This window comes from Hansschlegelia sp. (assembly GCF_035538955.1).
Taxonomy (GTDB): Bacteria; Pseudomonadota; Alphaproteobacteria; order Rhizobiales; family Methylopilaceae; genus Methylopila.
This window is the reverse complement of sequence record NZ_DATLJK010000010.1, coordinates 223,637-279,820: the sequence shown is the minus strand read 5'-3', so window position 1 is coordinate 279,820 and position 56,184 is coordinate 223,637. Positions and strand designations below refer to the sequence as shown.

Sequence of the window (56,184 nt, the reverse complement as noted above, 5' to 3'; positions counted from 1 at the left end):
GGTCATGCTCAACCCCGATGGGCGGCTCTGGATCGACCGTCTCTCTGACGGCCTGTCCGATACGGGGGAACGACTTTCGGCAGCCGATGGCGAACGCATCGTCCGCCTTGTCGCCCATCATGTCGGCGCCGAGGTGCATGACCGTCGCCCGCGCGTCTCGGCCGAGCTACCTGAAACCGGCGAGCGCTTCGAAGGCCTGCTGCCGCCGGTCGTAACGGCACCGGTCTTCGCGATCCGCAAGCCTGCCGTCGCCGTCTTAACGCTCGACGACTATGTCGCCGCCGGCATCATGACGGCGGAGCAGGCCGCTATCCTCCGGCAGGCGGTCGCAGCGCGCGCCAACATCCTCGTCGCCGGCGGAACCAGCACCGGCAAGACCACCCTGACCAACGCCCTGCTGGCCGAGGTCGCGAAGACGACCGACCGGGTCATCGTCATCGAAGACACCCGCGAACTGCAATGCATGGCGCAGAACATCGTCGCCATGCGCACCAAGGACGGCATCGCGACCCTGTCCGACCTGGTGCGCTCCTCGCTGCGGCTGCGGCCGGATCGGATCCCGATCGGTGAAGTGCGTGGTCTGAGGCGCTCGATCTCCTGAAGGCCTGGGGCACCGGCCATCCCGGCGGGATCGGCACGATCCACGCCGGCACCGCGCTCGGCGCGCTGCGCCGCCTCGAGCAGCTCATCCAGGAATCTGTCGTCACCGTCCCCCGGGCGCTGATCGCCGAGCCCATCGATCTGGTGGCCGTGCTCTCCGGCCGCGGCGCTGCGCGGCGTCTCGCCGAACTCGCCTGCGTCGAAGGGCTCGGGACGGACACCGACTACCGCCTTTCCCCCGCAACCCAGCCTCCCGACCCACAAGGAGAACCCGCATGATCCGACATATCGCGCGCGGCCATCACCGCCTCGCGACCGCTGCCACTGCGCTGACCCTGAGCTTTCTTCTGGCGCCCGCCGCCCATGCATCGGGCTCCTCGATGCCCTGGGAAGCGCCACTGCAGTCCATCCTCCAGTCGATCGAGGGGCCAGTCGCCAAGATCATCGCGGTGATCATCATCATCGTCACCGGCCTGACGCTGGCATTCGGCGACACGAGCGGAGGATTTCGGCGCCTCATCCAGATCGTCTTCGGCCTGTCGATCGCCTTCGCGGCCTCCAGCTTCTTCCTGTCGTTCTTCTCGTTCGGCGGCGGGGCGCTCGTCTGATGGCGGCCCTCCTGCATCATCCCGATGAGATCGCGGGCTTCTCGGTTCCGGTCCACCGCGCGCTGACCCAGCACATCCTGCTGGGCGGCGCACCGCGCAGCATCGCCATCATGAATGGCACGCTCGCCGGCGCTGTTGGTCTCGGCTTTCGGCTATGGCTGGTCGGTCTCCCCATCTGGGCGATCGGCCATTTCGCCGCCGTTTGGGCAGCCAAGCGCGAGCCGCTCTTTGTCGAAGTCGGCCGCCGGCATCTGCGCATTCCGGGCCATCTCTCGGTCTGAGGCTTGGCCATGATGAACCTCGCCGAATACCGCCGTACCGCAACTCGTCTCGCTGATTTCCTGCCATGGGCGGCGCTGGTCGGCGAAGGCGTCGTGCTCAACAAGGACGGCAGCTTCCAGCGCACGGCGCGCTTTCGTGGTCCCGATCTCGACTCAGCTGTGGCCGCCGAACTGGTGGCCGTCGCCAGTCGCCTCAACAACGCCTTCCGGCGTTTGGGGTCGGGCTGGGCGATCTTCGTCGAAGCACAGCGTCACGAAGCCGCCTCGTATCCGGCAAGTCGCTTCGCGGACGCCGCCTCCGCGCTCGTCGATGCGGAGCGCAAGGCTGACTTCGAGGAAGCGGGCGCGCACTACGAGTCCAGCTACTTCTTGACTTTCCTCTATCTCCCGCCCGCCGAGGACGCCGCGCGGGCGGAGACCTGGCTCTACGAGGATCGCCAACAGTCCGGCGTCGATCCCCATGAAGCCCTCGCGGCCTTCAGTGACCGCACTAACCGCGTCCTCCAGATCGTTGATGGCTTCATGCCGGAATGCCGGTGGCTCGATGACAGCGAGACGTTGACCTACCTGCACGCGACCGTCTCAACGAAGCGCCACCGCGTCCGCGTGCCCGAAACACCGATCTACCTCGATACGCTTCTCGCCGATGAGCCGCTGACCGCCGGCCTCGAGCCGCGGCTCGGCGCCGCCCATCTGCGCGTCCTGACGATCAACGGCTTTCCGACCGCGACGACCCCAGGGATTCTCGACGATCTCAACCGGCTCGCCTTTCCCTATCGCTGGTCCACGCGGGCGATCCTTCTCGACAAGACGGACACCACGAAGCTGCTGACGCGCATCCGGCGGCAGTGGTTCGCCAAGCGCAAGTCCATCGCCGCGATCCTCAAGGAGGTTATGACCAACGAGGCCTCCGCGCTCGTCGACACGGACGCTGCGAACAAGGCGGCCGATGCCGACATGGCCTTGCAGGAGCTAGGAGCGGATTATGCCGGTCAGGCCTATGTGACCGCCACCGTCACCGTCTGGGACGCCGATCCGCGCACCGCCGACGAGAAGCTGCGCCTTGTGGAAAAGGTGATCCAGGGCCGCGACTTCACCGCTATTCCTGAGACCATCAACGCCGTCGATGCCTGGCTCGGGTCGCTGCCCGGCCACGTCTACGCCAACGTGCGACAGCCCCGATCTCCACCCTGAACCTCGCCCACATGATTCCGCTCTCCGCGGTCTGGCCGGGCCGGAACGGAACGAGCATTTTGGAGCGCCGCCGCTGCTCTACGGCAAGACCGAAGGCAGTACGCCGTTTCGCTTTTCGCTGCATGTCGGCGACGTCGGCCACACGCTGGTGGTCGGACCAACAGGCGCGGGCAAATCTGTGTTGCTCGCGCTCATCGCGCTTCAGTTCCGGCGCTATCCGGACGCCCAAGTCTTCGCCTTCGATTTCGGCGGTTCGATCCGCGCGGTTGCGCTCGCGATGGGAGGCGATTGGCACGACCTCGGTGGCAGCCTGACGGACGGCGCTGTGTCGTCGGTCTCCCTTCAGCCGCTCGCGCGCGTTCACGAGACCCATGAGCGTGCCTGGGCGGCCGACTGGGTCGCGGCGATCCTTGCCCGCGAGGGCGTCACGATCACGCCGGAGGTGAAGGAACATCTCTGGACCGCGCTGACCTCGCTGGCGTCCGCGCCGATCCCGGAGCGCACGTTGACGGGCCTCGCCGTTCTCCTTCAGTCGAACGATCTCAAGCAGGCGCTGAGACCCTATTGCGTGGGCGGTCCCTACGGACGGCTCCTCGATGCGGAAGGGCGAGCAGCTGGGGGAAGCCGCAGTCCAGGCCTTTGAGACCGAGGGGTTGATCGGCGGCGGAGCGGCGCCAGCGGTTCTCGCCTATCTCTTCCATCGGATCGGCGACCGTCTGGATGGACGGCCCACGCTCCTGATCGTCGACGAAGGCTGGCTCGCGCTCGACGACGAGGGCTTCGCGGCGCAACTCCGCGAATGGCTGAAGACGCTGCGCAAGAAGAACGCGTCTGTCGTCTTCGCAACACAATCGCTGGCCGACATCGATGGAAGCGCGATCGCGCCGGCCATCATCGAAAGCTGCCAGACGCGCCTTTTGCTGCCGAACGAACGCGCGATCGAGCCGCAGATCACCGCGATCTACCGGCGCTTCGGTTTGAACGACCGTCAGATCGAGATCCTCAGCCGGGCCACACCCAAGCGCGACTATTACTGCCAGTCGCGACGCGGCAACCGGCTGTTCGAGCTGGGGCTCTCCGAGGTCGCCCTCGCGCTTTGCGCAGCATCCTCGAAAGCCGATCAGGCTGCGATCGAGGCGATCCTCGCCGAGCATGGCCGCCACGGCTTCCTGCCTGCCTGGCTGCGGGCCCGCGATGTCGGATGGGCTGCCGATCTCATCCCCGACCTCACCAACCTGGAGCCCAACCCATGATGATCCGACGCTCTCGCGCGGCGCTGTTCGCCGCAACCATCCTGTCGTTGCCCGTCGCCTTCTCGCCGGTGTTCGTCACCCCGGCAGCGGCGCAGTGGGTCGTCTATGATCCGACCAACTACGTCCAAAATGTCCTATGGGCCGCGCGGGCGCTCGAGCAGATCAACAACCAGATCCAGAGCCTCCAGAACGAAGCGCAGATGCTGATCAACCAGGCCCGCAACCTCGCGAGCCTGCCCTATTCCTCCCTTCAGCAGCTCCAGCAATCGGTGCAGCGCACGCAAGCGCTGCTGGGTCAGGCACAGCGCATCGCCTTCGACGTGCAGCAGATCGATCAGGCCTTCCAGAGCCAGTACAGCAACATCTCGCTGTCGACTTCGGATCAGCGGCTCGTCTCCGATGCCCGATCGCGCTGGCAGAACACGGTCGGCGGCCTTCAGGACGCGCTGCGCGTGCAGGCCGGTGTCGTCGGCAACATCGACACCAACCGCGCCGAGATGGCGGCTCTGATCGGGCAGAGCCAGGGTGCGACCGGCGCGCTTCAGGCAACCCAGGCTGGCAACCAGTTGCTCGCATTGCAGGCGCAACAACTCGCAGACCTGGTCGCCGTGGTCGCTGCAAACGGCCGGGCGCAGGCGCTTGTCGATGCCGAGCGCGCCGCAGCCGCCGAACAAGGCCGTGAACAGTGCCGCCGGTTCCTGACGCCCGGCTCCGGCTATCAGCCCGGCAACGCCCGGATGTTCCCGAACGGCAACTGAGGGCAGCGGGATGGACAGCAAAACGCTGGCTCGGGTGGGCGCAATCATCTTCGTCTCCGTCGCTATCACGGCAACGGCAATCGAAATGACCCGGAAGGAGGAAAAGCCAGCGGTTCGGCCGACGCCCGTGCTTGAGGAGGCGCCGGACCCGCTGCGCGAGGGCCAGCGCCGCTGCCAGCAGATGGGGGAAGCCGCGGCCAGAGACAGCGAGTGTCTGCGCATCTGGGCCGAAACCCGCGACCGTTTCCTTGGCACCCGCACCGCGCCGCGACGCGCCAACGAAGGGCGTTGAACCATGGGCGGCAGCGGCGTCATCGACAATTTCCTCGGGGTCTTCACCTCCTACATCGACAGCGGGTTCGGTCTGCTCGGCGGCGAGGTAGCGTTTATCGCGACGACGCTGATCGTCATCGACGTCACGCTGGCCGCCCTGTTCTGGAGCTGGGGCGCGGACGACGACATCATTGCGCGTCTGGTGAAGAAGACGCTGTTTGTGGGCGTCTTCGCCTACATCATCGGCAACTGGAACAACCTCGCGCGGATCGTCTTTGAAAGCTTCGCCGGCCTCGGACTGCAGGCGTCTGGCACCGGGTTTTCCATCCAGGACCTGATGCGTCCGGGCCGGGTTGCGCAGACGGGCCTCGATGCCGCGAGGCCGCTGCTCGAATCCATCTCAAACCTGATGGGCTGGATCGCCTTCTTCGAAAACTTCATCCAGATCGCCTGCTTGCTCTTCGCCTGGGCGCTGGTGCTGCTCGCCTTCTTCATCCTCGCCATCCAGCTCTTCATCACGCTGATCGAGTTCAAGCTGACCACGTTGGCCGGCTTCGTCCTGATCCCGTTCGGCCTGTTCGGAAAGACCGCCTTCATGGCCGAACGCGTGCTGGGCAATGTCATCTCGTCTGGGATCAGGGTGCTGGTGCTCGCCGTCATCATCGGCATCGGCTCGACTCTGTTCAGCCAGTTCACGGCAGGCTTCGGCGGCCAGCCACCGACGATCGACGACGCAATGGCCGTCGTATTGGCGGCGCTGTCGCTTCTCGGTCTCGGCATCTTCGGTCCGGGTATCGCCAACGGCATCGTTTCCGGCGGCCCGCAACTTGGCGCAGGCTCCGCCATCGGCACCGGCCTCGTCGCGGGCGGCGCAGCCATGGCTGCCGGCGGCGCGGCCGGGCTCGCCCTGCGCGGTGGCGCCAGCACCATTTCCGGCGGCGCAGCTGCCGTGCGCGGTGGAGCCAGCGCAGCGGGAGCCGCCTCCGCTGCCTATAGTCTCGGTTCCCTCGGCCAGTCGGGCGCCGCCGGCGTCGCGTCTGGCCTCGGCGGCGTCGCACGAGCGGCCGGCGGCGCGGCAGCCTCTCCGCTGCGCCGGGCGGCGCAAAGCGTTCGCTCGAGCTTCGCCGACGGCGTCAAAAGCGGCTTCGGCGCCACCGGCGGCTCCTCGAGCATGGGAACGGTCGCGAATGATGCCGGTTCGGCCGCACCGGCAGCCGCAGGCTCGGCCGCCAACCCGCCGGCGTGGGCGCAACGCATGCGGCGTGGGCAGACCATGAGCCACGGCGTCACGCTCGCGGCACACGCGATCCGATCGGGCGACAGCCATGGCGGCGGCTCTTCCATCAATCTCTCCGGAGGCGACCGCACATGAGCTTCTTCAAGCGACCCGCAACCCACTTTGGAAAGACGCCCGAGCCCGAGACGCCATATCAGCGCGCGGCGCAGATCTGGGACGATCGGATCGGCTCAGCTCGTGTCCAGGCTCGAAACTGGCGGCTCATGGCCTTTGGCTGCCTGATCCTCTCCGCCGGCTTCGCCGCCGCGCTGGTCTGGCAGTCGGCGCGCGGGACCATCGTCCCGTGGGTGGTGCAGGTCGACAATCTCGGCCAGGCGCAGGCGGTCGCGCCAGCGCAGGCCGACTACCGCCCGACCGACCCGCAGGTGGCCTGGCATCTGGCGCGGTTCATTGAGCAGGTCCGCTCGATCCCCGCCGACGCCATCGTCGTGCGGCAGAATTGGCTGCGCGCCTACGAGTTCACGACCGATCGCGGCGCGGCGGCCCTCAATGACTTCGCCCGCGCCAACGATCCGTTCACCCGCGTCGGGAAGCAACAGGTGTCGATCGAAGTGTCGAGCGTGATCCGCGCGTCGCCTGACAGCTTCCGCGTTGCCTGGAGCGAACGCCAGTACGAGAACGGCCAGCTCTCCACGACACAGCGCTGGACGGCCATCCTGACCATCGTGATCCAACCCCCGCGCGACGCAGAGCGGCTGCGGGCCAATCCGCTTGGGATCTACGTCAACGCCATCAACTGGTCGCGGGAGATGGGGCAATGAGAAATCATCTCCGCCGACCCGCGAGCCGTGGCTTCCGCCTATCAGGCTCTGCGCTTTTGCTGATCTCCGGATTGGCGCTGGCCGGCTGCGCGACCAACCGGCCACCACAGATCAGCTACGACGCCGATGTACCGCCGCTTTCCCCGGTGCCGGCTGCCGTCACGGAGGCGCCCCCTAGGCCGCTTCACACACCGCCCGCCTGGACACCCGCGCGCGGTGGTGCTGCCGCAGGGACGCCGGCCGGCCGCGTGGAGAATGCCAATGCCGCCGCGCGCGTCGAGCCACGTCGCGAGGGCTACTTCAACTCGATCCAGATCTATCCCTGGAGCGAGGGTGCGCTCTATCAAGTCTATGCCGCTCCCGGGCAGATCACCAACATCGCGCTGGAACCCGGCGAAAGCCTGACTGGCGCCGGCCCGATCGCTGCGGGCGACACGGCGCGCTGGATCATCGGTGACACCGAGAGCGGCTCGGGCATCACGCGCCGCGTCCATGTTCTCGTAAAGCCGACACGGCCAGACATCACGACCAATCTGGTCATCACCACCGACCGGCGCATCTACATGATCGAGCTGCGCTCGGGCGAACGCCCCTATATGCCGGCCGTCGCCTGGGCCTATCCGCCGCCGCCCCCCTCGCAGAGACAGGTGGTGCCCGCCACGCCAGTGATCCCGGCCGTTGCGGCACGGAACTATCGCTACGGCCTTACGGGCGACACGCCGCCGTGGCGGCCAATCTCGGTCTATGATGACGGGTGCCGCGTCTATGTCGAGTTCCCGCGTGGGATCGTTCAGGGCGAGATGCCGCCGCTCTTCGTCATCGGCGCCGATGGCGAACCGCAGATCGCCAACAGCCGGATCCACCAGAACATCCTGATCGTCGACCGCTTGTTCGGCGCCGCCGAGCTCCGTCTCGGCAGCGGCGAGCGCCAGCAGACGGTCCGGATCGTTCGCACCGATGGGAGGCCCGCGTCATGAGCAAGCGCGACACGCAGAGCGGTGCCGACGCACCGCTGGTTGGCACACAGCCCGGCGAGGCCGCTGCGCCCATGCGGCTGCGCGGCGAACCGCCCCGGGTCACCCGACTGTCGCGCAAGGTGCTGGGCGGTCTCAGCCTCGTCGCCGCCCTCGGGGTCGGTGGTGCGCTCATCTATGCGCTTCAGACGCGCAACATCGGTCCTGGCAGTGAGGAGCTCTACTCCACGCAGAACCGGCGAACCGCGGACGGGCTCACCGGCCTGCCACGCGACTATACCGGTCCGGTGCTTGGGCCTCCGCTGCCCGGGGATCTGGGGCGCCCCATCCTCGATGCGCAGAATCGTGGCCAGCCCGTCACGCCGCCGATGGCGGCAGCGCCCACCGTCGATCCGGTCGAGCAGCGCAGGCGCGCGGAAGAAGAAGCTGCCCGAACGAGCCGCGTCTTCTTCCAGACGGAGGCGCGCGTCGCAGCTCCGATTGCGACAGTTGGCGGACCGGGCAGCCCGAGCCTCGCCGGTCTTGGCCTTCCGGGCCAGCCAGGTGCAGCGACGGCGCAGGATCGCCAGTTCGCATTCCTGAATGCGGGCGTGGACCGCCGCACCGTCTCGCCCGATCGCGTGATGGCTCCGGCATCGCCCTATGTCCTTCAGACCGGCGCCGTCATCGCCGCAGCCCTCATCACGGGCATCCGATCCGACCTGCCGGGCCAGATCACCGCGCAGGTCACGGAGCATGTCTACGACAGCCCCACCGGGCGCATCCTGCTCGTCCCGCAGGGCACGCGGCTGATCGGCGAGTACAGCAACGACGTCGGCTTCGGTCAGCGCCGGGTGCTGCTGGTCTGGAAGCGGCTCATTCTGCCGAACGGCCGTTCGATTGTCCTGGAACGTCAACCCGGAGCCGACGTGCAAGGCTATGCGGGTCTTCAGGATGGCGTCGACTATCACTGGTGGGATCTCGCCAAGGCTGCCGGCCTGTCGACCCTGCTGTCGGTCGGCGCCGAACTCGCCGTTGACGATCAGGATCGGCTGCTCCGGGCGATCCGCAACGGCGGGCAGGACACCATCAATGACGCAGGCTAGCAGATCATCCGTCGGCAACTGAATGTCGCGCCGACCCTGACGATCAGACCGGGGTTTCCCGTGCGCGTCATCGTCACCCGCGACCTCGTGCTCGAACCTTATGGAGGGTTTTGATGACCAAGCTGAAGCTCGGCCCGATCATCGACGACAAGCCGGTTAAGGTGACGATTGAACTCCCTGCACAGTTGCATCGGGACCTCGCCGCCTACGCCGCGGCACTCGGCCGCGAACAAGGCCAGACCATCGGCGACCCGACGAAGCTGATCGTGCCCATGCTCGAGCGCTTCATTGCAACCGATCGGGGGTTCGCCCGCGCGCGCCGCGATAGCGGTCAGCACGCACCTCGCGCCGCAGCGCAGGGCGAATGAGGCGCTGGCGGACGAACCTCGCCTGGTCGTTCTCTGAGAAGGACTTTGACAATGTCAGCAGATGTTCGAGATCCCTGTGGAGAGTCCCACGCGAATGAACCGCGCCATAGCGAAGCATGGCGTTTTCGATCGGACGGAAGGTGACGCCGGAAAGACCAACACGGACATGAGCGCTGCCCGCGATGGTGACGCCGCCGCCGTGGGCGACGATCTGCATCAACGACTCCCGCGTCACAGACAACTGCTCGACGCGCAGTGCACTGCGCGGAGCCTTGAGTTGCCGTTCCAGATACGCCTTCGCGAAATCGCCCGTCACCAGGTCAGTCACCACGAAGTGGCGATCGCGCAGATCGCACCATCGAATTGCCTTCTGGTCGGCGAGCGGGTCATCCTCCGGCATGGCCAGGTAGATGGGTTCCTCCCAAAGATGGGTGATGGCATTGCCCTGCCCAGGCGAACCCTCGGCAACAACACCGATATCCAACTGCCCGCGCCGCACGGCCGCAATGAGGTCAGGCGTACTTGCCTCACTGAAGCGCAGCCGGGTGCCCGGCCTGTCGCGCCGAAAGGCGCCGAAGAGTTCCGCCAGAAACCCCATGGTCAGTGGCCCGAAGACGCCGACCGTGAGATGTCGCTCTGTCGCTGCGTCGGTCCGCGCGCGTTCGAATGCCGAACCGATCTGATGTGCGCCGGGCTGGCTTGGTGCAGAAACCGCCTGCCGATCTCCGTCAGGTCGACGCCAGCGCTGTGACGGCGGAACAGCTTGGCACCAATCTCATCTTCGACGTCCCGGATGCGCCGGCTGATCGCCGACTGCTCTACGCCGAGGTCCTGAGCCGCGCGCCGGAAGCTGCCGCTTTCCGCGGCGGCGATGATGTAGCGCACATGGCGCAGCTCGATCTTCGATCTCGGCACGATGGTTCCCCATGATGCAAAGGTCTTTGCAAACGTCGCCCCGTCAGCCCCGAGAATTGTTCCGATCAGATTATGGGTCTTCTGCGTCTCCTCGCTACCGCCGCCCATGAAATCCTTAAGCGTTGCACGCTTTATCGTTGTTACGGCGCTTGCGAACGTCCGGATCGCATCCACGCCGCTGCAAGCAGTAAATGGTGCGTGATCTGAACAGCGCAATTACGGCGCCGGGCCCCTGCGACGCGTCGTGCAGATTCTGTGGGCTGACGGATGTCCAGCCGCGCTGTCAGGACTTAAATTAACCCGCCGATTTCTACGCCAGAGCACGAGATTGCCGCACGCCACGCAGAAGGGACTTCCGGCATCGGCACCTATCGTTCTCAATCGCCAGCGACAGCCGCAAAGGAGATTTGGTACGGGTCAGAGCGAGCCTTTGGAGATCAGGAAGACCATCCGGCGGCGCCAGCTGCGCGAGATGGTGCCTTTGGCCGACAGCACGATTTACGACATGGAGCAGCGCGGCGAATTTCCACGCCGCTTCGCGCTGTCGCCGCGCTGCATCGTCTGGGATCTCGCCGAGGTCCACGCGTGGTTACTGGCGCGGCGCGCGAAGCCGATCCAGCGCGCACAGCATCCCGACGTCACCAAGCGCAAGTCCCGCCCGGTCAAAGGGCAGGATCGAGGGCGATAGGCGGCATGACTGTCGGCAGCAACGTCGGAACATACTTCCGGCCCTCGACCCACGCAGCGACGGTGTCGGCCCATTCCTGCATCATGTGGCGACGCTGAACCTCGTATTCCGCCTTGTTGTAGACGCCGCGAGATGAACGCCCGTCCTCGTGCGCCAGGCACTTTTCGATCCAGTCGCGGTTGAAGCCCAACTCATTGAGCAGCGTCGAGCCCGTGCGGCGCAGGTCATGCACGGTGAATGGCTCCAGCGGCAGCCCCTCCTTCTTGGCCTGTTCGACGACAGCGTAGGTGACCCGGTTGAAGGTCGCCCGCGACATCGGCACGTCCGCGTCGTAGCGGGACGGCAGCAGATACCTTGAATTGCCAGCGCAGGTCTTGAGCGCAATCATGATGTCGAGCGTCTGCCGGCACAGGTAGACATTGTGCGGCTTCGACCGCTTCATGCGCTCCTTCGGGATCGTCCAAACGGCGTTCTCGAAATCGACTTCGTCCCACACCGCGTCTTGCAGCTCGCTCTTCCGGACCATGGTGAGGAGATAAAGCTTCATGCCGAGACGGATCGTCGGCAGCGTTGCCACATGTTCGAGCTGCTTGAGCATGATGCGGATCTCGGTCGGCGAAAGCGCCCTGTCTTTGGACGTGAAGGTGGCGATTGAAGCAGGCCCGACGTCATCGGCCGGGTTCGCGACCTTTTCGCCGTGGAGAATGGCGAAGGCGTAAATTTGCTTCAGGATATCCCGCACGTGGATGGCCGTCGCAGGCGCGCCCCGTTCTACGATCTTGGCGCAGTGGGCGCGCAGGTCATCAAGCGTGATCTCGGTCAGTAAGCGGTTCCGCCAGACGGGCTTGAGTTCACGCTCGAAGATGGCGCGGCGCATCGCGCGCGTGCTGTCGGCCATGGGCGCACCCGTCAGCCACTTCTCGCCAAACTCGCCGAAACTCTTGGCCTCTTTGATCCGGCGCTTATCCCGCTGCTTCTCTATCGCGGGGGACCGCCCCTCGGCGATCATCCGTTTCGCGTCCAGGCACAGTTCGCGCCCGGGCGAGTGTGATCCCATCTCGGGCGTACTTGCCGAGATGGACCGTCTCCCGCCTGCCGTTCAGCCGGTAGTCAAGCCGGAACGAGATGCCGCCTGTCGGCGCGACGCGCACATACATGCCGTCACGATCGGTCACCTTGTACATTTTGGCTTTTGGTTTCAGACACTTGAGTGCTGCGTCCGTCAACATTTGGGCCTTCTCGCGGAAAAAGGACCGTCACGCGGTTTTTGGAGGCGTCAGGCGGAGAAATCTTTTTATTTTCAGCGTGTTAGGCTGAAAAAAGTACCGTCATTGGCCTCGGTCGCTCTGACGGTACTTTCGATTTTCCGGATGATCAACGGGGGGCGGGTCCGTCACCAGACCCGACAGACGCGTTCTATGCCCACCTATAGACCTCGATAGGCCTTGGCTAAGTTATTTTTATTGTTCAGTGTGTTAGAGCGTATTCTGGCGTAGTTTCGGATACCCTCGGATGGGCAAAAATTATTCCCACTCGATCGTGCCGGGGGGCTTCGAGGTCACGTCGTAGACGACGCGGTTGACGCCCCTCACCTCGTTGATGATGCGGGTGGCGGCGCGGCCGAGAAAGTTCATGTCGAAGGAATAGAAGTCGGCCGTCATGCCGTCGACCGACGTCACGGCGCGCAGCGCCAGCACGTTCTCATAGGTGCGGCCGTCGCCCATCACGCCGACGGTGCGGACTGGGAGCAGGACCGCGAAGGCCTGCCAGATGGCGTCGTAGAGGCCGGCCTTGCGGATCTCGTCGAGATAAATCGCGTCGGCCTGGCGCAGCACGTCGAGCTTTTCGCGCGTGACCTCGCCGGGGCAGCGAATGGCGAGCCCGGGGCCCGGGAACGGATGGCGCCCGACGAACGCCTCCGGCAGGCCAAGCTCGCGGCCGAGCGCGCGGACCTCGTCCTTGAACAGCTCGCGCAGCGGCTCGACGAGCTTCATGTTCATGCGCTCGGGAAGGCCGCCGACATTGTGGTGCGACTTGATCGTCACCGACGGGCCGCCCGAGAACGAGACGCTCTCGATGACGTCCGGATAGAGCGTGCCCTGCGCGAGGAAGTCGGCTCCGCCGACCTTGCCGGCTTCGTCGTCGAACACGTCGATGAACAGCCGGCCGATCGCCTTGCGCTTGGCCTCAGGATCCTCGACGCCCTGGAGCGCGGCCAGGAACATGTCGCTCGCGTCCACATGCACGAGCGGGATGTTGTAGTGGCCGCGGAACAGGTCGACGACCTGGCGGGCCTCGTCCTTGCGCATCAGTCCGTGGTCGACGAACACGCAGGTGAGCTGATCGCCGATCGCTTCGTGTATCAGCACGGCCGCGACCGCGGAGTCGACGCCGCCCGACAGACCGCAGATCACCCGGCCGTCGCCAACCTGCGCCCGGATCTTCTCGATCGCCTCCTCGCGATAGGCGGCCATCGACCAGTCGCCCGAGCAGCCGCAGATCCGCCGCACGAAATTGGTCAGCAGCTTGCCGCCCTCGGGCGTGTGCACGACCTCGGGGTGGAACATCAGCCCGTAATAGCGGCGCGTCTCGTCCGCGATCGCGGCGAACGGCGCGTTCTCCGAGACGCCCACGATGCGGAACCCCTGCGGCATCCGCGTGATGCGGTCGCCATGGCTCATCCACACCTGGTTACGGCTCTTGTCCTCCCAGACGCCGGTGAAGAGCTGCGACGGCGCCACGACGTGGAGGTCCGCGCGGCCGAACTCCCGGTGGTGCCCGCTCTCGACAGCGCCGCCGAGCTGTTCGGCCATGGTCATCTGGCCGTAGCAGATGCCGAGCACCGGCACGCCGGATTCAAACACCGCCTGCGGCGCCCGCGGGGTGCCGATCTCCGCCACCGAGGCAGGGCCGCCGGACAGGATCACGCCCTTGGCGCCGAAGTCGCGGAAGACCTCCTCGGCGAGGTTGAACGGCACGATCTCGCAATAGACCCCCGCCTCGCGAACGCGACGGGCGATCAACTGGGTCACCTGCGACCCGAAATCGATGATGAGGATGCGGTCGTGCGAGGTGGCGGCGGTCATGGCCTGTCCGTACTCCGAACAGGCGCGGCGCCGCAACGCCGCAAACGGCGGAGCGGCCGTGAAAAAACGCCGGGGGAGGTTAGAGCCTGCCGCTGCCGTCGGGAGCGCCGGGCGCAGGCGGCGCGGCGTCGGCCGCGACCGGGCTGCAGACGGTCGGCGACTCGCCGCCAAAACGCTGGTTCAGCTTGCCGCAGCCCCAGTCCCGGAAGGGCGCGGGAAGCATCGGCGCGATCGAGGTCCCGATCCGGTCGTTCGGGTTCGGTCCCCAGTTCGCATACCAGATCCAGTAGCCGGCCACGAGGACGACCAGAAGGCCGATGATCTGAAGAATTCCGCTGATCGCCCGCATCTGCCCCGCCGTGGCCACGCCCTCTCCGGCGAAATGGCCTGGACGGGCCGCCGGTCAAGTGCGTCTCAGCACGGCTATGAAGAAGCCATCCGTGCCGGAGCGTCGCGGGCTGAGCAGAATCGACTCGCCGGACGGCAACGCGAAGCGCGCCAGCTCCGGCAGGCCCGCGGCCACGGCGGCCTCTGCGGCCGGAACCGCGACGAACTCCGGACGACGTCCGAGAAAGGCCGCCACGCGGTCCTCGTTTTCATCGGCGAGCAGCGAGCAGGTCACGTAGACCAGCCGGCCCCCGGGCTTCACGAGTCTGGCGCCGTCGTCGAGCGCGGCGTCCTGCTCGGCCGTCCGGACGTCCAGCGCGTTGGGCCGCATGCGCCATTTGGCGTCCGGATTGCGGCGCCAGGTGCCGGTTCCGGTGCAGGGCGCGTCGACCAGCACGAGGTCGGCGCGGGCTTCGAGATCGGCCATCACGTCCGCGGCGCCGCGCGGCGTGCGGACCTGGAGGTTCTTCACTCCCGCCCGCGTCGTGCGCTCGTGCAGCGGCGCGAGCCGGCGGATGTCGGAATCGTGGGCGTAGAGCTGGCCGCGGTTGCGCATGCCGGCGGCGAGCGCCAGCGTCTTGCCGCCGGCGCCGGCGCAGAGATCGATGACCTGTTCGCCCGGCGCCGCTGCCGCGAGCAGCGCCGCAAGCTGCGAGCCTTCGTCCTGAACCTCGACGAGGCCCTTCAGGTGCGCCGGCTCCGACTGCACCGGAGGGCCGCGACCGTCGTCAGTGAGCGGGATGCGGATTCCGAACGGCGACAGCGGCGTCGGCTCAGGCCTCAGATGCAACAGCGCGGTGAGCGCCTTGTCGCGGTCGCCCTTCAGGACGTTGACCCTCAGGTCGAGCGGGGCGCGCGCGGCGAGCGCCGCCCCCTCCTCCGCCCGCTCCGAACCGAACACACGCGCCAAAGAGGGGTCGAGCCATTCGGGATAGTCGCCCCGGACATGGTCCGGCGCATCATCCAGGGAGGCGGCGGAAATCGCAGCTCGCTCGGCCTCGGTCGGCGGCTCGGGCGCGTGGGGACTCGCCGCAAAGGCGGCGGCGAGCGCCTCAGGATCGGCATGCCGCACGAAGACCAGCGCGCCGAGCACAAGCGCGCGCGGCGCCTCCTCGCCCATGCGCCAGGCGAGCGAGGCGCGGGAGCGCAGAGCGTCGTAAACGAGGCTCGCGATCCGGGCGCGGTCCCCCGAGCCCGCGAAGCGATGCGCGGCGCCCCAGTCCTTGAGCGCCTGGGCGGCCGGCGATCTTCGCGCCTCGATCTCGGTCAGGACTTCGATCGCGGCGAGCGCGTGGGCGGCTGGCGTCATGACGTCAGAGCGCGAGCAGGATGCGGACCGCGAAGACAGTCCACATGACGAGGAGCACGAAGGCGCCGGCCGCGTAGAGCGGGAACCGCAGCTTCAGCCGGTTCGGCCCATTGTGCTCGAGCGCATGCAGCCAGCGCAGGGCGACGAACACCCACGCCAGCAGCACGAACAGCAGATCGGCCTTGTGCGTCAGGATCACGAGCGGCGCGAGCGCGAAGAACAGCGTCGGCAGCTCGAATTGGTTGTGGAAGCTGTCGGCGGCCAGTTGCGCGCTGCGCGGCCAACCGTAGTTCCGGGGCGATCCCGGGCGCACCTCGACCTGGCCGTTTCGGACCGCGGCCCACCGCGTGAAGCCCATCCGGGACAACAGGAAGAAGATCAGCGCGGCCTGGGCGAAGACGGGCGCGAGGACGGCTGCAATGGTCATCGCGCCGGCTCCGCCTCAGACCATGCCCGGATAGTTCGGGCTCTCGCGGGTGATGGTGACGTCGTGGACGTGGCTCTCGCGCAGCGAAGCTCCCGAGATGCGCACGAAGCGCGCCTTCTCATGGAGATCCTGGATCGTCGCCGCGCCGACATAGCCCATCGCGGCCCGGAGGCCGCCGGCGAGCTGGTGGAGCACCGCCGAGACCGGACCCTTGTAGGGCACCTGACCCTCGATGCCCTCAGGCACCAGCTTCAGCCGGTCGTTGACCTCGGCCTGGAAGTAGCGGTCGGCGGACCCCTGCGCCATCGCGCCCACGGAGCCCATGCCGCGATACGACTTATAGGAGCGGCCCTGGTAGAGGTAGACCTCGCCCGGGCTCTCGTCCGTTCCGGCGAGCAGCGAACCGACCATGGCGGCGTCGGCGCCGGCGGCGATCGCCTTGGCGAGGTCGCCGGAATATTTGATGCCGCCATCGGCGATCACCGGCACGTCGGCCGCCTTCGCGACCTCGACGGATTCCATGATCGCGGTGAGCTGCGGCACGCCGACGCCGGCGACGATCCGGGTGGTGCAGATCGAGCCCGGCCCGATGCCGACCTTGACCGCGTCCGCCCCGGCGTCGATCAGCGCGCGGGTGGCCTCGCCGGTCGCCACGTTGCCGGCGACGATCTGCACCTCGTTGGAGAGCCGCTTGATGCGCGCCACCACGTCCAGCACGTGCTGCGAGTGGCCATGCGCGGTGTCGACGACGACCAGGTCGCAGCCGGCGTCGATCAGCGCCTCGGCGCGCCCAAAACCCTTGTCCCCGACGGTCGTCGCGGCCGCGACCCTGAGCCGGCCGCGGCCATCCTTGTTGGCGTTCGGATTCGCGACCGCCTTCTCGATGTCCTTCACCGTGACGAGCCCGACGCACTCATAGGCGTCGTTGACCACCAGCAGCTTCTCGATGCGGTGGCTATGCAGCAGGCGCTTGGCCTCCTCCTGGCCCACGCCCTCGGCGACGGTGATGAGGTTCTCATGCGTCATCAGCTCGGAGACCGGCTGACGCGGATTGGTGGCGAAGCGCACGTCGCGGTTGGTCAGAATGCCGACGAGCTTGCCGGCGCGGCCCGGCGCGCCGCCGCCCTCGACCACCGGAATGCCCGAGATGCCGTGGCGCTTCATCAGCTCCAGCGCGTCGGCCAGGGTCCCGTCCGGCGCGATGGTGACGGGGTTCACCACCATGCCGCTTTCGAACTTCTTGACCTGCCGGACCTCGGTCGCCTGCTCCTCAGGCGTCAGGTTGCGGTGGATGACGCCGATGCCGCCGGCCTGCGCCATCGCGATGGCGAGCCTGGCTTCGGTCACCGTATCCATCGCGGAGGATAGGATCGGGATGTTGAGCGAGATCGTCCTGGTGACGCGCGACCGGAGATCGGCCTCGCCAGGCATCACCTCCGAGAGGCCCGGCCGGAGCAGGACGTCGTCGAAGGTGAGCGCCTCGTTCCCCAGAACGCTGTTGATCCTCTCCATGCCGAACCTCCTGAAACGGGTGTGCGCGTGAGCGCCCGGCGCCGCCCGACGGCGTCCGGCCCCTTGGCGTCGGCGACAGGCCGCAGCGCGAGTTGGGGAAGTGGCGCGGACCTTTAGCACGGCCCTGCCCTGACGCAAATGACGGTGTGCGATCCGCCCGCAACCCCTATATGCGGCAGGCTCATGCCAACTTTCCCGAACGCCGCGGTTCCCAATCGCATCCTTGTCCCGCTGATCGTCGCCTGCGCGCTGTTCATGGAGAACCTGGACAGCACGGTGCTTGCGACGTCGCTGCCTGCGATCGCCGCCGAGCTCAGGATCCATCCGATCGACCTGAAGCTCGCGCTAACGTCCTACCTGCTGAGCCTGGCGGTCTTCATCCCGATCTCGGGCTGGCTCGCGGACCGGCTCGGCGCGCGCCTGGTGTTCCGCGCCGCGATCGCGACCTTCGCGCTCGGCTCGGCGCTCGCGGGCTTCTCCTCCACCATGCCGGAGTTGATCGGCGCGCGCGTCCTGCAGGGCGTCGGCGGAGCCATGATGGTGCCGGTCGGCCGGCTGGTGATTCTCAGGACAGTGCCGAAGTCGGAGCTGGTCGGGTCGCTCGCCTGGCTGACCATACCGGCGCTGATCGGCCCTGTGCTCGGCCCGCCGGTCGGGGGCTTCATCACCACCTATTTCTCGTGGCGCTGGATCTTCTGGATCAATCTGCCCATCGCCGCGCTTGGAATTACGCTCGCGACGCTGTTCATCCCGGACGTGCGCGGCGAGGAGCGGACGCCGTTCGACGCGCTTGGCTTCGCGCTGTCCGGCTTCGGGCTCGCCGCGATCGTCTCCGGCGCGACCGCGCTCGGCCTCGAGGCGCTGCCGCATCTGGCGGCTTTCGCGATTCTGGGCGCGGGCGCGATCTCGTTCACCGCCTATGTGCTCCACGCCCGGCGCGCCGAGCACCCGATTCTCGACCTCAGGCTGCTCGCAGTTCCGAGCTTCCGCGCCGCGATCCTGGGCGGATCGCTGTTTCGCATCGGCATCGGAGCGGCGCCTTTCCTGCTCCCGCTGCTGCTGCAGGTCGGCTTCGGCATGACCGCCTTCCAGTCCGGCATGCTGACCTTCGCCTCGGCGCTCGGCGCTCTGTTCATGAAGATGGCCGCAAAACCGATCCTGCAGCGGTTCGGCTTCCGCGCCACCATGATGACCAACGCGATCGTGGCCGCCGCTCTGATGACGGCGCCGGCGCTGTTCACCGCCACGACGCCGGTCGCCGTCATCCTCATCGCGCTGCTGATCGGCGGCTTTTTCCGATCGCTGCAGTTCACCGCGGTGAACGCTCTCAGCTACGCCGACATCGACAGCGGACGGATGAGTCGCGCCACGAGCCTTGCGAGCGTCGCCCAGCAGATCTCACTGTCGCTCGGCGTCAGCATCGCGGCGCTCGTGCTGGAGGGCATCCTGGCGCATCGCGGCGGCGTCGAGCTGCGCGTCTCGGACTTCCCCCTGGCCTTCCTGATGATCGGACTGATCTCGGCCTCGTCGGTCTTTCTGTTCGCCCGGCTGGCGCCCGAGGCGGGCCAGGAGGTCTCCGGCCATGTCGGTCCTCGGCCCGATCCTGTCACCGCAGCGCGCGAGCGCGCCTGACGCTTAGCTCGCCGGCCTCAGGTCGCCGCCCTCGGCGATCTCCACCAGGTCCCAGGCGGTCGCGTCCTCGAGCAGGATCGCGATCATGGCGTGGTTGTGCTCGTGGCCCGGCATGACGGCGGTGGTCCGCCCCATCAGAGGATGACCGGCGAGCGCGTAGTCGCCGACGAGGTCGAGCACGCGGTGACGCACAGGCTCGTCGGGCATTCGCAACCCGCCGATGGCGGAGCGCCGCCAGAGCGCCACAGTGTTCGAGAGGTTCGCGCCGCGCAGCACGGGCTCGCGCGTGAAGCGGCCGAACAGCTTTGCGAGCAGCGCCCATTTGAGCCGGCCGAAGCTGCGCGACGGCGCAAGTTCGCGGGCGAAGGTGTCCGGGTCGATCGGGCCGCTCCATCTGAGCTGACCCAGACCGTTGAGCGTCACCGATCCCTTGACGGTGAAGGCCGCCGCGGGATCGATCGACTGCTTGTGCCGGCCATTGCGATATTCGACGCGCTTCAGCACGCGAAGATAACGGCGGGGGCGGTCCTGCTCGACGCGGCCGGCCTCCGCGAGCTTCAGCCTCCAGGGCTCGGCGCTGCCGTCGAAGATCGGCAACTCCTCGGCGTCGATCTCCACCAGCGCGTTGTCGATGCGCGCGGCGCTCAGCGCCGCCATGAGGTGCTCGACAGTCCGCACCAGCGGCCCCTCGCCGACTTGTAACGCGGTGCAGAGTGGCCTTGACCGTCGGTTGCGCCAGTGCGCCGGCACGTCATGCGCCACACCCTGAACGAAGCGCCGGAAGACCACGCCGTGATCCGGCGGCGCCGGCAGCACGCGGACGTTCGACGGCTTCGCGGTGTGCAGGCCGACGCCCGAGCCGGCGACCGGACGCGCCAGCGTCGCCTGGAAGCGCGGCCCCGGCGGCGCGGCGCGCGTGTCCGCGCCCTGCTGGCCCATGCGTCAGTCTCTGGCCTCGCTCCCGCGGAAGCCGGTCGCCAGCACGTAGAGCTCGGACGAGTCCTTCCGGCTCGCGGGAGGTTTGACGTGAATGACCTTGGCGTAGTCGCGCTTCAGCTCGGCCAGCAACTCGGTCTGCGCGCCACCTTGAAAAACCTTCGCCAGAAACGCGCCGCCCGGGGCCAGCACTTCGGCGGCGAACTGCGCCGCCGCCTCGACCAGCGCCATGATGCGCAGATGGTCGGTGCGCTGGTGGCCGACCGTGTTCGCCGCCATGTCGGACAGCACTACGTCCGCCTTGCCGCCGAGCCGCTGCTTCAGGATTTCCGGCGCGTTGTCTTCGAGGAAGTCGAGCACCATGAAGTCGGCGCCCGGCACCGGCTCCATCTCCAGCAGGTCGATCGCGACGATCGAGCCCTTGCCCTCTGTCGCTCCGATGCGCTGCGCGGCGATCTGGCTCCAGCCGCCGGGCGCCGCGCCGAGGTCGACGACCTTCTGCCCCGGCTTCAGGAAGCGGTGCTTGTCGTCGATCTCGATCAGCTTGAAGGCCGCGCGCGAGCGATAGCCTTCGCGCTTTGCGGCCTGCACGTAAGGATCGTTGAGCTGGCGGCTCAGCCAGAGGGTCGAGGCGTGGCTGCGCTTCCGGGCGGTGCGCACCCTGACTTCGAGGCTGCGCCCGGCGCCGCCCGAAGCCTTGTCGCTTCCGCCGCCGCCGCGTGACCGCGCGCTCACCCGCGTCGCCCGCGACGGCGCGCGCCGCGACGGCGCCAGACGCCGTCGGCGCGCATCATCTCGACCAGGATGCCCTCGCGCAGCCCCCGATCGGCGACCCGCAGCCGCGCCACCGGAAAGGCGCGCCTGATGGCTTCCAGCACCGCGCAGCCGGCGAGCACGAGGTCCGCTCGGTCCGGGCCGATGCAGGGGTTTTGGCAGCGCTGGTCGTAAGACATCTCGCGCAGCGACTCGACGACCCGCGTGACGTCCGTCGAGGCCATCCATTGGCCGTCGACGAGCCTGCGCTCATAACGCGGAAGGCCGAGATGCACGCCCGCGATCGTGGTCACGGTTCCGGACGTTCCGAGCAGATGGATGTCGCTCAACGAGGCGCTCAGCGTCTCGCGCTCCGGAAAGGCCTCGAGCAGCCGCTCGACTTCGCCGACCATGTCCTCGAACACTTCGGTCGACACCTTCACGCCGCCATAGCGCTCGGCGAGCGTCACCACCCCGACCGGGAGCGAGACCCAGGCGCGCATCACGAGGTTACCGGCGCCGCCGCCGCGTCGCCGCTCGAGCCAGACCACCTCCGATGAGCCGCCGCCGATGTCGAACAGGATGACGCCGCCCGCCGCCGGATCCGCGAGCGAGGCGCAGCCGGCGGCCGCGAGCCGCGCCTCGGTGGCGCGGTCGATGATTTCGAGCTCCAGCCCGGTGTCCCGGCGCACGCGCTCGAGGAACGCCTCGCCATTGTCGGCCTGCCGACAGGCCTCGGTCGCGATCAGGCGCGAGCGCGAGACGCCGCGCGCCTCCATCTTGTCCCGGCACACGGCGAGCGCAGACACGGCGCGGTCGATCGCGCTGCCCGAGAGGCGGCCGCTATGCGCGAGCCCCTCGCCAAGCCGCACGATGCGGGAGAACGAATCCACCACCCGGAAGCCGCCGTCCCGATCCGGCCGCGCGACCAGCAAGCGGCAATTGTTGGTCCCAAGGTCGAGCGCCGCATAGGTGGCGGGCTGCGGACGGACGGGAGGTTCGGCGCAAGCCGAGGTCGCCGCTCCGCGCGCCACGGGAAACGGGAGTCCCGGGGCGGCGAGCGTTACGGCGGAGTGGGACAAAAGCCGGCATCCTTCGGCCCCGCCGCGGCCTGGCTCAAGGAGCTCTAGGCGGGCGTCGCCGCGCGAGTGAAAACAATTCGAGGGGAAGTGTAACAGCGAACGGAGCCGTCGCAAGGCGGCTGCGCTCGCGCAAAATTGTTGATCCGCCGTTCATAAAGGCGCAGGCCAAGCTGCCCGTGATCCGGAGGTTGCGGGGATTCGACGTCACACCAACAGGTCGGGCGCTCGCCCGGCGATCACAAGAAAGCGCGGGGGGACCGCCAATGATGTGGCAACAGATATACGATCCGTTCGGCAACGCGGTCATATCGACTCTCGTCGCCGCCATTCCTGTCGTGGTGCTGCTGGCCGGCATCGGCCTGTTCAGCCTCAAGGCTCACGTCGCCGCCCTTCTGGGCCTGGCGGCGGCCCTGATCATCGCGGTGTTCTGCCAAGGCATGCCGGCCGACAAAGCCGGCATGACGGCGCTTTACGGCGCGGCCTTCGGTCTGCTGCCGATCGGCTGGATCATCCTCAACATCATCTTTCTCTACCAACTCACTCTGGAGAAAGGCTATTTCAAGGTCCTGCAGGACTCGATCGCCGGCATCACCGATGATCGCCGTCTGCAGCTCCTGCTGATCGCGTTCTGCTTCGGCGCGTTCTTCGAGGGCGCTGGCGGCTTCGGCACGCCTGTCGCCGTCACGGGCGCGATCCTGATCGGCCTCGGCTTCTCGCCGCTCGCCGCCTCGGGCCTTTCCCTGATCGCCAACACCGCGCCGGTCGCCTATGGCGCGCTCGGCACGCCGATCATCGCGCTCGCCGCCGTCACCGGCCTTCCGCTGCTCGACCTGTCGGCCATGGTCGGCCGCCAGCTGCCCTTCTTCTCGGTGCTGGTGCCGTTCTGGCTGATCGTGGCCTTCGCGGGCTTCCGCGGCATGATACAGATCTTCCCGGCGATCCTGATCGCCGGCGTCGCCTTCGCGATCCCGCAGTTCCTGGTCTCGAACTATCACGGCCCCTGGCTGGTGGACGTCATCGCCTCGATCGTGTCGATCGCGTGCCTGGCGATGTTCCTGAAGGTCTGGCGGCCGCGCGAGATCTGGACCTCGGCCGAGGGCGCCGCGCCAAGCGTCGGCGGCGCCGGGGCGCATGTCTTCGACAGGCATTCGACCGGCGACGTGCTTCGCGCCTGGCTCCCGTGGCTGATCCTGTCGGTCGTGGTCGTCTGCTGGGGCATCCCCCAGGTCAAGGCGTTCCTCGACAGCTTCGCGCTCGTGAAGTTCCCGGTCGCGCATGTCGACCAGCTGATCCAGCGCGTGCCGCCGGTCGTGCCGGCCCCGAAGGCCGAGGCGGCCGTCTTCAGCCTGAACTGGCTGTCCGCGACGGGCAGCGGCATCCTGGTGTCGGCGATCATCGCCGGCTTCGTGATGGGCTTCTCGCCGCTCGGCATGCTCCGGGTCTACGGCCGGACGCTCTATCTCGTGCGCTACTCGCTGCTGACGATTTCGGCCATGCTCGCGCTCGGCTTCGTCACCCGCTACTCGGGCGTCGACGCCACGCTCGGCCTCGCCTTCTCCAAGACCGGGGTGCTCTACCCGTTCTTCGGCGCGCTTCTGGGCTGGCTCGGCGTCGCGCTCACCGGCTCCGACACCTCGTCGAACGTGCTGTTCGGTTCTCTGCAGAAGATCTCGGCGGAGCAGCTCGGCCTTTCGCCGACGCTGATGGCGGCGGCCAACTCGTCCGGCGGCGTCATGGGCAAGATGATCGACGCGCAGTCGATCGTCGTCGCCTCGACGGCGACGCGCTGGTACGGCCACGAGGGCGACATCCTGCGCTACGTGTTCTTCCACTCGATCGCCCTCGCCTGCCTGATGGGCCTGCTGGTGATGGCGCAGGCTTACGTGCCCCCATTCACCGACATGGTGATCCACGCGCCGGCGGCCGCGGCGGTCACGCCATAAGCCGATCGCCGCTTTCCACGCTCGAAGGGCCGGCCCACGCCGGCCCTTTTCATTTTCTGCCTGGATTCAGCGCTGCCCGAGGATCGCGCCGGCCGCGCGGAACGGGGTCTGGAGGGTGGCCGCGGCGGCGTCGAGGATGAAGACCCCGGCCTGCTGCGCGGCGTTGCCCGGACGCGATTCCAGCTGCGACTGGAGCTGCGGGTAGATCGCGGCGAGCGCGGCGTAGCGGTCGTGATTCGTGCCGTTCTCGGACTGCAGCTGCGAGATGTCGACGACGCGCAGATTCTCGCTCCGCACCGCCTCCTGGACCTGCGGATCCTCGATGTCGAGCGCGCCCACCCGGCCGCGATCGCCCGACAAAAACCGGGACGCGGTGAGCGCCTTGTCGTCCTTGGAGACCAGCAGCGTGATCGGCGGCGACAGCCTGCCCACGACGGAAAGCTGCTGGCGGAACACGTCGACGTCGATGTCGGGCGCGGCCAGAATGACGTCGTCGAGCCGCGCGATCGTGCGGTCGCGGCCTTCGAGCCGCAACTGCCGGATGGCTTCGACCGTGAGCCAGCCGCCCATGCTGTGCCCGAACAGCGTGACGCCGGCCGTTCCGCGCTCCGCCGCCAGCGCCTCGATGACATGGGCGAGACCGTCACGCGAATAGGTCACGGACTCCTTGTCGGCCACATAGCTCGTGAAGGAGCCCTGCGACGGCCAGGCGAACAGCACCGCCGCGCCGCCGACATCCGCGTCGGCGTCCATCTGCGCCAGCCTGAACAGCGATTCCTGAAAGGTGTAGTTGTAGCCGTGCACGAAAACGCCGGCGCCGCGCCGCGGACCACGCGACCGTGCGGCCGCCGCCGTCGTCTGCTGAATGAACTCCGCCTCGGACAGCGGCGCCGCCGACGCCGTCACGAAGTCCCTGGACGGGTCGGGCGCCGATTTCGGCCACTCGATCGAGCCCGGCCTGTGGTTGGGCGGGATCGAGATGACGTAGCGGGCGTAGTGCAGCCCGCGAGAGCGACCGTCCGTGAAGATCGTCCCGGAGCCGGTCGCCGGCTCCCGCGTCGTCGCGACATAGACGGTGACCTGTCTGGCTCCCCCGGTCGCGGCGACCGGGTCGAGGACGTGGGCGTCCGGCCGGGACGCGCATGCGGCGAGGCACAAGCCGAGCGCCGCCGCCAAAAGCCTCAGCGAAGGCCTCCTGAGCGGCGATGATTCGCCCCCCGCCCGGCGGAGCCTGCGGCCTTCGCAACGAACCGGGCCGAGTCGTCCTGCTGAGGCCAAGCTGCACTCCCCCTTGCGGCCCCAACCCCGTCCGGCCTGCGAGCCTTCCGGTTTAGCAGCAGGCGGCGGAAAGCCGGAAGCTTGCGGGGCGGCCCGGCGGCGTCGCTGGCGCGAAACAGCCAATTTTAAGGTTTCACGGCTACAAACCGGTGAGCCTCATCGACGCCTCGGCGTCGTGGCGCCTCTTGCCCGCGCGATCCGAACCCGTTAGAGGGAACGCGCTGCGAACGGCGCTTACGGGCCTCGCGCGCGGTCGCCCCGGCTCGACTGGACGAAGGGCGACTGAACTCCCCTGCTGGGGGATAGTTTAACGGTAGAACAGCGGACTCTGACTCCGTTAGTCGTGGTTCGAATCCACGTCCCCCAGCCAACTCTCCAGTCGATCCGCTCGCTGAGCGCTTGTCTTCGTCAGATGAGAGCCATCCGCGACATGCGGACCGAGGCGCGCGGCTCACGCCTCGTCTGCGGTCGACAGCGTCGGGTATCATTCGGGTCCGGCGGTGCGCCGGGTCAGCGGAGCGCGCGGTGAGCTACGCCGTCAAAGAGATCTTCAAGACGCTGCAGGGCGAAGGCGCGCAGGCGGGACGCGCGGCGGTGTTCTGCCGCTTTGCCGGCTGCAATCTGTGGTCGGGCCGCGAGGCCGACCGCGCCACGGCCGTCTGCAGGTTCTGCGACACCGACTTCGTCGGCATCGATGGCGAAGGCGGCGGCCGCTTCGCCGATGCGGTCGGGCTCGCGAGTGCGATCGAGGCCGCCTGGGGTCCGTCGTCCTCCAGCCGGTTCGTGGTGTTTACCGGCGGCGAGCCGCTGCTCCAGCTCGACGCGGCGCTGCTGGCGGAGATCCGCGCCCGCGGCTTCGAAAGCGCGGTGGAGACCAACGGCACGCTCGAGCCGCCCGCCGGGCTCGACTGGATCTGCGTCAGTCCCAAGGCCGACGCTGCGCTCCGGCTGACGCATGGCGACGAGCTCAAGCTCGTCTATCCGCAGGACGGCGTGGACCCTGCGCGCTTCCAGGCGCTGCCCTTCCGGCACTTCTGGCTGCAGCCGATGGACGGGCCGCGCCGGGTCGAGAACACCGCGGCGGCGGCCGCCTACTGCCTCGCCAACCCGCCATGGCGGCTCGGCCTCCAGACGCACAAGATCGCGGGACTGCCATGAAGATTACCCAGGCGTTCACCTTCGAGGCCGCGCATCGGCTGCCGAATGTGCCCGCGACGCATCGCTGCCACCGCATGCATGGCCACTCCTACCGCGTCGAGCTGACGCTCGAGGGCGAGGTGGATCCGACGACCGGCTTCGTGGTCGACTTCTTCGACGTCGAGGCCGCCTTCGGCCCGCTGCGGCTGCAGCTCGATCACCACACGCTGAACGACGTCCCGGGTCTCGCCAACCCGACGGCCGAACACATCGCTGTCTGGATCTGGGAGCGATCGAAGCCGGCGCTGCCGCAGCTCAGTTCAGTGAAGGTTTTCGAGACGCCGTACTGCTGGGCCGAGTTTTCGGGCGCCTGATGCGCCCGGAGCGCGATTGACACGGCCGGCGCGCGGGCTCACCTCCACGCCGATCAAACGACGCCTTCTTGAGGGTCTCGCGCGCCGGAAATGCTCGCCCGGCGGCCAACTGACGGCAAAGGATCCGAAATGCCCGCCTATCGCTCCCGCACCACGACGCATGGCCGCAACATGGCCGGCGCGCGCGGCCTCTGGCGCGCCACGGGCATGAAGGACTCGGACTTCGGCAAGCCGATCATCGCGGTGGTGAACTCCTTCACGCAGTTCGTGCCCGGCCACGTCCACCTGAAGGACCTCGGCCAGCTGGTCGCGCGCGAGATCGAGAAGGCGGGCGGCGTCGCCAAGGAGTTCAACACCATCGCTGTGGACGACGGCATCGCCATGGGCCACGACGGCATGCTCTACAGCCTGCCGTCGCGCGAGCTGATCGCCGACAGCGTCGAATACATGGTCAACGCGCATTGCGCGGACGCCATGGTCTGCATCTCCAACTGCGACAAGATCACGCCCGGCATGCTGATGGCGGCGCTCCGCCTCAACATCCCGGCGGTGTTCGTCTCCGGCGGACCGATGGAAGCCGGCAAGGTCGTCCTCCGGGGCAAGGAGGTCGCGCTCGATCTGGTCGACGCCATGGTGGCGGCCGCCGACGACAGCGTCGCTGCGGAAGACGTCGAGATCATCGAGCGCTCCGCCTGCCCGACCTGCGGCTCCTGCTCAGGCATGTTCACGGCGAATTCCATGAACTGCCTGACCGAGGCGCTCGGCCTCTCGCTGCCGGGCAACGGCTCGACGCTCGCCACTCATGCAGACCGCGAGCGGCTGTTCGTCGAAGCCGGCCACCTGATCGTCGATCTCGCCCGCCGCTATTACGAGGGCGACGACGCAAGCGTGCTGCCGCGCTCGGTCGCGGGCTTCGCGGCGTTCGAGAACGCCATGAGCCTCGATATCGCGATGGGCGGCTCGACCAACACCGTGCTGCACCTTCTGGCGGCCGCTCATGAGGCCGAGGTGCCCTTCACCATGGAGGACATCGACCGTCTGTCCCGCCGGGTGCCGGTGCTGTGCAAGGTCGCGCCGGCGAAGGCCGATGTGCATATGGAGGATGTCCACCGCGCCGGCGGCGTCATGGGCATTCTCGGCGAGCTTTCGCGCGCGGGCCTGCTCAACCGCGATCTGCCCACGGTGCACAGCGCGACGATCGGTGAAGCGCTCGACCGCTGGGACGTCGCGGTGAGCCACAGCGAGGCGGTGAAGACCTTCTATCGCGCGGCTCCGGGCGGCGTGCCGACGCAGACCGCCTTCAGCCAGTCGCGGCGCTGGGACGAGCTCGACGTCGACCGGGAGACCGGCGTGATCCGCGACGCGGCGCACGCTTTTTCGCAGGACGGCGGCCTGGCGGTCCTGAAGGGCGATCTTGCCGAGGACGGCTGCATCGTGAAGACCGCCGGGGTCGACGAGTCGATCCTGACGTTCTCCGGCCCCGCCAAGGTGTTCGAGAGCCAGGACGACGCCGTCAGCGGCATCCTCACCGGCAAAGTCAAGCCGGGCGAAGTGGTCGTCATCCGCTATGAGGGGCCGCGCGGCGGGCCCGGCATGCAGGAGATGCTCTACCCGACGAGCTACCTGAAATCGAAAGGGCTCGGAAAAGCCTGCGCGCTCGTCACCGACGGCCGCTTCTCGGGCGGCAGCTCGGGCCTCTCGATCGGTCACGTCTCCCCGGAAGCGGCCGAGGGCGGGCTGATCGCTCTGGTGCAGGACGGCGACGTGATCGACATCGACATCCCGAACCGGTCGATCCGTCTCGCCGTCGCGCCCGAAATCGTCGCCGCGCGCCGCGCCGCCGAGGAGGCCAAGGGCGCCGCGGCCTGGAAGCCGGCCGCCCGCCAGCGCAAAGTCTCGTCGGCGCTAAGGGCCTATGCGGCGTTCACGACCAGCGCCGCGCGAGGCGCCGTGCGGGACGTCGACCAGAGCCGCTGAAGCCGCTTACCTGCGGCGCACCCGGTGGCGCCGCAGGACCCGTTCGCCTGCGAGACCGATCAGCAGACACACCAGAGTGACCGTGAACAGATACTCCCTATCGAGGGAGGCGCAGACATAGCCTCTGTAGAACCCCTCCCGGAACCACTCGACGCAGTGGACGACGGGGTTCCAGACGAGGATCTCCCGCAGCTGGGGCGGCACCCGATCCACGATCGTCGTGAACCCGGACGTCATGAAGAGGCACAGCATCAGAATGTGCTGAAAATGGCCGAGGCCGGGCGCAACCGTCATCGCCAGCGCGAGGACCAGCGAGAAAGCGAGCGTATAGGCCGCTGTCGCGCCGAACGCGGCGAGGCACGTCAGAGGGTCGTAAGGAACGGCGTCGAAGCCGAACACTTCCAGGCTCGCCAGAACGACCAGCATCGCAACCGCCGCAGTCGCCATCTCCAGCAGCCACGTCGCATAGGCTGCGTCGATCCGCTGAACTGCCGGCAGCGAGCCCTGAGAGCGCCGCAGCACCTTTGACGTGCTTTGCGAGACCGTTCGCCATGTCCGGGCGATCAGAACGCCGCCCGCGAAGAACACCTCATAGCTGGTGCCGACAGGAGGATGGTGATCGTTCCTGCCCCGGATCGCGAACTTGAGGACGAAAATCCAGATCAGCGGCTCGACGATCGCCCAGATATAGCCCGCCCGCGAATTCGCATATTTCGTGCGCATTCGGCGCAACATCAAAGCGAAGATCGTGCGGAGCTGGAGAGACGCGGACGCGGCGATGTTCACGGCGACTCGATATCCTGCGAACCGGCGGGCGCGATGATGAACCCGGCAAACGCGGTGGGATTAAGGCCGCCAGAGCCATAGGTTGAGCACGGCCCGAGGCCGCGCTGTTCAACGATGCAGCAAGAGCGCCCAGCCGGTGCCAAGGAGACATCAGATCATGCCGCTTCTGCGCTTCGACCTCATCGAGGGACGCACCGACGCCGAGATCGAGACACTGCTGGATGCGGCCCATCGCGCCATGCTCGACGCGTTCGGGGTTCCGGAACGAGACCGCTACCAGATCGTCCAGGAGCACAAACCGAGCCGCGTCCGCATCGAGGACACCGGGCTCGACATTCCCCGCACGGACAAGGTCGTGATCGTTTCGGTGACGACGCGGCCGAGGAGCGTCGAGCAGAAGCAGGCCTTCTACCGGCTGCTCTGTGAAGCGCTGAAGGAGCACTGCGGAATGGCGGCGAGCGACGTGATGGTCAACTTCGTGACCAACACAGACGCGGACTGGTCGTTCGGCGAAGGCGAGGCGCAGTTCCTCACCGGCCGGCTGGGCGGCAAGGGGCCGAACTGAATGACGGCCGGCTCCGCTGCGGCGGAGCCGGCCCGATGCTCAGTTCTTCACAAGCTCTTCGAGCTCGTCGAGCGAAAGCATCCAGCCGGAGTCGGTCGCGATCGTGATGCGATCCTCCGCCTGCTTCGCAAGCTCGCGCGCAAGGCTGAGCGCTTCGATGACGGTGGGAACGACAGTGGCGACCGGCGACGGCTCAGCCTGCGAAATGACCGTGTAGGACATCTCTCCTCCTATCTACACCCTTTGGCGTAGAAGAAGATGGATCGCTTTCCGTCCCGCATCAAGCGGCCGAAGCCCCTGCATGGCGTGGAAATTTTTTCAGCGCCGAGTCATCACCAGACTGGATCTTCCAGGCCGGCTCAGCCCATGGGTCCCGTCCGGACGCCGCGATAGGAAAGCGATCGTCCGGCCACCAGCGCCCGCGAGCCCGATCCCGTCGCTCGCCGGCCGCCACGCCACGACCCCGCTCAGCCCGACGCCCGCGAGGCAGGAGGGATCCGCCTCGACCGCAAGGTCCCGTCCGAGCGGGCGCGCCGTCAGGGTCAGCCGACACGCGTGCGTCCCCTCCGCGATCATCCACTCGCCGGCGAGATCGGAGATCTCCGGCATGGCAGGCATGCTCATCGCCGGTCCTCCAGACCAGACCAGGGCCGCCACAATCAGCGCCCGGCGCCATTCTCGCATCGCTCCGCCTCCGTGACACTACGGATTGTCCGTACGTCCGCACCTCTTCATCCTAGCGCCAGAAGGCGGACCGACCGCCCCTCGACGCCCGGGAAGCGCAGCCATGCCCTACGACCCGCAAGCCACCGCCGCCGGCGGTGATGATCCGCAGTACTTTCTCGACGCTCCCGATCGCGGCGGCACGGGGCCGAACGGCAAGGACTCCTTCACGGTCGACGAGGCGGCGGTCCAGCTCAATCGCGCAGGCTATAGCTGGAACGGCATCGGCGTGATCGGCCAGGCGGCTACCGTCACTTACTCCTTCATGGGCGTCGCGCCCGCGCAGATGCCGAACGGCACCAGCGGCTTCAGCGCCTTCAGCGCGCAGCAGATCGCCCAGGCGGAGCTGGCGCTGCAGTCCTGGTCCGACCTCGCCAACATCACCTTCACGCGCCTGGGCGGCGACGGCTATTCCAGCGACGGCCAGATCACCTTCGCCAACTACAACAGCGGCGCCGCCGGCGCCGGCGCCTTTGGCTATTACCCGCCCAACGGCGGCGGCGTGTGGGTCAACATCTCGCAGACGGCCAACCAGAACCCCGCCAACCTGAATTACGGCCGGGAGACCTTGACCCACGAGATCGGGCACACGATCGGCTTCCAGCATCCCGGCGACTACAACGCAGGAACCGGCAATCCGACCTATAACGACGCCGTCTACTACGAAGATACGCGTCAGTATTCGGTGATGAGCTACTGGTCGGAAAGCAACACCGGCGGCGACTTTCAGGGGAACTATGCGGCAGCGCCGCTGCTCGACGACATAGCCGCGGTCCAGCGCCTTTACGGCGCGAACATGACGACCCGCACCGGCGACTCCGTCTATGGCTTCAACTCGAACACGAACCGCGACTTCTACACCGCGACGTCGGCGACTTCCGAGGTCATCTTCGCCGCCTGGGACGCCGGCGGCACCGACACGTTCGACTTCTCGGGATATGCTGACAACCAGACGATCGAGCTGCGCCAGGGCTTCTTCTCGAGCGTCGGCGGGCTGACCGGCAACGTCTCGATCGCGATGGGCGCGGTCATCGAGAACGCCGTCGGCGGCTCTGGCCGGGACCACATCACAGGGAACTCCGCCGCAAACGTGCTCAGCGGCGGCGCCGGCAACGACATGCTGTACGGCCGCGAGGGCAACGACACGCTGCTCGGCGGCGGGGCCACGGCCGCGCATCCCTCCGGCATCTCGCTCGGCTCCGGTCAGCTCAATCAGGCCGCCAACGCCGGCAACAATTCGCTGGGAACCGCGATCAACCTGAGCAGCCGCTTCAGCCTCGCCGACGACCCGAACATCGGCAACCCGACAAGCACGCCGCATGTCACGGTGCAGGGCGTCGGCGCCGGAGCGACCTCACCCAACGGCGACTTCTACCGAGTCACGATCAACAATCCTGGCGCCACGATCGTGGTCGACGTCGACCAGGCGGGGCTCACGACGCCGCTCGCCGACACCTACGTGTCGATCTTCAACTCCGCAGGCCAGGAAGTCGCCCATGGAGACGACAGCCTGGTGAGCGACGGCGCCGGGGGATCGACCAGCACCCTTGATTCCTACCTCAACTACACCTTCACGACGGCCGGCACCTATTACATCCAGATCCGCTCATATTACGGCCAGATCAACGCTGGCGAGCACTACCGCTTCCAGCTGTCGATCGGCGGCGAGCTCGGCGGCGGCGCCGAGGTGCTCGACGGCGGAACCGGCGCCGACCGCATGGAAGGCGGCGCCGGCGACCAGATCTACTATGTCGACAATGTCGGCGACCGGGTGATCGAAGCCAACGTCGCCGGCACGGACCTGGTCAATTCCTCGGTGTCGTTCTCGCTTTCCGGTCAATACATCGAGAAGCTGACGCTGACCGGGACCGGCAACATCAACGGCACCGGCAACAGCCTCGCCAATCTCATCGTCGGCAATTCCGGCAACAACGTCATCGACGGCGGGACCGGCGCCGACACCATGCAGGGCGCCGCCGGCGACGACACCTACTACGTCCAGAACTCCGGAGACCGGGTGATCGAGGCAAAGGGCGGGGGCGTGGACACGGTCTTCAGCAGCGTCTCGTTCTCGCTTTCCGGCCAGTACATCGAGAAGCTGACGTTGACCGGGACGGGCAACATCAACGGCACCGGCAACAGCCTGGACAATCTCATCACCGGCAATTCCGGCAACAACGATCTCGACGGCGGGACCGGAGCCGACACCATGCGGGGCGGGGCCGGCGACGACGACTATTTCGTCCAGAATTCCGGAGACCGGGTGATCGAGGCGAATGGCCAAGGCTTCGACCGTGTGAGTTCCTCCGTCTCGTTCTCGCTGAAGGGCCAGTACATCGAGAACCTGACGCTGACCGGGACCGGCAACATCAACGGCACCGGCAACAGCCTCGCCAATCTCATCGCGGGCAATTCCGGGAACAACGTCATTGACGGCGCGACTGGAGCGGACTCGCTTCAGGGCGGCGGCGGCCTCGACACCTTCGCCTTCACGACCGCGCTAGGCAGCTCGAACGTCGACCATATCCTTGATTTTTCAGCCGCCGACGACACCATCCGGCTCGAGAACGGCGTGTTCATCGGGCTTTCGGCAGGCGCGCTGACGGCTGGCGCGTTCTACGCCGGGACCGCGGCCCATGATTCCAGCGACCGCATCATCTACGACCAGGCGTCGGGCTCACTGTTCTTCGACCGCGATGGAACCGGCGGGACCTACGCCGCAGTGCGCTTCGCCGTCCTGGATAACCACGCGACCATCACGGCAGGCGATTTCACCGTGGTGTGAGGCGAGCAGGCCGCGTCGGGCGGCGGCCGGCGAAGACCTCAGTCGAGGTAGATCGTCTCGGCCGCCGCATCGAGGTCGCCGGGCCGCCAGGTCGGCTGCGGGATCTCCCCGCGCTCGGACGCATTGAACCGCCAGCAGTTGCGGCCCGCGGCCTTGGCCTCGTAGAGCGCCTCGTCGGCGAGCAGCATGAGGTGCTGCGGATCGGTCGCGCTGTCTGGCGCCAGCGCGCCGCCCACCGTGATGCTGGGCGTCACCACCACGCCACCCAGGTCGCAGGGCTGGTTGACCATCTCGACCAGCCGCTTCGCGAGGCTCGCAGCGTCTGAGGCCGACGGCACGGGCGCGACGACGGCGAATTCGTCGCCGCCGATCCTGGCGACCAGGTCGGTCACGCGCACCGAGGATCGCAGCCGGTCGGCGACCTCGATCAGCAGGCTGTCGCCGCGGGCGTGGCCATAGGTGTCGTTGACCCCCTTGAAGTGATCGAGGTCGATCAGCAGCAGCGTGAAGCGCTTGCCGCGGTTGCGGGCGGCCGCCATCGCGGCGTCGAGCGCGTCGACGAAGCGCGAGCGGTTGACCAGGGTGGTCAGCCCGTCATGCATCGCCCGATAGGCGAACATCCGCTTGAGCCGCTTCTGGTCGTGCACGACCGCCGCCACGATGATGCTGGGCGCGCCGAGCAGCGCCAGCGAGAAATACCGCAGCAGGTCTTCCCGAAGAACGCCGTTCGTATCGAACAGAGGCGGCCAGTGGCCGCGTTCGGCGAAGGCGATGAGCGCGCAGAAGAACGCGAACGCCGCCACGTTCGTGGCGAACGGACCGATCCGCAGCGCGAACCACAGCAGCGCCGCCGAGGCCGCGATCGAGAACATCGCGCTCGCCTGGCTTGTCGCCGCGAGCGTCAGCGCCGCCGTCAGGAGCGCGGCGGCGGCATATTCCCAGAGCCTCGGCGCTGGCTCGACGTCGAATTCAGGCCCTGGCGCTACGCTTTCTTCCCGGCCATAGGACAGGATCACGCCAAGGACGAAGACGGTCGAGACGCTTTCGCCAACCCAGCGGCTGGCTGCGGCCAGCAGCCTCGTGAGCCAATCGCCGGGCAGGACGACAAGGTCCACCAGCGTCGCCGCGAGGGGCGCGATGATGGCGATCAGGGCGGCCGCAGCCGCGATCCTCAGCGGAGACGTGAGGCGGCCGGATCCGCGCATCCACAAGAAGGCCGCCGAGCCGGAGGCGATCATCAGGATCGCGTGGGCGAGCGCCGGGAGCCATACGGCCAGGGCGTCTCCACACGCTGTGGCGACCGCCGCATGGGCCGCCGCAAGCGCCGCCGCGTCCCGCAATTCGAGCCCGCGGCCGAAGCGCAGCAGAACGCCGAGCGCGACCGGCGCGGCCAGCGCCAGCGGCGGGCGCCCGTCTCCTGCGCCCTCGCCATAGAGCCGCGCCGTGGCGAAGGCGGCTGCGTAAGAGAGGGGAAGAGCCGCCGCCTGGGACGAAACGAACGCGCCGAACCGGCGCAACAGCGGCGCGATAACATTACGGGCGTACGCGAACATGGCGGCCTCTTGGACGTCCTAGCCTACCTCCACCGCCGCTAAGTCGGCGTTCTCGGAAGTCTTCAAATTTGACCGAATTATTCATGGTCGAAACGAGCTTCACGGGCTCGTGAGGGCGTCGGGCGTAAAACAACCGGCAGCTGCCGACGTAGTTCCGGGCGCCAGGAGATGGAAGGACGCAAATGCCGCTGCTCCACGACCGCGCCGGACGCTTTTCGCCGCTGCTCGCGCTGACGCTGCTCGGTGTGCTCGCCCCTGCCGTCTGGCTCGCGATCCGCGCGCTGCATGGCGACTTCTCCGGCGCCGCGCTGCCGCCCGGTCTGCCGCCCGGGTTCGCCGGCGCCCCGGGGGCGCCGGCCGCGCCGTTCGGCGGCGCTGCGCCTTCGGCGTTCGGCGGCGCCGCCGACCAGGCCGCCCGCCCCATCACCGCCGCCATCCATTTCACCGGCGATTGGGCGATCCGCTTCCTGCTGCTCTCGCTCGCCGTGACGCCGTTCCGCAGGCTGCTGCACTGGCCGCGGCTGGTGCTCGTGCGTCGCCGGATTGGGCTCGCGGCGCTCGCCTACGCCGCGCTCCACCTTGCGCTCTACGCCCTCGACCAGGATCTCGTGCTCACCAAAGTCGTGACGGAGATCGCGCTGCGCATCTACCTTGCGATCGGCTTCGTTGCGCTGATCGGCCTGATCGCGCTCGGGGCGACGTCCACTGACGGGGCGGTCAAGCGCATGGGCGCGCGCAACTGGGCGCGGCTGCACAAGCTCGCCTATCCGATCGCCGGCCTGGCGGTGCTGCACTTCACCATGCAGTCGAAACTCGACATCAGCGACCCGGCCTGGATGTGGGGCCTCTTCCTGTGGGCGATGGGATGGCGCCTCCTGCAGAACCAGGGCGAGCGCGCCACCAACCTTCTCTGGCTGGTTGGTCTCGCCGTCGCCGCAGCGCTTGCGACCGCGCTTTCTGAGGCCGCCTGGTACGGGCTCGCGACCGGCGTCGATCCGGCGCGCGTGCTCGCCGCGAACTTCTCGGTGCAGCTCGGCCTGAGGCCGTGCTGGACCGTGCTGCTGTTCGGGCTCGCAGCCGCCGCGTCGAGCGTCATCGGCGCATATCGACGCGGTCCCGCGCGGCCGAGGGCCGAGCGTCCCGCACGGCTGGCGCCCGCCGACCGCGCAGCGTGACGCTGGCGCAGGGCGCGGCATGCGACTAAGGTCGCGCCCGCTTTCCAACCGGACAGGGTTCTGACAGGTGATCGCCGATCTTTCCGCAGCGGATCTCGAGGCTTTTGGCGCGCGGATCCGCGCCGACTACGACGCTTTCCGCGCGCGCGGACTGAAGCTCGACATGACGCGTGGCAAGCCCGCGCCGGAGCAGCTGGATCTGGCCGAGGGGCTGCTCGCGCTGCCCGGCAACCGCGATCATTTCACGGAAGCCGGTGACGACGCGCGCAACTATGGCGGCGTTCAGGGTCTGCCGGAGGTCCGTGCGCTGTTTTCCGGCACGCTCGGCGCGAAGCCGGCCAACATCGTCGTCGGCGACAACGCCAGCCTCGCCATGATGCACGACTCGATCGTCTGGGCGCTGCTGAAGGGCGTCCCGGGCTCCGAGCGGCCGTGGAGCAAGGAGAGCGAGATCGCGTTCCTGTGCCCGGTGCCGGGCTATGACCGGCACTTCGCGATCTGCGAGGAGTACGGCATCCGGATGATCCCCGTGCCGCTCACCGGCCATGGTCCGGACATGGACAAGGTCGAGGAGCTCGTTCGCGATCCGGCCGTCAAGGGCATGTGGTGCGTGCCCAAATACTCGAACCCCTCGGCCGAGATCTATTCGGACGAGACCATCCGCCGGCTTGCGGCGATGAAGACCGCGGCTCCGGATTTCCGGCTGTTCTGGGACAACGCCTATGTCCTGCATCACCTGACCGAGACGCGGCACGAGATCCTGAACGTGATCGACGCCTGCGCCGAGGCGGGTAACCCGGACCGCGCCTTCGTGTTCGCCTCGACGTCCAAGATGACGCTGGCCGGCGCAGGGCTCGCCTTCTTCGCTTCCTCGGAGGCGAACGCGAAATGGTATGTCGCCCGCGCCTCCAAGCGCACGATCGGGCCGGACAAGCTCAACCAGCTGCGCCACGTCCGCTTCCTCAAGGACGAGGCCGGGCTGATCGCTCATATGGACAAGCACCGCGCTTTGCTGGCGCCGAAGTTCTCAGCCGTCACCGAGGCGCTGGAAGCCCGGCTCGGCGGCCAAGGCGCGGCGGCCTGGATCACGCCCGAGGGCGGCTATTTCGTCTCCGTCGACATGACCTCCGGCTCCGCCTCGCGCGTCGTGACGCTCGCCAAGGAGGCTGGCCTGCTGCTCACCGGCGCCGGCGCGACCTGGCCCTACGGCAAGGACCCGCACGACGCCAATCTGCGGCTTGCGCCGTCTTTCCCGTCGCTGGCCGACGTGAAGGCGGCCTCGGAAGGCATCGCGATCTGCATGCTGCTCGCGGCGGTCGAGGGCGAGCAGGCGAAGCGCAAGGCCGAGGCGGCGTAACAGCCGCCTTCCTGGCTCAGGCCGGCGAAGCGCCGCGCGCCAGGCCGCGGCGCTCGATCTCGGACATTGCGCGATCGAGCGCAGCTTCCGGCGCCACGTGCAGCCAGTCGGCCATGCGGTTCCTGAACCACGTCGTCTGGCGCTTGGCGTAGCGGCGCGTATCGAGCCGCACGCGCTCGACCGCCGCCACCCGGTCGATTTCGCCCCGTCGCCAGGCGGCCAGCGGGACGACCCCGAGCGCCTTCATGGCCGGCAGCGTCGGGTCGAGCTCGCGGGCCGCGAGCCGCTCCGCCTCCTCCGCTGCTCCGGCCGCCATCATGCCCTCCAGCCGCTGCGCGATGCGGGCGTCGAGCGCGGCCCGCTCGGGCGCCAGCACGATGCGAAGCGCGTCGCCGGCGTCGAGAGGACCGGGGGACGTCTCACGCTGCCAGTCCGCAAGCGAGCGCCCCGTGGCGTCGATCACCTCGAGCGCGCGCGTCAGGCGCTGCGGATCCGACGGCCGCAGCCGGGCCGCCATTTCCGGGTCCCGGCGCGAAAGCTCGCGCTGAAGCTCGGCGGACGACGCGGCCCGCCAGCGCGCCCGCACGGCCTGCGGAATGTCCGGAACCCGGGCGAGCCCATTGGTCAGAGCCTCGAAATAAAGCCCGGTGCCGCCGACGAACACCAGCGGCGCCTCACGCTCTTCGAGCAGCCGGGTCGCTTCGTCGAGCCAGAGCCCGACCCCGTAGGGTTCTGAAGCGTCGACATGGCCGTAGAGGCGATGCGGCGCGGCAGCTTCGTCGGCAGCGCTTGGCCGCGCCGTGAGCACGCGAAGGTCGCGATAGACCTGCAGGGCGTCGGCGTTGACCACCGCGCCGCCCATCCGCCGCGCGAGGTCGAGCGCCAGCGCGGACTTGCCCGAGGCCGTGGGGCCGGCGATCAGCACGGCGCGAATGGCTCTGATGGTCATGGCTTCCTTGCGTCGTCGCGCGATTGCTGCGGCGCCGCGCCGGCCCTAATGAGGGCCTCCCGGCTCCAGCCTCGGCGAAGTCCAATGTCCTCAAAGCTTGCTGCGGTCCTGATCGCAAGCCCGTCCGCGCCAGCGGTTGACGCAAGCCTGCTGGCCGACGCGGCCGCGGCCTTGCCGGACGGCTCCCTTCGGGTGCTTCGCGAGGGCGTGGCGGCGGAGATCATCCTGCGGGCAGGCGAGCCAGAGGCGGTCCGATCGGCTCTCGCCGCCGCGATCGCCGGGCGCCCCGTCGACCTCGCCGTCCTGCCGGCCGAGGGAAGACGCAAGAGGCTGCTGATCGCCGACATGGACTCGACCTTCATCGAGCAGGAGTGCATCGACGAGCTCGCCGAGGCCTTCGGGCTGGCCGCGGAGATCGCGCCGATCACGCAGCGCGCGATGCGCGGCGAAATCGCGTTCGAGCCGGCGCTGCGCGAGCGCGCGGCCCTGTTTCGTGGCCGCGCGCCGGAGGCGGCCGTCGCGCAGATCTTGCGCGACCGCGTGACATTCACGCCTGGCGGCCGGGCGGCGGTCGCGACAATGCGGGCCGCAGGCGTCTATGCCGCGCTCGTCTCCGGCGGCTTCACGAGCTTCACCGCGCCTGTCGCCGCGCATCTCGGCTTCGACGAGAACCGCGGCAATGTCCTCGAGACCGAAGATGGAAGGCTGACCGGACTGCTGCGCGAGCCCGTGCTCGGAAGCGAGGCCAAGGTGACGGCGCTCGACGACCTGCTCGGGCGCCGCGGCCTGACGCGGGCGGACGCGGTCGCGATCGGCGACGGGGCGAACGACATTCCGATGCTGAAGGCGGCTGGGCTCGGCGTCGCCTTCCGGGCCAAGCCTGCAGTGGCGGCCGTAGCCGACGTCCGGATCGACCATGGCGACCTGACCGCCCTGCTCTATCTCCAGGGCTACGCCGCCGACGAGATCCGCGACGCCTGACGGTCGAGCTTCAGTCGATCGGCAGCGCGACGAACCGCACGTCGCCCTGCCGGTTCGACAGCAGCACCAGGGCGGTCTTCTTGCCGTCCTTCTTCAGCTCCTCGATCCGGCCGGTGACGTCGTTCGGCGTCTCCACCGCCCGCTGGGCGACCTCGATCAGGACGTCGCCGGGCTCGACGCCGCTGTCCTGCGCCTTCGAGCCCTCGTCGACGGCGGTGATGACCAGCCCCTTTGTCTCCGGCTTCAGCTGGAACTTCAGCCGCAGCTCGTCGCTCACCGGCGTGAAGGTCAGCCCGAGCGCCGCGCCCGTCTTCGGCTCCTCCGACGGCGCGGGCGGCTTGGGCAGGTCGTCCTTCTTGTCCTCTTCCTCGAGGCGGCCGATCTTCAGCCGGAGCGTCTCCTGCTTGCCCTTGCGCAGCACCAAAACCTCGACCTCGCGGTCGATCTCGGTGTCGGCCACGATGCGCGGCAGGTCGCGCATCTCGTGGATCGTCTTGCCGTCGAACTTCAGGACGACGTCGCCGGTCTTCATGCCGGCCGCAGCCGCAGGGCCGTCCTCGTTCACGCCAGCGATCAGCGCGCCCTTGTCGGGCCCGACGACGCCGAGCGTCTCGGCGATCTCGTCAGTGACCTGCTGAACCCGCACCCCGATCCAGCCGCGGCGCACCTCGCCATACTTCAGGAGCTGGTCGACCACAGGCTTGGCGGCGTTCGCCGGCACCGAAAAGCCGATGCCGATAGACCCGCCGGAGGGCGAGATGATCGCGGTGTTGATGCCGACCACCTTGCCTTCAGTGTTGAACAGCGGGCCGCCCGAATTGCCACGGTTGATGGCGGCGTCTGTCTGGATGAAGTCGTCATAGGGGCCGGAGTTGATGTTGCGGTTGCGGGCCGAGACGATGCCGGCCGAGACAGAGCCGCCGAGTCCGAAGGGATTGCCGATCGCCAGCACCCAGTCACCGACCCTGAGCTTCTCGGCGTCGCCAAAGCTCACCGCCTTGAGCGGCTTCGGCGGCTTCACGCGCAGCACAGCCAGATCCGTCTTGATGTCGCGGCCGACCAGCTCCGCCGTCAGCTTGGAGCCGTCGTTGAAGTTCACCGTGATCTCGTCTGCGCCCTCGATGACGTGGTTGTTCGTGACGACGATGCCGCTCGGATCGATCACGAAGCCCGAGCCGAGTGAGCTCTGCTTGCGGGAACGGCCGCGGGGCGAGCCGCCTTCGCCGCGCTTGTTGAAGAACTCGTCGAAGAAATCCTCGAACGGCGAGCCGTCCGGGACCTGAGGGGCCGGCACGGCCTTGTCGGCGGCCGGGGCGTTCTGCGACGTTGAGATGTTGACGACGGCGTCGAGCAGCCCCTCCGCGAGATCAGCGAAGCTGTCAGGCGCGGACCGCGCCTCGACCGGCGCCGCAGACGCGAGGCAGATGCTCAGCGCCACGCCAAGCGCTGCGACGGCGCGGCGCGCGCCAGATGTGCGCGGCGCCCGGCGGATCAGGGTGCTCATGGCGTCTCCTCGGATGATCGGCAGGACGGCGGGCGCCGGAGGCTGCGGCACTCTACACGACGTCCATGGGGCGAAAAGAGGACGGCCCAGGCTCGATCCCGCCGCGCCTCAGCGCGCCTGCGGCGTGCAGACGACCTGGTCGCCTAGCACATAGCAGGCGCTCATGCGGCCGGAGCGCTTTTCGACCCGGTAGACGCCGCCCTCCTGCTGATGATTGGAGGCGACCAGCGCATAGGCTCCGGGCTCCTGCGGACCGGCGCCCTCGCCCGGCGTGAAGCAGAGCGTCACGCCCGCCGAATCGTTGCGCACGGCGTACTGGCAGGCGCCGACCTCGCCGGTCGTGGTCTCGACGCGGAACATCCGGTTGAGGTCGGTCTGGGGCGAGGCGAGGAAGACATAGTCCTCCGCCAGCGCCGCGCCGGGAGCCGCCGCGACGCCGGCCGCCAGAACGGCGGCGCAGATTGATGCGATCGTCCTCATGGCCCCGCCTCCGTCGCTTCGGAACGAATCGAACATTGACGCCGGCGAGGCTAGCAGGCGAAGCACCGGTCGCCACATCGCCGTCTCCCGAGCCCAGGACCCTGCATGCTGTTCTCGCCGCCGCTCACCGTCGTGTTCGACCTCGACGGCACGCTCGTCGAATCGGCCCCGGATCTGGTCGACGCGTTGACCGTCACCCTCGCCGAAGAAGGCGTCTCGCCGCTGCCCTTCGAGCAGGCGCGCGATCTCATCGGCGCCGGCGCGCGGGCGCTGGTGGAGCGTGGCCTCAAGGTCGCCGGCCATCAGGTGACGCCGGAGCGCCTGAACGAGCTGCACGCCTTCTTCCTCGATCATTACGCCGCGCACATCGCGGCCAAGACCCTGCCCTATCCGGGCTGCGAAGCCGCCCTGGACCGGCTTGCGGCGCGCGGCGCCACGCTCGCTGTCTGCACAAACAAGGTCGAGCGGCTCGCAACGCAGCTGCTCGACGAGCTCGGTATGACCGCGCGGTTCGCCGCGATCGTCGGCGGCGACACGTTTGGAGTTGGAAAGCCGGACCCGACCTCGCTGCTCGGCGCCATCGAACGCGCCGGCGGCGATCCGGCGCGCGCAATCATGGTCGGGGACAGCGCCGCGGACGTGGGCGCGGCGCGCGCCGCCGGAGCGCCGGTGGTGGTGGCGACCTTCGGCTACACGATGACCCCGCCGCGGGAACTCGGCGGGGACGCGCTGATCGATCATTTCGACGAACTCGAAGGCGCGATCGGAGCGCTTGGCTTTGCATGAGAGCCCGCGGCCCGTTGCCACGTTCCGACGAGAGATGATGAACTCGACCGTCCGGGCGGCTTGCGGCGCCCTTCCACAGGAGCCCGCGTGAGCCTTCGCCGGTGGCCGGACTGGGTCGCGATCGTCGCCGTCTCCCTCGTATGGGCCGGCGTCGGCCTTGTTCTGCTCGACCTGTTCCCCGGCGAGGGACAGGCGACGGCGATCTCGATCGGCTGGCTCATCAGCTATGTCAGCCTGATGGGCTGGCTCTCGGGCGGCCGGCGCGATCTCGCTGGTCTTCTTGGGGCCGGCTGCGCCTGTCTGGCGTTGCTCGTGATGATCGCCTATGTGGTCGCGGTGATGCTCGGCCTCGATGGCGGCATCCCCAATTGAAATTCTGTTCGGCCCGGCGTAGTGAGGGGCCGTTCCGCAGCGTGCCCGAATAGCTCAGCGGGAGAGCACACCCTTCACACGGGTGGGGTCACAGGTTCGATCCCTGTTTCGGGCACCACTTTCTTCCGGTGATTTCAGCCTGATTTCGAGACGAACGGCGCGCACGCCGCCGCGGCGCAGGCTTGTCCGCGCGCCGCGTAACGCCGCACAGAATCGCATGTCGCCAGGAAGCACGGGCTTCGCGCAAAAAAGAAAAGCCCCGCCCGGCCGGAGCCGAGCGGGGCTGACGCGATCCGAAGTCCGCGTCCTAGGGCGTCACCAGCCGAACTTGTAGGCGACGCCGGCCATCACGCGATGCTCGGTGTAGTCGCCGCGCACGCGCACGCCCGCCAGGCGGAAGTTGTCCTTGCCGAAGTCGCTGTAGCGATACTCAGCGCGCACCGCGACATTGTCGGTCGCGGCGTATTCGAGACCGCCGCCGACGGTCCAGCCGAGCGCGGTCTTGCTGTCCTTGTCGACGCCGGAGACGCGCACCTTGCGGTCCGCATAGGCGACGCCGCCCGCGGCGTAGACCATGAAGCGGTCGAACGCGTAGCCGACGCGGCCGCGCGTCGCGCCGGTCCACTTGGTGCGAGTCTTGGCGTTGAAGCCGAAGGGCGACTTCTTGTCGTCGATGTCGGCGAAGTTGAAGTCCGTCTCGATGCCGAACACGACCGGCGAGTTGTCGAGCTGGATGTTGTAGCCGGCGTAGCCGCCCACGACGAAGCCGTCAGGGCTCGTGCTCAGCTTGGCGCCCAGCGCGCGGAAATCGGCGTCGCCCCAGCTGTAGCCGGCCTGCACGCCGATATAGGCGCCGGTCCAGCTGAAGGTGGAAACGGAGACGGCCGGAGCGGGCTCATAGGCCGGAAGATCAGCGGCCTGCGCCGCGCCGGCGGCGAGGAGAGCGGCCACGCCCGCGCCCGCGAGAATGGAAAGTCGGAACATAGGTTCACCGGAATCAATAATGCCGGAGGCGCCGGCCCGCTCCGGCTGTCATAGGAGCAGAAGCCGTGGCGATCTGTAGCGCCACGGCAACATCTCAAAAGAACTGGTTTCCATAAAGGAGTTATAAGAACAGGAAAGCAGCGGTCCGTCAGATTATCTCAGAACCTGCTGAAGCTGCGGTAACGACCTGTTAATCTCATTAGACGCGCGGCGGGATTTTCCTGTCCTTCAACGGTCACTCTCAACAGCGTGATCGTCTGGACGGTGAGCCTGTGCGGGACGACTACGCGCGCGAGCGCAGCGAGGATCGCCGGTCCGACAACGCGCCGGCCCGGCGATTGCGCAAGCGAACGCTACGGCGCTCAGTAACCGCGCACCGCTTTCTTGGTGGCTTGGGCGTTGTTCTGCACGTCGTGGCCGACGCCGCGGGCGGTGTTGGCGCAAGCGCTCAGACCGACGGTGGAGGCGATAAGCGCTGCGACGGCGAGAAGACGGATCACCATAACGGACTCCGAGTGAGCGAGGCTAGGACACAGTTCCGAACGCCTAACGCCGTGAAATCGCCTTCGTTGCGAACCCGGCGTCGGATTTCGTCCTGACCCGCGTTGCGAACAAAACGTGACTCGTGCTTCCTCGGAGCGTCTTCCGAGAAGGGCGATTCGTGCCGGCCGCCGCATATCTGGAAACTCTGAACCCGGAGCAACGGCGGGCGGTCGAGCATGGCGTCGATGCGCCGGAGAGCGGCTTCGGCCCGCTGCTGGTCATCGCCGGCGCCGGTTCGGGCAAGACCAACACGCTGGCGCACCGCGTCGCCCATCTGATCGTGAACCGCGCGGATCCGCGGCGCATCCTGCTGATGACCTTTTCGCGCCGCGCCGCGGCCGAGATGATCCGGCGCGCCGAGCGCATCGTGGCGCGGGCGCGCGGCGGCGCAGGCGGCGGCGTGGCGGACGCCCTGCCCTGGGCCGGCACGTTCCACGGCGTCGGCGCCCGCCTGATCCGAGAATACGCAGAGGCGATCGGGCTCGACCCGCAGTTCACCATCCACGACCGCGAGGATTCGGCGGACCTGATGAACCTCGCGCGCCACGAGCTTGGCCTGTCGAAGACGGCCAAGCGGTTTCCGCTCAAGGGGACCTGTCTGGCGATCTATTCGCGCGCCGTGAACGCCCAGGCGCCGCTTGAGCAGGTGCTCGGCCAGGCGTTTCCCTGGTGCGCCGCCTGGTCGGCGGAGCTCAAGACGCTGTTCGCCGCCTATGTCGACGCCAAGCAGCGGCAGAACGTGCTCGATTACGACGACCTGCTGCTCTACTGGGCGCAGATGGCGCAGGAGCCCGAGATCGCGGCGGATCTCGGCGCGCGCTTCGATCACGTTCTCGTCGACGAGTATCAGGACACCAACCGCCTCCAGGCCTCCATTCTGCTCTCGCTCAAGCCGGACGGCCGAGGGCTCACGGTGGTCGGCGATGACGCGCAGTCGATCTATTCGTTCCGCGCCGCGACCGTGCGGAACATCCTGGACTTCCCCAAGAGCTTCTCGCCGCCGGCGAAAATCGTCACGCTCGACCGCAACTACCGCTCCACCCAGCCGATCCTGGAGGCGGCGAACGCCGTCATCGGCCTTTCGCCGGAGCGGTTCACCAAGAACCTCTGGAGCGACAGGCGCTCGGACCGGCGGCCGCAGCTCGTCAGCGTGCGCGACGAGGGCGAGCAGGCCCGCTACGTGGCCGAGGCGGTGCTGGAGAACCGGGAGGCCGGGCAGACGCTCAAGGCGCAGGCTGCGCTGTTCAGGACGTCTTCGCACAGCGCCCCGCTGGAGCTGGAGCTCACCCGGCGCAACATCCCGTTCGTGAAATTCGGCGGCCTGAAATTCCTCGACGCCGCGCATGTGAAGGACCTGCTCTCGCTGCTGCGGTTCGCCCAGAACCCGCGTGACCGGGTGGCGGGCTTCAGGGTGATGCAGCTGCTGCCCGGCGTCGGCCCCGCCGCCACCGCCCGCGCGCTCGACGCGGTCGCGGCTGCGCCCGATCCGGTCGCTGCGCTCGTGGCCGCGGCAAGTCCGCCCAGGGCGGCGCAGGACTGGGCCTCCTTCGTCGAGACCGTCGCGGCGCTCGCGAAAGGGCAAGCTGGGTGGCCGGCGGAGATCGGCCTCGCCCGCCGCTGGTACGAGCCGCACCTTGAGCGCGTGCATGACGACGCCGCCGTTCGAGGAGCGGATCTTCTGCAGCTCGAGCAGATCGCGTCCGGCTATCCGTCGCGCGAACGCTTTCTCACCGAACTCACGCTCGACCCGCCGGACGCCACCAGCGACGAGAGCGGGCCGCCGCATCTCGACGAGGACTATTTCATCCTCTCCACGATCCACTCCTCCAAGGGTCAGGAGTGGCGCTCCGTCTTCGTGCTCAACGGCGTCGACGGCTGCATGCCGTCCGACCTCGGCGTGGGCTCGTCGGCCGAGATCGAGGAGGAGCGGCGCCTGCTCTACGTCGCCATGACGCGCGCCAAGGACGATCTGCGCATCATGCTGCCGCAGCGCTTCTTCGTGCACCAGCAGGCGGCGCGCGGCGACCGCCATGTCTACGCGGCCCGCACGCGCTTCATCACGACGGCGATGCTCGACAGGTTCGAGGTCGCCTCCTGGCCTCCGCCCACCGCGGAATCTGCAGGGCGACGGCCGGTCACGCAGGTCGACATCGGCTCCCGAATGCGCGCCATGTGGCGCTGACGGCAGACGTCGGCGCCCCTGACGCGTCAGCCTTTTTGGGCGCCGGCAAGTTGTGGATGCGCCGCGGCGGCCGCGCTACTCTCCTGTGATCGCGTCGGCACAAGACGCGGAAGGAGGACAGCGATGCAATGGCTTCAGCTGACGACGCCCGGCAAGCACGAGATCTTCGTCAACATGTCGCTTGCGGTGCATATGCGCCGGTTCGGCGACAAGACGACGATCGACATGCTGACGAGCTCCATGGACCGCACGCATTGCGTCGGCGTGATGGAGACGCCTGAAGAGATCCTGCAGAAGATGTGCGACTGCGGCTGGGTCTCGCGGCAGGAAGCCAAGGAGCAACCCGCCGCGCCTCCCGTGCCGCACTGAGGCGAAGCCTCAGCGCTTGAGGCCGAGCGAGCTGAGCGCCGCCTCGTAATCGTCGAACATCTCGGCGCCGTCCTCGCCGAACCTGCGGAGCGCGTCCCAGGTATAGATGCCGGTGTCGTGGCCGTCGTCGAACAGCAGGCGCACGGCGTAGGAGCCGACCTCCTGGACGTCGCGGATTTTCACGTTCCGCTTGCCGGGCACGATCGTCTTCTGCTCCGGCGAATGGCCTTGCACCTCGGCGCTCGGGCTTTCGACCCGCAGCAGCTCGGCGGCGATTTCATGCCGCTCGCCGTCCGCCCAGGTGACCGTAAGCGTCGCGCCGCCGCTCGACAGCCTGAGCTCGACCGGCCATTTCTCCACGTCGGACATCCGATCACCTTTGACGACGGGCGCCTTTACGGGCGGCGCGCGGGCGCCTAGCTTGTGGGCGACCTTCCCGTCTGACGCAAGCGCTCGTAGAGCCTTCGTCAAGATCTCCGGCCAGACGCCGGAAAACATGAGGCTATCCGCGTTACATGGACATGCCGCCTGCCGTCGCTTCAGCGCCCCTGATCGATCCCTTCCAGCGCGCCATCACCTATCTGCGGGTCTCGGTGACGGATCGCTGCGATTTTCGCTGCGTCTATTGCATGTCCGAGCAGATGACGTTCCTGCCGAAGCGTGACCTGCTGACGCTCGAGGAACTCGACCGCCTGTGCTCGGCCTTCATCCGGCTCGGCGTACGCAAGCTGCGCCTGACGGGCGGCGAGCCTCTGGTCCGGCGCGACCTGATGAAGCTGATCCGCTCGCTCGGGCGCCACCTCGATTCCGGCGCTCTCGAGGAGCTCACCCTGACCACGAACGGCAGCCAGCTCGAGAAATACGCCGGCGAGCTCTATGCGGCGGGGGTGCGGCGGATCAACGTCTCGGTCGACACGCTCGACGAGGCCAAGTTCAAGGCCGTGACGCGCTGGGGCGACCTGCGGCAGGTGCGCGCCGGCATCGACGCCGCGCTCGCTGCGGGCCTCAAGATCAAGATCAACGCGGTCGCGCTGCGGGACGTCAATGAGGACGAGATCGCCGACATGGCGGTCTGGGCCCATTCCAAGGGCATGGATCTGTCGCTGATCGAGACCATGCCGCTCGGCGACATCGAGGGCGACCGGACCGACCAGTATCTGCCGCTCAGCCTGGTGAAAGCGCGGCTCTCGCAGCGCTTCACGCTGAACGAGATCCCCTACCGCACCGGCGGGCCGGCGCGTTACGTGTCGGTGGCGGAAACCGGAGGCCGGATCGGCTTCATCACTCCGCTCACGCACAATTTCTGCGAAAGCTGCAACCGCGTGCGCGTGACCTGCACGGGCACGCTGTTCATGTGCCTCGGCCAGGACGACGCGGCGGATCTGCGCGCGCCGCTGCGGGCGAGCGCGGACGACGAGCTGCTGGTGGAGGCGGTGCGCGAGGCGATCCGGCGCAAGCCAAAGGGCCACGACTTCATCATCGACCGCCGCAACGCCAAGCCTGCCGTCGGCCGTCACATGTCGACGACCGGCGGCTGAGCCGCGATTATCTGACGACCGCGATCCGTCCTGGCCGCGTCGCCTCCGGAGAGGTGTGCTCCAGCGCGTCCAGGAAGCTCTTCCGCCACCAGCCCACGTCGTGGTCGCGGATCCGCTCGAACATCCTGCGCCAACGGTCGAGCCGCTCGTCGAGCGGCATGTCCAGCGCGCGCACGATCGCGCCGGCGGTGCCGTCGACGTCATAGGGGTTGGTGAGCAGCGCCCCTTCGAGCTCGCAGGCCGCACCGGCGAACCGCGACAGCAGCAGCACGCCGGGGTCGTTCGGATCCTGGGCCGCGACATATTCCTTGGCGACGAGATTCATGCCGTCGCGCAGCGGCGTCACCAGCCCGACATGGGCCATCCTGTAGAGGCCGGCGAGCGTGTTGCGGCCGGCGGTGCGGTTCACGTAGCGGATCGGCGTCCAGTCGAGGTCCGCATGGGCGCCGTTGACCCGACCCGCGAGCTCCGCGACTTCCCGCTCCATCGCGGCGTATTCGGGAACCTCGCCACGCGACTTCGGCGTGATCTGCAGATAGGTGCAGCGGCCCCGCCAGCTCTGGTCCAGCGTCAGGAAGGTCTCGTAGGCCTGGATGCGCTGCGCGATGCCCTTCGAGTAGTCGAGCCGGTCCACGCCGATCAGGAGCTTGCGGCCCTCCAGACTCTCCCGCATCCGCCGCACCAGAGCGTGGCGCTCGGCGGTCGCGGCGGTCGCGGCGAACGCCTGGGTCTCGATGCCGACCGGGAAGTCGTCGACCGTGAGGGCGCGGCTATGAACCATGAAGCGCCCGTCCGGCAGCCTGCGCCCCACACCCTCGCGGCGGACATAGGTCTCGAAGTTCTCGACGTCCGGCGGAGTCTGGAAGCCGACGACGTCATAGGCCGCGAGCCCCCGCACGATGTCGGCGTGGTTCGGAAGCACCGTGAAGATGTCGTGCGGCGGGAACGGGATGTGCAGGAAAAACCCGATCCGGTTGCGCAAGCCGGCGGCCCGAAGCTCTGCGGCGAGCGGGATCAGGTGATAGTCGTGCACCCAGATGACGTCGTCCGGGCGGATCAGGGGCAGAAGCTGCTTCGCGAACAGCCGATTGACCCGGTAATAGCCGCCGAGATTCACGCGCGTGAATTCGGTCAGGTCCATCCGGTAGTGGAACAGCGGCCACAGCATCCGGTTCGAGAAACCGGCGTAATAGTCGTCGAGGTCTCTCTCTGAGAGATCGAGCAGCGCATAGGTGACCCCGTCGCTCTCGACCAGCTCCGGGGCGTCCGGCTCGTGCTGGCCCCGGGGAAGCGTGCGGCCGCTCCAGCCGAACCAGATGCCGCCGCGCTCCTTCATGGCGCCGGAGAGCGCGACCGCGAGGCCGCCGGCCGGCGGCGTGCCGGGCTTGGGCGCGGGGACGCGATTCGAAACGACGATCAGGCGGCTCATACGTCCATCCCTACGTCGCTCTCCTCGTGTCTGCTTCGGGACGCCTCGAGGCGCCCGCCTGATTCCTGCATGATCCTCATCGCCCGGCACGATAACGCGAAGCAGGCGCGGGTCGTTCCGAATTGTGCGCCCGGGCTCAGCCCGCCTCGCCGACCCTCTCGAGCCACTGCTCTTCGGTCAGCACCTCGACGCCGAGATCCCGGGCCTTGGCGAGCTTCGAGCCCGCGCCTGGTCCCGCGACGACGATGTCGGTTTTGGCCGAAACCGAACCCGACACTTTTGCGCCAAGCCGCTCCGCCATCGCCTTCGCCTCGTCGCGCGTCATGCGCTCGAGCGTCCCGGTGAACACGACCGTAAGGCCCGCGACAGGGGAATCGCTCGCCGCCTCCTCCATCGGCGCCGGCGTCACCTCGGTCAGCAGCGCGTCGAGCGGCGGATCGTTCTTCGGCTCCTGGAAGAAGTCGATCACCGCATGCGCCACGACCGCGCCCACGCCCTCGATCGCGACCATTTCCTGCCAGGCGTCGTCGCCCTTGTCCTTCTTGATCGCGGGGTCCGGCGGCGTCGCAGCCTTGGCGGCAGCCCGCAGCGCCTCGACCGTCCGATAGTGGCGCATCAGGCGTTTGGCGTTGATCTCCCCGACATGGCGGATGCCCAGTCCGTAAAGCAGACGGTTCGCCGGCCGCGACCGGGCCTCCTCGATCGCCGCGAACAGATTGTTGGTCGAGGTCTCGCCCCAGCCTTCGCGGTTCTTCAGGGGAGTGAGCGGGTCCTGCCGGTCCTTGAGCCGGAAGATGTGGGCGGGCTCCCGAACGAGGCCCCATTCGTAAAACGCCTCGATCTGCTTCTCGCCGAGCCCGTCGATGTCCATGGCGTTGCGCGACACGAAGTGGCGCAGGCGCTCGACCTGCTGCGCGCGGCAGATCAGGCCGCCGGTGCAGCGGCGCACCGCCTCGCCCTCCTCGCGCACCGCATGGCTGCCGCAGGCGGGGCAGACGGTGGGGAAGACGTAGGGCTGCGCTCCCTTCGGACGCTTCTCCGTCACCACCGACACGATTTGCGGGATCACGTCGCCGGCGCGCTGCACGATCACCGTGTCGCCGACGCGGACGTCCTTGCGGGCGATCTCGTCCTCGTTGTGCAGAGTGGCGTTCGCCACCACGACGCCGCCTACCGTGACCGGCTTCAGCTTTGCGACCGGCGTCAGCGCGCCGGTGCGGCCGACCTGGATGTCGATCGCCTCCAGGATCGTGGTCGCCTGCTCGGCCGGAAACTTGTGGGCGATGGCCCAGCGCGGACTGCGCGACACGAAGCCGAGACGGCGCTGCAGGTCGAGTCGCTCGACCTTGTAGACGACGCCGTCGATGTCGTAGCCGAGCTCGGCGCGGACCGCCTCGATCGCGTGGTAGTGCCGAAGAAGCTCGTCCGTGCTGGTGAAGACCTTCATCAGCGGGTTGGTCTGGAACCCCCATCGCTCGAGGTTCTGGACCATTCCGGTCTGGGTCGTCGCCGGCACCGCGCTGGCCTCGCCCCAGGCATAGGCGAAGAACCGCAGCGGCCGCTCGGCGGTGATCTTGGGGTCAAGCTGGCGCAGGCTGCCGGCCGCCGCGTTGCGCGGATTGGCGAAGATCGGCTTGCCGGCCTCCGCCTGCCGCTCGTTCAGGGCGCGAAAATCGGCGTGGCTCATATAGACCTCGCCGCGCACCTCCAGCACCTCCGGAACGTCGTCGCCGGTCAGGCGCTCGGGCACGTCGTCGATGGTCCGGAGATTGGCCGTCACGTCCTCGCCCACGGCGCCGTCGCCCCTGGTCGCTCCGCGGACGAAGCGGCCGCCCTCGTAGCGCAGCGACGCCGAAAGACCGTCGATCTTCGGCTCGGCGGCGATCGCGAGTTCCTGTTCGGGCTTCAGGTCAAGGAAGCGCCGCACGCGCGCGACGAACTCAGCCACCTCCTCATCCGAGAACGCGTTGGCGAGCGAAAGCATCGGCACGGCGTGCCGGACCTTGGCGAACGCCCCCGATGGGGCCGCGCCGACGCGCTGGCTCGGGCTGTCGGGCGTCTTGAGCTCGGGGAACTCCGCTTCCAGCGCGTCGAGCCGCCGGCGAAGGTCGTCATACGCGGCGTCCGAGATCGTCGGCGCGTCCTGCTGGTAGTAGCGCCGGTCGTGTTCGGCGATCTCGGCGGCGAGCGCCGCGTGCTCACGCGCCGCGTCCGGCAGGGCCGGCGGCGATTCGCCTCTCGCCTGTTTCGCGCTCACGCCGCGCCCTCCAGCAGCCGGGCGGCGGCGGCCCGGGCCTCCTCGGTCACCGACGCCCCGGCGAGCATGCGGGCGATCTCCTCGCGCCGGTCGGCTTCGGCGAGCGCATGGACGCGCGTGGAGACGCGCGCCTCGTCGGCGGCCGGCGCCTTGCTGATCAGGAAGTGTCGCCCGGCGCGCGCGGCGACCTGCGGCGCATGCGTCACCGACAGCACCTGGACCCGCTGCGCAAGCCGCGCGAGCCGCGCCCCGATGGCGTCCGCCACGGCGCCGCCGACGCCGGTGTCGATCTCGTCGAAGATCAGCGTCGGAGCCGAGCCGCGCTCGGCGAGCGCGACCTTCAGCGCCAGCATGAAGCGCGACAGCTCGCCGCCGGACGCGACCCTGGCGAGCGGCCCCGCCCGCGAGCCCGGATTGGTCTGCACCCAGAACTCCACGCGGTCGAACCCCTCCGCTCCGGCCGTCGCGGGGTCGGATGCGATCTCGGTCATGAATCGCGCGCGCTCCAGCTTCAGGTCGGGCAGTTCGGCCATTACGGCGGCGTCGAGCCTCGCCGCGGCCTCGCGCCGGCGTTCGCTGAGCGCGCCTGCGGCGGCCGCATAGGCCGCCTCCGCCGCCCTCACCTCTTCCTCCAGAACCGTCAGCCGCGCCTCGCCCTCGTCGATTGCCGCGAGCTCGCGCGCGAACTTGTCCGCGAGCGCCGCGAGCTCGTCTGCGGGCGTCGCGTATTTGCGGGAGGCGCCGCGCAGCGCGAACAGCCGCTCCTCGATCCGCTCCAGCTCGCGGGGGTCGAACGCCGCCTCCTCGAGGGCCGCCTGCAGATGCGTCCCGCCCTCCTCGAGCGAAACCAAAGCGGCGTCGAGCGCCCTGATCGCCGGCTCGACCAGTTCGGGCGAGGCGGCCGCCCTGCGCTCCAGCCGGCGGATCGCGCCCGCGATGGCCGCCGCGGGGCCGGATGATCCCGCGACCGCCTCATAGGCTTCGCCGAGATCTTCCGCGGCCTTTTCGGCGCGCATCATCGCCTGGCGGCGTACCGCAAGGTCTTCCTCCTCGCCGGGAAGCGGCGCCAGCGCGCCGAGCTCCTCGCTCGCATGCCTCAGGAAGTCGGCTTCGCGGCGGGCCGCTTCGACGCGCGCCGTGTGGTCGGCGAGCGCCCGCGCGGCGGTCTGGCGCCGCCGCCACGCCGCTGCGACCGCGTCGGCTTCGGCGGCGAGGCCCCCATAGGCGTCGAGCAGCGAGCGGTGCGCCGCCGGGTCGACCAGCGCGCGGTCGTCATGCTGACCATGGATCTCGACCAGCGTCCCGCCGAGCGCGCGCAACGCCTGCACGCTCACGGGCTGATCGTTGACGAAAGCGCGGGTGCGGCCGTCGGCAGCCTGAACCCTGCGGAGGATGAGGTCGCCGTCGTCGGCGATGTCCTGCTCCCGCAGGATGGCGCGGGCGGGATGGTCCCCGGCGAGGTCGAACACCGCCGTGACCTGGCCCTGCTGCTCGCCTTGCCGCACGAGGCCGCCATCGCCGCGGCCCCCGAGCGCCAGCGAGACGGCGTCAAGCACGATCGACTTGCCCGCTCCGGTCTCGCCGGTCAGCACCGACAGGCCGCCGTCGAAATCGACGTCGAGCCGGTCGATGAGGATGATGTCGCGTATCGAGAGCCTTGCGAGCACGGGATCTCCCGCGCAGGCGGGTTTGAGTGGCGCCTAGCCGACGACGCCGCGGAACGCCTTGCTGATCCACGAGTCGGTGTTCTCTTGCGGCTTGAGGCCGCCCGACGTGATCAGCTGGAAGCTCGCCTTGTACCACTCGCTGTCGGGGTAATTGTGACCCAGGATCGCAGCGGCGGTCTGCGCTTCGCCGGTGATGCCGAGCGCCATATAGGCCTCGACGAGCCGGTGCAGCGCCTCTTCGACGTGCCGGGTCTTCTGGTACTGGCTGACGACCACGCGGAAGCGGTTGATCGCGCCCGTGTAGTCACGCCGGGAGAGATAGAATCGCCCGACCTGCATCTCCTTGCCGGCAAGCTGGTCGCGCGCGACCATGATGCGGTTGCGGGCGGTCTCGGCGTATTCGCTGGTCGGCCAGCGCCGCACGAGCTCCTCGAAGGCGTCGACCGCCTTGCGGGTGCGCTCCTGGTCGCGGGAGATGTCCGGGACCTGATTGTAATAGGACATCGCGACCAGATACTGCGCGTAGGCCGCGTCCGGGCTGGTCGGATGAAGCTGCACGTAGCGGCTGCCGCTGATCACCGCGTCGTCATACTTGCCCGCGCGATAATTGGCGTAGGTCGTCATCAGCACGGCCTTGCGGCCCCAGTCGGTATAGGGATGCTGGCGGTCGACCTCGGCGAATTTCTTGCTCGCGGCGGCATAGTCGCCGGTGTTCACGCCCGAGAGGCCCTCATTGTAGAGCTTGTCGGCCGGCTCGTCGGGCGCGACGTCCTCCTTCTTGTCGAACATCGAGCAGCCCGCCATCGGCAGCGCGACTGCGATCGCCAGGGCGAATCGAAGAGCGCCTGCGGCGGCTCGATTTGAAGGCGTACGCACGACCATTCGCGAGCCTCTTGAACGCTAGAACGGACTGAAGTCCCCCGATCGGCCGCGCCGACCATCGGCGCACGAAACATCCGCCGACGCGGATGTCTATAGCCGATCGGCCTGCCGGCCGTCACGCGTCGGTTTCATGGCCGTGAAGGCGCGCGGGCGCCGGTCCTGTTCCGGACCGGCGCCCGCTGCTGTCGTAGCGGTCAGACGTCAGTTCGCCTGACGCCGCAGGAAGGCCGGGATCTCGAGCTGGTCGTCCTCGAGGCCGCGCGGCTGCTGGGCCGGGGCCCGGCCCTGCGCGTCAAACTGCCCCTGCGCGTGGCGGTGCGCCGGAGCCTGAGGCCGACGGGCCATGTCCGGGTGCGGAGCCTGCGGGCGCGGAGCCTGCGGGGCGACCTGCTGGGGCGCCTGATAATGCCCCGCCGGCTCTTCGTCCTGATGCCGGCTCAAGCCATTCGCGAGACGCTGCAGCAGCGTCATGCGCTTGCGGTCCGGAGCGCCGGACTCGGCCTGCTCGCGGCTCGCGGCGCGCACCTGCGCCTGCACCGGCATCGGGAGATCCTCGATGCGCGGCATGCGGGGCATCCGCGACGGCGCGCGCTCGGCGTGCGGCGGGATGAAAGGCTGCTCGTGATCCTCGTGCTCTTCCATGGCCGGCGCGGCCTGCATCGGCTGCTCGGCGATCGGAGCGCGCGGGGCGGCGGCCCGGATCGTCACGTCCTCGATGGCCGCGACGACCTGCGCGTCATAGTGATTCTCCTCGGCGGGAGCCTCCATGGCGTGCTCGGCCGCCTGCGGCGACGAGGCGCGGAACTGCGGCAGCGGCTGCGGCTCCGGCGAGCGGGTCGCGGTCGGCTGGGTCTGCTTGAAGCGGTTGGAGAGCTCGGCGATGCGCTGCTCGGCCGGGCTCGGCATGCCGGCCTCGAGGATATGGTCGATGCCGGTCGCAACCACCGAGACGCGGATGATGCCGTCGAGGCTCTCGTCGAAGGTCGCGCCGAGGATGATGTTGGCCTCGGAGTCGACCTCCTCGCGGATGCGGGTCGCCGCCTCGTCGACTTCGTAGAGGGTGAGGTCGTTGCCGCCGGTGATCGAGATCAGCAGGCCGCGGGCGCCCTTCATCGAGACGTCGTCGAGCAGCGGGTTGGCGATCGCGGCTTCAGCGGCCTGGACGGCGCGCTTGTCGCCGGAGGCTTCGCCGGTGCCCATCATGGCCTTGCCCATCTCGCGCATGATCGCGCGGACGTCGGCGAAGTCGAGGTTGATGAGGCCTTCCTTGACCATCAGGTCGGTGATGCAGGCGACGCCCGAGTAGAGCACCTGGTCGGCCATCGCGAAGGCGTCGGCGAAGGTGGTGCGCTCGTTCGCGACCCGGAACAGGTTCTGGTTCGGGATGACGATGAGGGTGTCGACCGCCTTCTGCAGCTCCTCGATGCCG

General features: G+C 68.3%; 50 protein-coding genes, 2 tRNA genes and 4 pseudogenes (2 of these 56 only partly in view). 29 read left to right on the top strand and 27 right to left on the bottom strand.

Features of this window, described 5'->3' with window-relative positions; genetic code table 11:
- The 11 genes and pseudogenes from trbB to VM780_RS07600 form a co-directional block, all read left to right on the top strand.
- Positions 1-879 (top strand): annotated as a pseudogene (gene trbB, locus VM780_RS07650) (P-type conjugative transfer ATPase TrbB); it begins 110 nt to the left of the window's first position.
- Positions 876-1,208, top strand: coding sequence for a TrbC/VirB2 family protein (locus tag VM780_RS07645; RefSeq protein ID WP_325446670.1), 333 nt, complete (start codon positions 876-878; stop codon positions 1,206-1,208). Before trbB ends, VM780_RS07645 begins: the two are co-directional and overlap by 4 nt.
- A complete protein-coding gene (locus tag VM780_RS07640; protein ID WP_325446669.1) occupies positions 1,208-1,489 on the top strand; it encodes a VirB3 family type IV secretion system protein in 282 nt (93 codons plus the stop codon). The genes VM780_RS07645 and VM780_RS07640 overlap by 1 nt, the downstream gene beginning before the upstream one ends.
- A gap of 9 nt (positions 1,490-1,498) precedes the next feature.
- Positions 1,499-3,936 (top strand): annotated as a pseudogene (gene trbE / locus VM780_RS07635) (conjugal transfer protein TrbE).
- Positions 3,933-4,694: a P-type conjugative transfer protein TrbJ gene (trbJ, locus tag VM780_RS07630; protein ID WP_325446668.1), complete on the top strand. Its 762-nt coding sequence runs from the start codon at positions 3,933-3,935 to the stop codon at positions 4,692-4,694. Before trbE ends, trbJ begins: the two are co-directional and overlap by 4 nt.
- Positions 4,695-4,704: 10 nt before the next feature.
- Complete coding sequence (gene trbK-alt / locus VM780_RS07625) at positions 4,705-4,986, top strand: putative entry exclusion protein TrbK-alt (protein WP_325446667.1); 282 nt, start codon at positions 4,705-4,707, stop codon at positions 4,984-4,986.
- A gap of 3 nt (positions 4,987-4,989) precedes the next feature.
- Complete coding sequence (trbL, locus tag VM780_RS07620) at positions 4,990-6,339, top strand: P-type conjugative transfer protein TrbL (protein WP_325446666.1); 1,350 nt, start codon at positions 4,990-4,992, stop codon at positions 6,337-6,339.
- The gene (gene trbF, locus VM780_RS07615; protein WP_325446665.1) at positions 6,336-7,025 is read left to right on the top strand and encodes a conjugal transfer protein TrbF; all 690 of its coding nucleotides are present in this window, start codon (positions 6,336-6,338) and stop codon (positions 7,023-7,025) included. Before trbL ends, trbF begins: the two co-directional genes overlap by 4 nt.
- Positions 7,022-8,002 carry a P-type conjugative transfer protein TrbG gene (gene trbG, locus VM780_RS07610; RefSeq protein WP_325446664.1) on the top strand — a complete coding sequence of 327 codons (981 nt, stop codon included), beginning with the start codon at positions 7,022-7,024 and terminating at the stop codon, positions 8,000-8,002. The genes trbF and trbG overlap by 4 nt, the downstream gene beginning before the upstream one ends.
- Positions 7,999-9,198: pseudogene (locus VM780_RS07605) on the top strand (TrbI/VirB10 family protein). The gene trbG and the pseudogene VM780_RS07605 overlap by 4 nt, the downstream one beginning before the upstream one ends.
- A complete protein-coding gene (locus VM780_RS07600; RefSeq protein ID WP_325446663.1) occupies positions 9,198-9,452 on the top strand; it encodes a DUF2274 domain-containing protein in 255 nt (84 codons plus the stop codon). Before VM780_RS07605 ends, VM780_RS07600 begins: the two are co-directional and overlap by 1 nt.
- On the opposite strand, the gene VM780_RS07595 is transcribed toward VM780_RS07600, so the two are convergent.
- On the bottom strand, positions 9,370-10,050 hold the full coding sequence (locus VM780_RS07595; RefSeq protein WP_325446662.1) for a LysR family substrate-binding domain-containing protein: 681 nt from the start codon (positions 10,048-10,050) through the stop codon (positions 9,370-9,372). The two genes, VM780_RS07600 and VM780_RS07595, sit on opposite strands and share 83 nt — an antisense overlap.
- Positions 10,051-10,052: 2 nt before the next feature.
- Positions 10,053-10,541, bottom strand: a complete 489-nt coding sequence (locus tag VM780_RS07590) for a LysR family transcriptional regulator (protein ID WP_325446661.1) — start codon at positions 10,539-10,541, stop codon at positions 10,053-10,055.
- A gap of 256 nt (positions 10,542-10,797) precedes the next feature.
- On the opposite strand from VM780_RS07590, the gene VM780_RS07585 reads away from it, so the two are divergent.
- Positions 10,798-11,055 (top strand): helix-turn-helix transcriptional regulator, encoded by a 258-nt coding sequence (locus VM780_RS07585; RefSeq protein WP_325446660.1) that lies wholly within the window; start codon positions 10,798-10,800, stop codon positions 11,053-11,055.
- On the opposite strand, the pseudogene VM780_RS07580 reads toward VM780_RS07585, so the two are convergent.
- The 6 genes and pseudogenes from VM780_RS07580 to guaB form a co-directional block, all read right to left on the bottom strand.
- Positions 11,030-12,284, bottom strand: a pseudogene (locus VM780_RS07580) (tyrosine-type recombinase/integrase). The gene VM780_RS07585 and the pseudogene VM780_RS07580 overlap by 26 nt on opposite strands.
- 294 nt (positions 12,285-12,578) lie before the next feature.
- The gene (guaA, locus tag VM780_RS07575) at positions 12,579-14,141 is read right to left on the bottom strand and encodes a glutamine-hydrolyzing GMP synthase (RefSeq protein ID WP_325446659.1); all 1,563 of its coding nucleotides are present in this window, start codon (positions 14,139-14,141) and stop codon (positions 12,579-12,581) included.
- Between the two features lie 79 nt (positions 14,142-14,220).
- Complete coding sequence (locus VM780_RS07570; protein ID WP_325446658.1) at positions 14,221-14,508, bottom strand: hypothetical protein; 288 nt, start codon at positions 14,506-14,508, stop codon at positions 14,221-14,223.
- A gap of 36 nt (positions 14,509-14,544) precedes the next feature.
- On the bottom strand, positions 14,545-15,837 hold the full coding sequence (locus VM780_RS07565; protein WP_325446657.1) for an RsmB/NOP family class I SAM-dependent RNA methyltransferase: 1,293 nt from the start codon (positions 15,835-15,837) through the stop codon (positions 14,545-14,547).
- A gap of 4 nt (positions 15,838-15,841) precedes the next feature.
- A complete protein-coding gene (locus VM780_RS07560) occupies positions 15,842-16,264 on the bottom strand; it encodes an MAPEG family protein (protein WP_325446656.1) in 423 nt (140 codons plus the stop codon).
- 15 nt (positions 16,265-16,279) lie between these two features.
- Positions 16,280-17,776 (bottom strand): IMP dehydrogenase, encoded by a 1,497-nt coding sequence (guaB, locus tag VM780_RS07555; protein WP_325446655.1) that lies wholly within the window; start codon positions 17,774-17,776, stop codon positions 16,280-16,282.
- 183 nt (positions 17,777-17,959) lie between these two features.
- Here guaB and VM780_RS07550 point away from each other — a divergent pair, with 183 nt between their 5' ends.
- Entirely contained in the window at positions 17,960-19,408 is a 1,449-nt protein-coding gene (locus tag VM780_RS07550; RefSeq protein WP_325446654.1) for an MFS transporter, read from the top strand.
- A 3-nt stretch (positions 19,409-19,411) separates the two neighbouring features.
- On the opposite strand, the gene VM780_RS07545 is transcribed toward VM780_RS07550, so the two are convergent.
- Genes VM780_RS07545 through VM780_RS07535 form a run of 3 tightly spaced genes read right to left on the bottom strand, consistent with a single transcriptional unit; the run spans position 19,412 to position 22,131 of the window.
- Positions 19,412-20,347 (bottom strand): UDP-3-O-acyl-N-acetylglucosamine deacetylase, encoded by a 936-nt coding sequence (locus tag VM780_RS07545; RefSeq protein ID WP_325446653.1) that lies wholly within the window; start codon positions 20,345-20,347, stop codon positions 19,412-19,414.
- Between the two features lie 3 nt (positions 20,348-20,350).
- Positions 20,351-21,079 carry an RlmE family RNA methyltransferase gene (locus VM780_RS07540; protein WP_325446652.1) on the bottom strand — a complete coding sequence of 243 codons (729 nt, stop codon included), beginning with the start codon at positions 21,077-21,079 and terminating at the stop codon, positions 20,351-20,353.
- A complete protein-coding gene (locus VM780_RS07535) occupies positions 21,076-22,131 on the bottom strand; it encodes a Ppx/GppA phosphatase family protein (RefSeq protein ID WP_325446651.1) in 1,056 nt (351 codons plus the stop codon). Before VM780_RS07535 ends, VM780_RS07540 begins: the two co-directional genes overlap by 4 nt.
- 311 nt (positions 22,132-22,442) lie before the next feature.
- Here VM780_RS07535 and VM780_RS07530 point away from each other — a divergent pair, with 311 nt between their 5' ends.
- Positions 22,443-24,122 carry an L-lactate permease gene (locus VM780_RS07530; RefSeq protein ID WP_325446650.1) on the top strand — a complete coding sequence of 560 codons (1,680 nt, stop codon included), beginning with the start codon at positions 22,443-22,445 and terminating at the stop codon, positions 24,120-24,122.
- Positions 24,123-24,188: 66 nt separating this feature from the next.
- On the opposite strand, the gene VM780_RS07525 is transcribed toward VM780_RS07530, so the two are convergent.
- Entirely contained in the window at positions 24,189-25,280 is a 1,092-nt protein-coding gene (locus VM780_RS07525; RefSeq protein ID WP_325446649.1) for an alpha/beta hydrolase, read from the bottom strand.
- Between the two features lie 416 nt (positions 25,281-25,696).
- Between VM780_RS07525 and VM780_RS07520 the strand changes: the two genes are divergently transcribed.
- The 4 genes from VM780_RS07520 to ilvD all read left to right on the top strand — a co-directional run bounded on the left by VM780_RS07520 (position 25,697) and on the right by ilvD (position 28,888).
- Positions 25,697-25,770: transfer RNA gene (locus VM780_RS07520), tRNA-Gln, on the top strand.
- A gap of 155 nt (positions 25,771-25,925) precedes the next feature.
- Positions 25,926-26,558 (top strand): 7-carboxy-7-deazaguanine synthase, encoded by a 633-nt coding sequence (gene queE, locus VM780_RS07515; protein WP_325446648.1) that lies wholly within the window; start codon positions 25,926-25,928, stop codon positions 26,556-26,558.
- Positions 26,555-26,911 (top strand): 6-carboxytetrahydropterin synthase QueD, encoded by a 357-nt coding sequence (gene queD / locus VM780_RS07510; RefSeq protein WP_325446647.1) that lies wholly within the window; start codon positions 26,555-26,557, stop codon positions 26,909-26,911. Before queE ends, queD begins: the two co-directional genes overlap by 4 nt.
- 129 nt (positions 26,912-27,040) lie before the next feature.
- On the top strand, positions 27,041-28,888 hold the full coding sequence (gene ilvD, locus VM780_RS07505) for a dihydroxy-acid dehydratase (protein WP_325446646.1): 1,848 nt from the start codon (positions 27,041-27,043) through the stop codon (positions 28,886-28,888).
- A gap of 6 nt (positions 28,889-28,894) precedes the next feature.
- Here ilvD and VM780_RS07500 read toward each other — a convergent pair whose 3' ends face one another.
- Positions 28,895-29,674, bottom strand: coding sequence for an ABC transporter permease (locus tag VM780_RS07500; RefSeq protein ID WP_325446645.1), 780 nt, complete (start codon positions 29,672-29,674; stop codon positions 28,895-28,897).
- Between the two features lie 157 nt (positions 29,675-29,831).
- Here VM780_RS07500 and VM780_RS07495 point away from each other — a divergent pair, with 157 nt between their 5' ends.
- Positions 29,832-30,239: a tautomerase family protein gene (locus VM780_RS07495; protein WP_325446644.1), complete on the top strand. Its 408-nt coding sequence runs from the start codon at positions 29,832-29,834 to the stop codon at positions 30,237-30,239.
- 39 nt (positions 30,240-30,278) lie between these two features.
- Here VM780_RS07495 and VM780_RS07490 read toward each other — a convergent pair whose 3' ends face one another.
- Positions 30,279-30,461, bottom strand: a complete 183-nt coding sequence (locus VM780_RS07490; RefSeq protein WP_325446643.1) for a hypothetical protein — start codon at positions 30,459-30,461, stop codon at positions 30,279-30,281.
- A 96-nt stretch (positions 30,462-30,557) separates the two neighbouring features.
- Positions 30,558-30,863, bottom strand: coding sequence for an AprI/Inh family metalloprotease inhibitor (locus VM780_RS07485; protein ID WP_325446642.1), 306 nt, complete (start codon positions 30,861-30,863; stop codon positions 30,558-30,560).
- Between the two features lie 163 nt (positions 30,864-31,026).
- Between VM780_RS07485 and VM780_RS07480 the strand changes: the two genes are divergently transcribed.
- The gene (locus VM780_RS07480) at positions 31,027-33,747 is read left to right on the top strand and encodes a M57 family metalloprotease (RefSeq protein ID WP_325446641.1); all 2,721 of its coding nucleotides are present in this window, start codon (positions 31,027-31,029) and stop codon (positions 33,745-33,747) included.
- A gap of 38 nt (positions 33,748-33,785) precedes the next feature.
- Here VM780_RS07480 and VM780_RS07475 read toward each other — a convergent pair whose 3' ends face one another.
- Entirely contained in the window at positions 33,786-35,300 is a 1,515-nt protein-coding gene (locus tag VM780_RS07475; RefSeq protein ID WP_325446640.1) for a GGDEF domain-containing protein, read from the bottom strand.
- 182 nt (positions 35,301-35,482) lie between these two features.
- On the opposite strand from VM780_RS07475, the gene VM780_RS07470 reads away from it, so the two are divergent.
- A complete protein-coding gene (locus tag VM780_RS07470; RefSeq protein WP_325446639.1) occupies positions 35,483-36,475 on the top strand; it encodes a sulfite oxidase heme-binding subunit YedZ in 993 nt (330 codons plus the stop codon).
- 67 nt (positions 36,476-36,542) lie between these two features.
- Complete coding sequence (locus VM780_RS07465; protein WP_325446638.1) at positions 36,543-37,832, top strand: aminotransferase class I/II-fold pyridoxal phosphate-dependent enzyme; 1,290 nt, start codon at positions 36,543-36,545, stop codon at positions 37,830-37,832.
- A gap of 16 nt (positions 37,833-37,848) precedes the next feature.
- Here VM780_RS07465 and miaA read toward each other — a convergent pair whose 3' ends face one another.
- A complete protein-coding gene (miaA, locus tag VM780_RS07460) occupies positions 37,849-38,781 on the bottom strand; it encodes a tRNA (adenosine(37)-N6)-dimethylallyltransferase MiaA (RefSeq protein WP_325446637.1) in 933 nt (310 codons plus the stop codon).
- Positions 38,782-38,865: 84 nt separating this feature from the next.
- On the opposite strand from miaA, the gene serB reads away from it, so the two are divergent.
- Positions 38,866-39,762, top strand: a complete 897-nt coding sequence (gene serB / locus VM780_RS07455) for a phosphoserine phosphatase SerB (protein ID WP_325446636.1) — start codon at positions 38,866-38,868, stop codon at positions 39,760-39,762.
- Between the two features lie 10 nt (positions 39,763-39,772).
- Here serB and VM780_RS07450 read toward each other — a convergent pair whose 3' ends face one another.
- Together VM780_RS07450 and VM780_RS07445 are read right to left on the bottom strand one after the other, a co-directional pair.
- Positions 39,773-41,266 carry a Do family serine endopeptidase gene (locus tag VM780_RS07450; RefSeq protein WP_325446635.1) on the bottom strand — a complete coding sequence of 498 codons (1,494 nt, stop codon included), beginning with the start codon at positions 41,264-41,266 and terminating at the stop codon, positions 39,773-39,775.
- A 108-nt stretch (positions 41,267-41,374) separates the two neighbouring features.
- Positions 41,375-41,746, bottom strand: coding sequence for a hypothetical protein (locus VM780_RS07445; RefSeq protein WP_325446634.1), 372 nt, complete (start codon positions 41,744-41,746; stop codon positions 41,375-41,377).
- Positions 41,747-41,851: 105 nt separating this feature from the next.
- Between VM780_RS07445 and gph the strand changes: the two genes are divergently transcribed.
- The 3 genes from gph to VM780_RS07430 all read left to right on the top strand — a co-directional run bounded on the left by gph (position 41,852) and on the right by VM780_RS07430 (position 43,022).
- Positions 41,852-42,532 carry a phosphoglycolate phosphatase gene (gph, locus tag VM780_RS07440; protein ID WP_325446633.1) on the top strand — a complete coding sequence of 227 codons (681 nt, stop codon included), beginning with the start codon at positions 41,852-41,854 and terminating at the stop codon, positions 42,530-42,532.
- An 87-nt stretch (positions 42,533-42,619) separates the two neighbouring features.
- The gene (locus VM780_RS07435) at positions 42,620-42,904 is read left to right on the top strand and encodes a hypothetical protein (protein ID WP_325446632.1); all 285 of its coding nucleotides are present in this window, start codon (positions 42,620-42,622) and stop codon (positions 42,902-42,904) included.
- A 43-nt stretch (positions 42,905-42,947) separates the two neighbouring features.
- Positions 42,948-43,022, top strand: a tRNA-Val gene (locus tag VM780_RS07430).
- 197 nt (positions 43,023-43,219) lie between these two features.
- On the opposite strand, the gene VM780_RS07425 is transcribed toward VM780_RS07430, so the two are convergent.
- Positions 43,220-43,888: an outer membrane protein gene (locus VM780_RS07425; RefSeq protein ID WP_325446631.1), complete on the bottom strand. Its 669-nt coding sequence runs from the start codon at positions 43,886-43,888 to the stop codon at positions 43,220-43,222.
- 362 nt (positions 43,889-44,250) lie between these two features.
- Positions 44,251-44,391 carry an EncA/B family entericidin gene (locus VM780_RS07420; RefSeq protein WP_325446630.1) on the bottom strand — a complete coding sequence of 47 codons (141 nt, stop codon included), beginning with the start codon at positions 44,389-44,391 and terminating at the stop codon, positions 44,251-44,253.
- 158 nt (positions 44,392-44,549) lie between these two features.
- Between VM780_RS07420 and VM780_RS07415 the strand changes: the two genes are divergently transcribed.
- Positions 44,550-46,613, top strand: a complete 2,064-nt coding sequence (locus VM780_RS07415; protein ID WP_325446629.1) for an ATP-dependent helicase — start codon at positions 44,550-44,552, stop codon at positions 46,611-46,613.
- A gap of 123 nt (positions 46,614-46,736) precedes the next feature.
- Positions 46,737-46,982 carry a hypothetical protein gene (locus tag VM780_RS07410; RefSeq protein ID WP_325446628.1) on the top strand — a complete coding sequence of 82 codons (246 nt, stop codon included), beginning with the start codon at positions 46,737-46,739 and terminating at the stop codon, positions 46,980-46,982.
- Between the two features lie 9 nt (positions 46,983-46,991).
- Here VM780_RS07410 and VM780_RS07405 read toward each other — a convergent pair whose 3' ends face one another.
- On the bottom strand, positions 46,992-47,351 hold the full coding sequence (locus tag VM780_RS07405; protein WP_325446627.1) for a DUF971 domain-containing protein: 360 nt from the start codon (positions 47,349-47,351) through the stop codon (positions 46,992-46,994).
- Between the two features lie 146 nt (positions 47,352-47,497).
- Here VM780_RS07405 and moaA point away from each other — a divergent pair, with 146 nt between their 5' ends.
- Complete coding sequence (gene moaA, locus VM780_RS07400; protein WP_325446626.1) at positions 47,498-48,520, top strand: GTP 3',8-cyclase MoaA; 1,023 nt, start codon at positions 47,498-47,500, stop codon at positions 48,518-48,520.
- A gap of 7 nt (positions 48,521-48,527) precedes the next feature.
- Here moaA and otsA read toward each other — a convergent pair whose 3' ends face one another.
- The 5 genes from otsA to ftsZ all read right to left on the bottom strand — a co-directional run.
- Positions 48,528-49,949, bottom strand: a complete 1,422-nt coding sequence (gene otsA / locus VM780_RS07395; protein ID WP_325446625.1) for an alpha,alpha-trehalose-phosphate synthase (UDP-forming) — start codon at positions 49,947-49,949, stop codon at positions 48,528-48,530.
- Positions 49,950-50,085: 136 nt separating this feature from the next.
- Positions 50,086-52,206: an NAD-dependent DNA ligase LigA gene (gene ligA / locus VM780_RS07390; protein ID WP_325446624.1), complete on the bottom strand. Its 2,121-nt coding sequence runs from the start codon at positions 52,204-52,206 to the stop codon at positions 50,086-50,088.
- The gene (gene recN, locus VM780_RS07385) at positions 52,203-53,873 is read right to left on the bottom strand and encodes a DNA repair protein RecN (protein ID WP_325446623.1); all 1,671 of its coding nucleotides are present in this window, start codon (positions 53,871-53,873) and stop codon (positions 52,203-52,205) included. The genes ligA and recN overlap by 4 nt, the downstream gene beginning before the upstream one ends.
- A 33-nt stretch (positions 53,874-53,906) precedes the next feature.
- Positions 53,907-54,755, bottom strand: a complete 849-nt coding sequence (locus tag VM780_RS07380; RefSeq protein ID WP_325446622.1) for an outer membrane protein assembly factor BamD — start codon at positions 54,753-54,755, stop codon at positions 53,907-53,909.
- A gap of 201 nt (positions 54,756-54,956) precedes the next feature.
- A protein-coding gene (gene ftsZ / locus VM780_RS07375; RefSeq protein WP_325446621.1) for a cell division protein FtsZ crosses the window boundary here: on the bottom strand, positions 54,957-56,184 show its 3' portion. 455 nt of this gene lie beyond the right edge of the window; only the last 1,228 of its 1,683 coding nucleotides appear in the window; the start codon falls outside the window, past its right edge — the gene reads right to left on this strand; its stop codon occupies positions 54,957-54,959.

Bases quoted from the DNA above. Each gene is read 5' to 3' on its own strand.
- VM780_RS07645 (WP_325446670.1), top strand. From the start codon at position 876: ATGATCCGACATATCGCGCGCGGCCATCACCGCCTCGCGACCGCTGCC.
- VM780_RS07640 (WP_325446669.1), top strand. From the start codon at position 1,208: ATGGCGGCCCTCCTGCATCATCCCGATGAGATCGCGGGCTTCTCGGTT.
- trbJ (WP_325446668.1), top strand. From the start codon at position 3,933: ATGATGATCCGACGCTCTCGCGCGGCGCTGTTCGCCGCAACCATCCTG.
- trbK-alt (WP_325446667.1), top strand. From the start codon at position 4,705: ATGGACAGCAAAACGCTGGCTCGGGTGGGCGCAATCATCTTCGTCTCC.
- trbL (WP_325446666.1), top strand. From the start codon at position 4,990: ATGGGCGGCAGCGGCGTCATCGACAATTTCCTCGGGGTCTTCACCTCC.
- trbF (WP_325446665.1), top strand. From the start codon at position 6,336: ATGAGCTTCTTCAAGCGACCCGCAACCCACTTTGGAAAGACGCCCGAG.
- trbG (WP_325446664.1), top strand. From the start codon at position 7,022: ATGAGAAATCATCTCCGCCGACCCGCGAGCCGTGGCTTCCGCCTATCA.
- VM780_RS07600 (WP_325446663.1), top strand. From the start codon at position 9,198: ATGACCAAGCTGAAGCTCGGCCCGATCATCGACGACAAGCCGGTTAAG.
- VM780_RS07595 (WP_325446662.1), bottom strand. From the start codon at position 10,050: ATGGGGTTTCTGGCGGAACTCTTCGGCGCCTTTCGGCGCGACAGGCCG.
- guaA (WP_325446659.1), bottom strand. From the start codon at position 14,141: ATGACCGCCGCCACCTCGCACGACCGCATCCTCATCATCGATTTCGGG.
- VM780_RS07565 (WP_325446657.1), bottom strand. From the start codon at position 15,837: ATGACGCCAGCCGCCCACGCGCTCGCCGCGATCGAAGTCCTGACCGAG.
- VM780_RS07560 (WP_325446656.1), bottom strand. From the start codon at position 16,264: ATGACCATTGCAGCCGTCCTCGCGCCCGTCTTCGCCCAGGCCGCGCTG.
- guaB (WP_325446655.1), bottom strand. From the start codon at position 17,776: ATGGAGAGGATCAACAGCGTTCTGGGGAACGAGGCGCTCACCTTCGAC.
- VM780_RS07550 (WP_325446654.1), top strand. From the start codon at position 17,960: ATGCCAACTTTCCCGAACGCCGCGGTTCCCAATCGCATCCTTGTCCCG.
- VM780_RS07545 (WP_325446653.1), bottom strand. From the start codon at position 20,347: ATGGGCCAGCAGGGCGCGGACACGCGCGCCGCGCCGCCGGGGCCGCGC.
- VM780_RS07530 (WP_325446650.1), top strand. From the start codon at position 22,443: ATGATGTGGCAACAGATATACGATCCGTTCGGCAACGCGGTCATATCG.
- queD (WP_325446647.1), top strand. From the start codon at position 26,555: ATGAAGATTACCCAGGCGTTCACCTTCGAGGCCGCGCATCGGCTGCCG.
- ilvD (WP_325446646.1), top strand. From the start codon at position 27,041: ATGCCCGCCTATCGCTCCCGCACCACGACGCATGGCCGCAACATGGCC.
- VM780_RS07495 (WP_325446644.1), top strand. From the start codon at position 29,832: ATGCCGCTTCTGCGCTTCGACCTCATCGAGGGACGCACCGACGCCGAG.
- VM780_RS07490 (WP_325446643.1), bottom strand. From the start codon at position 30,461: ATGTCCTACACGGTCATTTCGCAGGCTGAGCCGTCGCCGGTCGCCACT.
- VM780_RS07485 (WP_325446642.1), bottom strand. From the start codon at position 30,863: ATGAGCATGCCTGCCATGCCGGAGATCTCCGATCTCGCCGGCGAGTGG.
- VM780_RS07480 (WP_325446641.1), top strand. From the start codon at position 31,027: ATGCCCTACGACCCGCAAGCCACCGCCGCCGGCGGTGATGATCCGCAG.
- VM780_RS07475 (WP_325446640.1), bottom strand. From the start codon at position 35,300: ATGTTCGCGTACGCCCGTAATGTTATCGCGCCGCTGTTGCGCCGGTTC.
- VM780_RS07470 (WP_325446639.1), top strand. From the start codon at position 35,483: ATGCCGCTGCTCCACGACCGCGCCGGACGCTTTTCGCCGCTGCTCGCG.
- miaA (WP_325446637.1), bottom strand. From the start codon at position 38,781: ATGACCATCAGAGCCATTCGCGCCGTGCTGATCGCCGGCCCCACGGCC.
- serB (WP_325446636.1), top strand. From the start codon at position 38,866: ATGTCCTCAAAGCTTGCTGCGGTCCTGATCGCAAGCCCGTCCGCGCCA.
- VM780_RS07450 (WP_325446635.1), bottom strand. From the start codon at position 41,266: ATGAGCACCCTGATCCGCCGGGCGCCGCGCACATCTGGCGCGCGCCGC.
- VM780_RS07445 (WP_325446634.1), bottom strand. From the start codon at position 41,746: ATGAGGACGATCGCATCAATCTGCGCCGCCGTTCTGGCGGCCGGCGTC.
- gph (WP_325446633.1), top strand. From the start codon at position 41,852: ATGCTGTTCTCGCCGCCGCTCACCGTCGTGTTCGACCTCGACGGCACG.
- VM780_RS07425 (WP_325446631.1), bottom strand. From the start codon at position 43,888: ATGTTCCGACTTTCCATTCTCGCGGGCGCGGGCGTGGCCGCTCTCCTC.
- VM780_RS07420 (WP_325446630.1), bottom strand. From the start codon at position 44,391: ATGGTGATCCGTCTTCTCGCCGTCGCAGCGCTTATCGCCTCCACCGTC.
- VM780_RS07410 (WP_325446628.1), top strand. From the start codon at position 46,737: ATGCAATGGCTTCAGCTGACGACGCCCGGCAAGCACGAGATCTTCGTC.
- VM780_RS07405 (WP_325446627.1), bottom strand. From the start codon at position 47,351: ATGTCCGACGTGGAGAAATGGCCGGTCGAGCTCAGGCTGTCGAGCGGC.
- moaA (WP_325446626.1), top strand. From the start codon at position 47,498: ATGGACATGCCGCCTGCCGTCGCTTCAGCGCCCCTGATCGATCCCTTC.
- otsA (WP_325446625.1), bottom strand. From the start codon at position 49,949: ATGAGCCGCCTGATCGTCGTTTCGAATCGCGTCCCCGCGCCCAAGCCC.
- VM780_RS07380 (WP_325446622.1), bottom strand. From the start codon at position 54,755: ATGGTCGTGCGTACGCCTTCAAATCGAGCCGCCGCAGGCGCTCTTCGA.